The organism is Sphingomonas sp., assembly GCF_041661885.1.
In the GTDB taxonomy this organism is placed as follows: Bacteria; Pseudomonadota; Alphaproteobacteria; order Sphingomonadales; family Sphingomonadaceae; genus Sphingomonas.
Genome location: NZ_JBAZTL010000001.1, coordinates 624,324 through 681,240, shown reverse-complemented (window position 1 = coordinate 681,240; position 56,917 = coordinate 624,324). Strand labels below are relative to the sequence as shown.

The window sequence follows — 56,917 nt, the reverse complement described above, 5'->3', positions numbered from 1 at the left end:
ATGGCGGCACGGCGAGCCCGGCGAGCCGCCACGCCAGCGTTCCGATCATCTGTTCCGCGCGGGCAATGGCAAGCAACGCCGTCCAAGCGTCTGCGTCCAATACCCCAACGCTGCCGGGGTCGCGCAGCACCCGCGCGAGCACCCAGCCGTCTAGCGCGCGGCCCATGCCGCCTCCACCAGCGCAATCGCGCTGTCGGTATCGGGATAGTCGATCGCGCGCGCAGGCACGCCTTGCACCAGCCCGGTCAGCGCAGCGAAGCCGCGCTCGCCCAGCGCGACATAATTGGTCGATGCCTGGGTCAGGCGCACGAACACCTCGCTTTGCGCCACATTGCGCGTCGCCGATTCGTAGCCAAAGCTCGGAAACAGGATCAAAGCGGGCTTTGCCGGAACATCCATCGCCGCCAACCCCGCCGCATCGGGGACGAGATGGCGAATGGTGCCCTTGGGCGTCCCCCCCAGCACCGGCCCGAACCGCTCGACCGGAACCTCGGCGGCGACGGTCGCGATGCTGGCGTTTTTCAAGCTGACCAGCCGGGGAAAGGCGTGGAGCAGGCCGGTGGCGGGATCGAGCAAGGCGAATTCGTCCCCCATCAAGCGCCAGCCGCGCAGCGACAGCAACGCCGCCAACGTCGATTTTCCCGCCCCCGATACGCCGGTGAGGATCACCGCTTGCCCATCGCGTTCGACCACCGCCGCGTGAAGCAGCAGGAAATGGCGCTGGCCGAGCGCCATCTGCAAATTCATCCCCATCTCGGCGGCGAGCAAGCCTTGCGCGAGCGGGAGCGGTGCCGCCTCGGGCAGGACATAATCCCCGCCAATCATCACCGCCGGGCGCACGATTCGCCGCCACGGCCGCGCGGCGAACAGGCGCACGGTAAAATCGGGCACGCCATCCTGCGGTTTGGGATAAGCGGCATACAGCGTTTCGAGGTGCGCAATCGGCGCGCGCCAGTCTGATCCGACGCGAAAGCCGACCGGGCCGATCCGCACCTGAAACACGTGCTTCATGCGACCGCGACCAGACCGGTTGCCACCAGTTCCTCCAGCCGCGCGAGCAATGCCGCCTCGTCCGCATCGCCCAGCGCATAATCGACCGACAACCGCGCCAGCAGACCGGCGCGCGTCATCCCTGCCTCGCCCAATGTCGCGAGGATCTCCGGCGCCGGCGAGGTTACCAGATGCGTGATGCCCGACGCGCGGTGGAACACCGCCGCGAAAGCGTCGAGATGTACGATCTTCAGCGTTTCCGGCCGCGCCATGCGATACACGATATCGCCGCGGGATTCGTTCACGGCGTCAGCCGCGCGGCATTTGCAGCGATGCGAAACAGGTGAACCCGCTCGTCCCCGATTGCAGCCGCCGGATGTAATTGGTGTAGGCGCGGCTCTGCTCGTAATTGGTGCCAGGCAATTGCCCGCCCGCCAGCGCGGTCTTGACCTCTTCGCCCTTGAAAGGCCGCCCCGGCGGCGCGAACGCCCCCTTCGTTCCGGCTGGCACCACCGAACCGTCCGCCGCGATATAGCTGCCTGCGCGGCCCGAATCCGGCACCGGAATCTCACAGGTCGAAATCGAGGCTGCGGTCGATGCCAGTGCCGGACGGATCGACACCACCGCCGCCGCGCCAACCGCGCCAAGCATCAACGCGCGCCGGCGCGTGGGGGTCGGAAGATCGGGCATATCGTCGTTCATCGCATAAGCCCTTTCACATTCGCAAAAGGCTGGCAAGCAAGGCTATCGGGGTTAACGATCTTTAGGCTAAGGCGCAGGCCATGCTCCACGGTTTCGGTTCTCGAACAGTCACGGCCATTGCACTGGTCGTCGTTGCCGCAGTCGCGGTGTTTTTGCTCAACTGGGACTTGCAACCCGCGATCATCACGCTGGTGGGCGGCATCGCGGCGTCGCTCGCGGCAACGGGCACGGGCGACGGCCCGATCGAAATGCTGCGCCCGGTCGAAAGCGTGCGCGCACCGACCCCGCCCGAAGTGCGCGAAGTGATCGAGGCGATCGTGGAACCCGTGCTGATCGTGGCGGAGGGGCGCGTCACCCATGCCAACGCCGTCGCGCTGGCGCTGCTCGGCAAACATATCGTGGGTGAAGATGTGCGCGTCGCCATCCGCCACCCCGGCGCCGCCGAGCGCCTGGCGAGCCCGACCACGGGGGTTCCGCAAGGACCGATCAATCTGGTCGGGCTGGGCACGAAGGACCAGCATTGGGAAATGCACGTCGCGCGCGCCAGCGGGGGGCAGCGCATCGTTCAACTGGTCGACCAGACCGGCAACCATGCAGCGGAGCGGATGCGCGTCGATTTCGTCGCCAATGCCAGCCACGAGCTACGCACCCCGCTCGCCTCGATCCTCGGCTATATCGAAACGCTCGGCGACGACAAAGCGGGCGAAGATGCGCAGGTCCGTGGCCGTTTCCTCAAGATCATGTTCGATGAAGCGCGAAGGATGCAGCGCTTGGTCGAGGATCTGATTTCGCTCAGTCGGATCGAGGCCGAGAAATATCGCCTGCCAGACCGCGCGGTGGATCTGAGCGGATTGATCGGCGAAGTCCGTTCTGAATTGCTGGACGCGCAGGATTCGCGCAGCGGCGACATCGTCACCGATATCGACCTTGGCGTTCCGCCGGTGGCGGGTGACCGCGCGCAATTGAGCCAGGTGCTCCACAATCTTATCGGCAATGCGATGAAATATGGGCGGCCAGGCTCACCCATCACCGTCAAATTATGGCGTGATGCCGCCGGTACGGTGCGGATCAGCGTTGCCGACGAAGGCGATGGCATCGCGCCCGAGCATTTGCCACGGCTGACCGAGCGATTTTACCGCGTCGACCCCGGTCGCAGCCGGGCGGCGGGCGGCACCGGGCTTGGGCTGGCAATCGTCAAGCATATCATCGAACGCCATCGCGGACGTTTCGACGTTGCCAGCACCGTTGGAAAAGGCACCACGATCACGGTGATGCTCCCGGCCCATGCGCAAGCATATCAGGCCAATGCGCATCCAGCACCCGACAACCAGGACGCTGTCATCAAACGGTAACGTCAATGTCACACAGGCAGCCCGTCGCCGTGGTAGCCCGAGTCTGGGGCCGTCCAGTGCCCGAGGGGAGATTCCATGACCAGGAAATGCGCGATACTCGCTCTTGCCACCTCGAGCGCGGCTGCGCTGGCGCTTACGGGTTGTCAGGATCAGGCAAATGGCGGCGGCGCGGGCTCGCGCGACCACATCACGGTCGTCGGTTCATCGACGGTCTTTCCCTTCACCACCATCGTCGCCGAGCAGTTCGTCAACAAAACCCCGGGCACCAAGTCGCCCGCGATTGAGTCGACCGGAACCGGGGCCGGGATGAAGCTGTTCTGCGCCGGAATCGGTGCCGCGCACCCCGACATTGAGGACGCTTCGCGCCGGATGAAGGCGAGCGAATATAATAGCTGCAGGGACAATGGCGTTACCGACATTATCGAGGTTCAGGTCGGACTCGACGGCATCGCCTTTGCCGAATCGAAGACCGGCCCCAAGCTGCAATTGACGGCGGTCGACATCTACCGGGCCCTCGCCGCGTCGCCGATGGGGCAGAAGAACACCGCGAAGACGTGGAGGGACGTCAATCCGTCACTGCCAGCGGTGCCGATCCAGGTTTATGGTCCGCCCGCGACCAGCGGCACGCGTGACGCGCTGGCCGAACTGATCCTCGCCAAGGGCTGCGACGCGATCAATCCGACGCTGGCCGACCACAAGGACAAGGATCCGGCGGCTTATGCCAAGGGCTGCACCGCAATCCGGGAGGACGGTGCCTATGTCGATGCTGGCGAGAACGACAATCTGATCGTGCAAAAGCTGCAATCGAACCCGAACGCGATCGGCATCTTCGGCTATTCCTATCTCGAAGAGAATAGGGACAAGTTGAACGGCGTGCCGATCAACGGGGTCGAGCCGACCTATGAGACGATCGCGCGTGGCGCGTATCCGGGGTCGCGTCCGTTGTTCCTCTACGTCAAGAAGGCGCATCTCAGCGCGATCAAGGGCTTGCGCGAATTTCTGGGGCTCTATGCCGACGCGTGGGACCCCAAGGGTCCGCTCGTCGCCAAGGGCCTGATCGCGGCCCCCGAAGACGTGCGCAAACGCAGCGCCCAGATCGTAAAGGACGAGATCCCGCTCGATCCGAAAAAGTTGCTCTAATCCTCCCCTCTTGCTCGAAGTCGAACCCTCGCTTTGTCCATGCTTGCTCTTTTCCTGGTCATTGCCGGGCTCGGCCTGATCGGCTGGCTGACGGCGCGCCTGCGCGCCGTCAGCTTTCGCCGTGGCAGTACGGCGCGGTTCAGTTCGTTGCCGTCGCATTTCGGCGGGTACGTCGCCTTGTGGACTGTATTGCCGGCTGCGTTGTTCCTGTGCATCTGGTCAGCGACCTCGCCCGCTTTGGTCACCGACCGCGTATTGCGCGCGCCTGCCGCCGCGCAATTGCCGCCACCGGGTTTCGATCGTGCGGCAATCCTGTCGGAGGCGCGCAGCCTCGCTTCGGGCAATAGTTTCGGCGCGTTCAACCCGCTGTCCAAGACGCTCGCGCCGGCTTATGCGGCGGCGCAGGCGCGCAATGACTGGATTGGCGCGGCGGTTGCGTTGCTCCTGGCGTTTTCGACAGGGGGCTTTGCCTATACCCGCGTCCGCCCCGATTTCCGCGCACGCAGCAAGATCGAACGCGTGATGATGGCGGCGTTGTTGACGGCGTCGCTCATCGCGATTTTGACGACGATGGGCATCGTTGCATCCTTATTGTTCGAATCCTGGCGCTTTTTCACGATCGTCCCAATCGGGGATTTCCTGTTCGGCACGCATTGGAGCCCACAGGTGATCGACCCCGCCGACCCAGGCAAGACGCTGGGCGCGGTGCCACTGTTCTGGGGAACCTTCTTCATCGGCGCGGTGATTGCAATGCTGGTGGCAATCCCGTTCGGGCTGATGAGCGCGGTTTACCTCACCCAATATGCCACGCCCACCGCGCGCCGCTGGATGAAGCCGACGCTGGAGGTGCTCGCGGGCGTGCCGACCGTCGTCTATGGCTATTTCGCGGCGTTGACGGTCGCCCCGGCAGTGCGCGATTTCGCGGTTTCGATCGGGATCACCTGGGCCAGTTCCGAAAGCGCCCTCGCCGCCGGGCTGGTGATGGGGGTGATGATTATCCCGTTCGTATCGTCAATGGCCGACGATTCGCTCGCTGCCGTGCCCGACGCGATGCGCGACGGCAGCCTGGCGATGGGCGCCACCTCGTCCGAGACGATCCAGCGTGTCCTGCTGCCCGCTGCCCTGCCCGGCGTGGTTGGCGGCGTTCTACTGGCGGTCAGCCGGGCAGTCGGCGAGACGATGATCGTGGTGATGGCGGCATCGGGCGTTGCCACGTTGACGCTCAACCCCTTTGCCAGCGCCACCACCGTAACCAAGCAGATCGTCGATCTGCTGACCGGCGAGGCCGAGTTCGATAGCCCGAAGACGCTCGCCGCCTTCGCGCTTGGGCTGACGCTGTTCATCATCACCTTGCTCCTCAACATCGTCGCGCTGACGGTCGTGAAACGGTATCGCGAAGCATATGAGTGACATCGCCGCCGCCCACTCCACAAACTCCGCTGGTGACCGCGCGCCGACCGATTGGCGTGCCCCCGCGATGCAGCGCCGCATCCGTCGCCGTTATGGCGCCGAACGGCGGTTTCGGATGCTCGGCCTTGCTGCCGTGGTGCTGTCGGCAGGCTTTCTCGCGGTGCTGCTGGTGACGATGCTGATGAACGGCGCCAGCGGCTTCCTGCAAACGCGGATCGCGCTGCCGATCGATTTCCCCCGCGCCGGGCTGATGCTCGACCCGGCCCGCCTGCACGGTCCGGGCGCCGACCTGGCGCTGGCCGGTGCCGGGATCGAACGCGCGACCGGCGCTGCCGCGATCAGCGCATTCGGCAAGAACGGCGACCAGTGGCTGTCGGACGGGGCGTGGCTCAGCGTCCGTGAGACAGTGAAACACAACCCCGCCATCCTCCGCGGACGCAGCATCGTGTGGGTGCCCGCTGCCGACACGATCGATGTCGCGGTCAAACGACAGGGCGACCCCGCCGCCGAAGCAATCGTCGCCACATTGCAGGCGCGCGGCGCGATTTCAACCGGGTTCAACCTGCCCTTCCTCACCGCCTCCGATTCGAATGACCCGACGCGCGCCGGGATTTGGGGGGCGTTCAAGGGATCGCTGTTCACGATGCTGGTGACGTTGCTGATCGCCTTTCCGATCGGCGTTCTGTCCGCGCTCTACCTCGAGGAATATGCCACGCGGAACCGCTGGACCGATTTGATCGAGGTGTCGATCAACAACCTGGCGGCGGTCCCTTCCATCATCTTCGGCCTGCTCGGGCTGGCGGTGTTCCTTGGCACTTTCGGGATGCCGCGCTCGGCATCTATCGTCGGCGGACTGACGCTCGCGTTGATGACGATGCCGGTGATCGTCATCGCCGGGCGCAACGCGATCAAGGCGGTGCCACCGTCGATCCGCGATGCCGCGCTCGGCGTTGGCGCAAGCCCGATCCAGGTGGTGTTCCACCATGTCCTGCCGCTCGCCTTGCCCGGCATCCTGACCGGCACGATCATCGGCATGGCGCGCGCGCTGGGCGAAACCGCGCCGCTGCTGATGATCGGGATGCGCGCGTTCATCGCCTCACCACCCGCGAAGCTGACCGATCCGGCGACCGTGTTGCCGGTGCAGATCTTCCTGTGGTCGGACCAGATCGACCGCGGTTTCGTCGAAAAGACCAGCGCGGCGATCATCGTGCTGCTCGTCTTCCTGCTCGCGATGAATGGCTTCGCGATCTACCTCCGTAACAAATTCGAGACCCGCTGGTGAGCATAACCAACCAACCCAAGATCTCCGCGCAGCACGTCAACGTGTGGTATGGCGCGAAACAGGCGATTGCCGATGTCTCGCTCGATTTCGGGCAGGATCATGTCACCGCGCTGATCGGACCGTCGGGCTGCGGCAAATCAACCTTCCTGCGCACGCTGAACCGCATGAACGATACGATCGCTTCGGCAAGGGTTGAGGGCGAGATCACGCTGGACGGCGAAAACATCTATTCGCCCGATATGGACGTGGTGCAATTGCGCGCGCGCGTCGGCATGGTGTTCCAGAAGCCAAACCCTTTCCCCAAATCGATCTTCGAAAATGTCGCTTACGGTCCGCGCATCCACGGCCTTGCCGCCAACAAGCCGCAACTGGCAGAGATCGTCGAAAAATCGCTGCGCCGCGCCGGGTTGTGGGACGAGGTCAAGGATCGTCTGAGCGAAAGCGGCACCGCGCTGTCCGGCGGCCAGCAGCAGCGCCTGTGCATCGCGCGCGCGATCGCGGTCGACCCCGAAGTGATCCTGATGGACGAGCCGTGTTCCGCACTCGACCCGATCGCCACCGCCAAGATCGAGGAACTGATCCATGAATTGAAGGGGCGCTATGCGATCGTGATCGTCACGCATAACATGCAGCAAGCGGCACGTGTGTCGCAGCGCACCGCCTTTTTCCACCTGGGTACGCTGGTCGAATATGGCGCGACCTCGGACATCTTCACCAATCCACGCCAAGAGCGCACCAAGGATTATATCACTGGCCGCTACGGCTGAACGCAGGACAATGCCCTTGAACGACCATACGGTGAAAGCTTTCGACGAAGATATTGGCCAGTTGCGCGGGTTGATCGCGCAGATGGGCGGGTTGGCCGAACATGCCATCGATGCCGCAATGGAGGCGCTTCGCCGTCACGATCTGGAAGGCGCGCGTGAGATCGTCGCGGGCGACAAGCGCATCGACGCGTTGCAGATGGAAGTCGAGCAGCTTGCTGTACGGATCATCGCGTTGCGCGCGCCGCTGGCCGATGATCTGCGCGAAGTCGTCGCCGCGCTGAAGATCGCGGGCGTGGTCGAACGCATCGGCGATTATGCCAAGAACATCGCCAAGCGCGTCCCCATAATCGAGAGCCACGGCGAAATCGAGCCGCTGTCGGTGTTGCCCGCCATGTCGGCACTGGCGGTGCAGATGGTGCATGACGCGCTCGACGCCTTCGCCGCGCGCGATGCGGCAGCGGCGGTGGAAGTGTGTGATCGCGACCGGCAGGTCGACGATTTCTACAACAGCCTGTTCCGCGTGCTCGTCACGCACATGATGGAAAACCCGAAGACGATCGGTCAGGTCGCGCAATTGCTGTTCATCGCCAAGAATCTCGAACGGGTCGGTGACCATGCCACCAACATTGCCGAGATGATCTATTTCGCCGCAACCGGCACGCACATGGCCGAACGCGACCGCGGCGACATCCCTACCTCGTAACGGAGTAAACGATATGGCCCGCGCCAAGATGTTGCTGGTAGAAGACGACGCCGCGCTCGCCGAGCTGTTGATCTGGCATTTCAAGCGCGAGGATTTCGAAATCGCGCAGACCCCCGATGGCGAGGAAGCGCTGCTGCTCGCCAAGGAAAACACCCCCGATATCGTGCTGCTCGACTGGATGGTTGAGGGTCTATCGGGCATCGAAGTGTGCCGCCGCCTGCGCCGGATGCCCGAAACCGCCAACGTGCCGATCATCATGCTCACCGCGCGTGGTGAGGAAGAGGATCGCGTGCGCGGGCTGGAGACGGGTGCCGATGATTATGTCACCAAGCCCTTTTCCCCGCGCGAACTGGTCGCGCGCGTCGGCGCGGTGCTGCGGCGCGTGCGCCCGGCGCTGGCGGGCGAGCAACTGACCTATTCCGACATCGAGATGGACACGGTCGGCCACAAGGTGCGCCGCTCGGGCGAGGTTATCCCGCTTGGGCCCACCGAATTTCGCCTCCTCAAGCACTTCCTAGAACATCCCGGCTGGGTGTTCTCGCGCGAGCGCTTGCTCGATGCGGTATGGGGCCATGACAGCGACATCGAAAGCCGCACCGTCGACGTCCACATTCGTCGGCTGCGCAAGGCGATCAATCGCGGTGACCGGCCCGACATCATCCGCACCGTGCGCTCGGCGGGCTACGCGCTCGATTCGGGGGCGTAAAACACATCGGCGCACGTGCGGCGGGCGAGAGAAACAACACACACTGCGGCTTGCGCGCGGCCCCCGCGCCCCGAGCGCTAAAACGCCATTTTGACTTTCCCTTACGGATGGCGTGCGGAGCCCCACATGCCAGCCGTTTCGTAAGTTCAGTATGGCGATCGTGGCTTGCACGCCGCGTTTAATCGCCTAGGACGCGCCTCAAATCACTTGGAGGAGTCCTGCTATGTCCATTCGTTTCGACGATAAGGTCGCCATCGTCACCGGTGCCGGCGGTGGTCTGGGCCGTGCTTACGCGCTCGAGCTGGCGCGGCGTGGCGCGAAGGTCGTGGTCAACGATCTCGGCGGCGCGCGCGATGGCACCGGCCATTCCGATGCCGCGCTGAAGGTGGTCGAGGAAATCAAGGCGGCGGGCGGCGAGGCGATCTCGAATGGCGGCAGCGTTACCGAATATGAGCAGATGGTCGAGATGGTCGCCAAGGCCAAGGAGACCTGGGGTGGCGTGCATATTCTCATCAACAACGCCGGCGTGTTGCGCGACAAGAGCTTCGCCAAGATGGAGCCCGCCGACTTCAAGTTCGTGATCGACGTCCATTTAAACGGTTCGGCGCATTGCACCAAGGCAGTGTGGGAAACGATGCGCGAGCAGAATTATGGCCGCATCCTGATGACCGCATCCTCGACCGGGTTGTACGGCAATTTCGGCCAGGCCAATTATGGTGCGGCCAAGCTTGGCCTTGCGGGGCTCACCAAGACGCTCGCAATCGAAGGGGCCAAGAACAACATCAAGGTCAACACGATCGCACCGACCGCAGGCACGCGCATGACCGAAGACCTGTTCCCGGCCGAAGCCTTCGCCGCCTTCGCGCCCGAGAAGGTCGCCCCCGCCGCGCTCTATCTCGTGTCCGAGGAAGCGCCGACCAACATGATCGTCGGTGCGGGCGCGGGTGTGTTCCAGGCGGCCTATGTCACGCTGACGCAAGGCAAATTGCTGACCGGTGACGACCTGTCGCCCGAGGGCATCGCGGCGCACTGGGCCGAGATTACCGACCGTGCGGGCGAGCTGACCCCGCAAAACGGCGCGGAACAGTCGATGAGCATCCTCAAGAAGCTGCAGGGCGGCTGACGCCCCCAGCGACACGCTGTATTGCTACAGCGATACACTCGTGATAGCCTCCTGCCACCAACAGGAGGACGATCATGTATAGCGAAAGCGATATTGACGGTGCGGTGACGGCAGGCGCGATCTCGCGCGATGCCGCCGCTGCGCTGCGCAACCATGTCGCCGCGCGCAGCGCGGCACCGGCAGTCGATGAGGAACATTTCCGGCTGCTGACCGGATTCAACGACATTTTCGTGTCGATCGCACTGGCGCTGGTGCTGGTCGCGGTGGCATGGATCGGCAAGTCGATCACCACGCCCTTGGCAGGGGCCTTGGTCGCGGCGGCATCCTGGGCATTGGCCGAGTATTTCACGCGCGTGCGCCGCATGGCGTTGCCGAGCATTTTGCTGCTGCTCGCCTTTGTCGGCGGCGTGGCGGCGAGCTTGATCGGCGTAATGGTCGAACTGCACCCCGACCTTTCCAATCAGGTCAATGCCGTAATCGGTGCGGGGATTGCACTCGTTGCCACGGCGGCGGCTTGGGCGCATTGGCGGCGCTTCATGGTGCCGATCACCGTCGCAGCGGGGGCAGCGGCGAGTGTTGGTGTTGTAATCGGCCTGACCTTCGCGGCGTTCCCGGCGATGCAGGACCTGGTTTATCCGCTGGTGCTGGCGTGCGGCGTCGGCGTGTTCGCGCTCGCCATGTGGTGGGACATGTCCGATCGTGAACGGCGCACACGCCGCGCCGATGTCGCCTTCTGGCTCCACCTTGCCGCCGCGCCGATGATCGCGCATCCGATCTTCCATATGCTTGGAGTCTTTGGCGGGAGCATCGCCATCGGCACCGCGCTGATCGTGCTGGCGCTGTATCTTGCCTTCGCCTTTGTCGCGCTCGCGGTCGACCGGCGTGCGTTGTTGGTGTCGAGCCTCGCTTATGTGCTCTACGCGATGTACGCGCTGTTCCAGAATGCGGGCGCGATCGAGCTTGCCTGGGCGTTCACCGCGCTTGTGATCGGCTCGGCACTGTTGACGCTTTCTGCCTTCTGGCCGGTAATGCGGCGGTTGGTGGTGGGCACGCTCGGGCGGATGGGCGAGCGTTTGCCGCCGGTCGGCACGATGGTCGCCGCATAACCTGCACCCCAGCCCCGCCCGATGGCGCGCGGGGCTGGGGTTTTTAGTCCACCACTTTCATAAGGCGTCGCTCGACCGGCGCCAGCACGGGGCCGAGTTCGTGGCCACGTTTCAGCACAACACCCGCTTCGCTGACCAGCGCCCACATGCCCTGCCGGTTGCGCAAGGCCGGGCGCTTTTCGATGCGGAATTCGGGGCGCTCGGCGGCGCGGCGAAAGGCGGCGAAAATTGCGGCGTCGTGCCCCAACTCAATCGCATAATCCCGCCACAGACCGGCCGACACCATCCGCCCGTATAAATCCAGGATCCGCGTCAGTTCGATCCGCTCGAACCCGATTTGCAGCGGCGTGCCGCGCGGGCTTGGGAAGGGTGTAACCGTCCCCATCAGGCGCGGTCACGCTCCTCATGATGTTCCATCAGCAATGCGTCGAGACGCTTGCGCATCGTTTCGAGTTCGCAGCGCAGCAACTCCACACGCTGCGTCGCTGGATCGAACATATCGCTGCACGGCGTGCCATAAGCGAGGAAGCCCGCCGGCTTTTGCCCACCTTCAACCATGCTCGCCCGCGCCGGGATGCCGACCATCACGGCCCCTTCGACGACATCCTTGGTCACCACCGCATTGGCCCCGACGCGCGAACCCATGCCAAGTGTGATCGGCCCCAGCACCTGCGCGCCAGACCCAATGATGACATTGTCGCACAAGGTTGGATGGCGTTTGCCGGCCACGCCATTGTCGGGGTTGGTGCCGCCCAGCGTGACACACTGATAGATAGTGACATTGTCGCCGATATGGGCGGTTTCGCCGATCACGACGAAGCCGTGGTCGATAAAGAAATTGCGCCCGATCGTGGCACCCGGATGGATGTCGATCGCGGTCATGAAGCGCGAGAAATGGTTCACCGCGCGCGCCAGGAAAAACAGCCGCGCCTTGAACAGGCGATGCGCGATCCGGTGGTACGCCAGCGCCCACACACCCGGATAAGTGAGAATTTCGAGCCGCGACCGGGGGGCCGGATCGCGCGCCTTTATCGAATCGAGATAGGCGAGCAACCGACCCATCATGGCTTTGTCCCCTTATGATCCGCGATTATTTAGGAGCTCGGTCGAGCGAATAAAAGGACCACTTCGTCGCCAACTTCATAAGAATAATTCCTATCTATCTTGTATGATTTGAAAAATACCGCGAGAGCTTGTCGATGTTCGATCTCTCTTCCCTGGATTTCGCCGCTATTTTCGCGGTGATGCTACCCTTCATTCTGGTCGGCTTTATCGCGCAGATGATCGATGGCGCGCTCGGCATGGCCTTTGGTGTTATCAACAATACCTTGCTGGTGGTGTTCCTGGGCGTGCCCCCTGCCCTCGCTTCGGCAAGCGTCCATGCGGTCGAGAGCTTCACCACTGCGGCTTCCGGCGTCAGTCACATCCTGCACCGCAATGTTGATTGGCGGCTGTTCCGGCGGCTGGTGATCCCAGGCGTGCTCGGCGGCATTCTCGGGGCCTATGTGCTGAGCAACCTCGACGCGTCGGTCGCGCGGCCATTCGTGATGGCTTATCTCGCGGCAATCGGGCTGTACCTGCTGTTTCGCGCCTATCGCGGCTCGGTCCACCCGCGCGAGCCCCGGATCATCGAGCCCCTCGGCTTTGCCGGCGGGTTCCTCGATGCGGCGGGCGGCGGCGGATGGGGGCCAGTGGTCACGTCCAATCTGCTGGTACAGGGCGCGCCGCCACGCAGCACCATCGGCACCGTCAACACCTCGGAATTTTTCCTGACCACGACGATCTCGGCGACCTTCATCGCCACGATGGGCTGGAAGGCGTTTACGCTGCAAACATTGGGTTTGCTGATCGGCGGACTGGTGGCAGCCCCCTTTGGCGCTGTTATCGCCAAGCGCGTGCCGACTCGCCCGCTCATGGGGCTGATCGGCACGCTGCTGACCGTGACGAGCGCTTACTCGATCTGGGCAGCGCTCGCCTGAAGGGCGTTCAGTTGACGGCGGCGTGGACCGTTGCAACCGCCTTCAACACTGCGCCGATCCGCACTGCGGTCTGGATCGCTTCGGCAGTGGCACCCGCTTTTTTGAGAACCTGCTCATGGCTGTCGATGCACATGCCGCAGCCGTTCATCGCACTGACGGCGAGGCTGAACAGCTCGAAATCGACCTTGTCGATCCCCGGCGCGCCGATGACGTTCATGCGCAGCTTGGCCGGCATCGTGCGATATTCGGCATTTCCGGCGAGGTGGGTGAAGCGATAATAGACGTTGTTCATCGCCATGATCGCCGCCGCCGCACGCGCGGCATTGGTGGCTTCGGGGCTGAGCTTGCCTGCGACTTCAGCCTCGGTCACATCGACCAGCGGCTTGTAGCCCGTGGCGTGGGCGCACGCCAGGAACAGGCCGTATTTCTGCTGATCGGGCAGATGGGCTTCGTTGAGCAGCGAACCGACATTCAAGCGAATGTCCTTGGCAAAATCCGGGAGCGTTCCGGCGAAATCCTTGAGTGACATGATGTTTCTTCTCGCTCCCCTCCCGCTGTGCGGGAGGGGTTGGGGGAGGGCCTGTCATAGAAAAGGGGCGCTCCGATTACGGCTACGCCCCTAGCCCCTCCCGCACAGCGGGAGGGGAACTTGATTCACTTACGCCGCAACCTTCAGGACGTCGTCGCCCTTGTTCCAGTTGCACGGGCACAGTTCGTCGGTCTGCAGCGCGTCGAGCACGCGCAGCGTTTCCGCCGGGTTGCGCCCGACGTTCAGGCCATTGACCTGCACCGCCTGGATGATGTTGTCGGGATCGATGATGAAGGTCGCGCGGAACGCGACATGCTCGTTCTTGTCGAGAATGCCGAGCTGCGACGCCAGCACGCCACCGTTATCCGCCAGCCACGGGAAATCCGCTGCCGCCAGATCGGGATCGGATTTGCGCCAGGCGAGGTGGACGTGCGCGGTGTCGGTCGAAGCACCGATCAGCACGGCGTCACGATCTTCGAAATCGCCCTTCAGGCTTGCATAACCGACGATTTCGGTCGGGCAGACGAAGGTGAAATCCTTCGGCCAGTAAAACAGCACCTTCCACTTGCCCGGGAACGCGTCCTGGCTGAGCGTTTCGCCTGCGGGAAGCGCGTTGACGCCCTGCTGGACGGGAACGGTAAAATCGGGGAGCTTATCGCCAATGGTCAACATATTTTGGGCCTCCTGAGAATGGGGCCTCTTCTGGCATCCTCAACCGCGGCGTTTCTGCACCGTCTGTTGCTGAGCCTAATATAGGGCCTGTTTTTATCGATCCAATGGGTTATTTACACTCTGTTGATCGAGTGGAGCGATAAATGGCGACCTACCTGCCAACCCTGAAACAGTTGCAATATCTCGCGGCCTTGCAGGATCACGGGCATTTCGGGCGTGCGGCCGAAGCGTGTTTCGTCACGCAATCGACCCTGTCCGCCGGAATACGCGAACTCGAAACCTTGATCGGAGTGACGCTGGTCGAGCGCACTCGCCGTGTCGTGCGCTTCACCCCGCTGGGTGACCGTATCGCCGACAAGGCGCGCCGCGTGCTGCGCGAAGCCGATGAATTGGGCGATATGGCACGTGCCGCCGGGCGCCCCTTGTCGGGGGAAATGCGGATGAGTGTGATCCCGACGATTGCCCCGTTCATGCTGCCGCGAATCCTGCCGCGCTTGCGGCGCGATTATCCCGATCTGAAACTCTTCCTGCGCGAAGAGCCGAGCGGCGCGGCGTGCGAGGGCCTGCACCACGGGCGTGCCGATTGCGTGCTGCTGGCGCTCCCCTTCGCGTGCGGCGAGGTGAGCGCGCAAGTGCTGTTCGAGGATCGCCTGTTCGTGGCCGGGCAGCCGGGTGAAATGGGCAATATCGCCCATGCGATGCCCTCCGCCGAAATTGACGAGACGCGACTGCTGCTGCTGGAAGACGGGCATTGTCTGAAGGACCACGCGCTGTCGGCCTGTGCTCGCCCGGAATTGCGCGCCGAAGCGACGATGATGGGCACGTCGCTGCACACAATCGTGCAGATGATCGACAATGGCCTGGGGCTGACGATGTTGCCCGAAATGGCGCTAAGGGCGGGCATTCTCGATCATACCGGCCTGGTTTCGCGCCCGCTCGATGCCGCCAATCCCTCTCGCAAAATTGCGCTCGTCTGGCGGCGCGGGTCGCCGCGCGAGAAAGACTTTCAATTGCTGGCAACGGCGTTGGCCGAACCGGCTTGACGAAACTATTCCGCCGCTCGACCGTAAATTGTGGGCGCCTCCTGTAACCGAGGCTCCCTGATCCAGTGGAGAAACTGATGACGTTCAAGACCAACCTGTATCTGGCAACCGTTGCTGGCGCGCTGGCCCTCAGCACATCGACTATCGCGCAAACCGCGCCGGCGGCCCCGGCGGCCCCGGCGGCTCCGGCCGCAGCCCCGAACCCCACCGTCGGTGGCGCGGTGATGGACGCCACCAAGCCGATTGCCACCAACGCCGCCGCTGCCCCCAACCTCACCACGCTGGTCGCGGCGGTGCAGGCAGCAGGCCTCGCCACCACGTTGGCAGGCCCCGGCCCCTTCACCGTGTTCGCGCCGACGAACGACGCCTTCAGCCGCCTGGCACCGGGCACGGTCGATACGCTGCTGAAGCCCGAGTACAAGGCAACGCTGGCCAAGGTGCTGACCTATCATGTGGTGCCTGGCACGCTGACGCTGACCGACATTCAGGCGAAGGTTACCGCGGGCGGCGGCAAGGCCGTGCTGACCACGGTCGAGGGCGAACCGCTCACGATCGAATTGATCGGTGGCGGGGTGCAGTTAACCGACGTCAACGGCAATAAGAGCTATATCGAAACCCCCGACGTCGCCCAGTCGAACGGCGTCGTCCACGTCGTCAACGGCGTGCTGTCGCCCAAGCTCGGCTAAACCGTCCACCGCGCGGCGGCGGCATCGTCGCTGCCGCGCGGTTCGACCCAGCGCGTTTCGGCACCGCGCGTTTCCTTTTTCCAAAAGGGCGCGTCGGTTTTCAGGCGATCGATCAGGAAGGCGCAGGCCTCAAGCGCGGGCGCGCGGTGTGCCGCCGCAGTCCCGACAAACACCACCACGTCGCCCGGTGCCATCGCGCCGACCCGGTGCGTGATCCGCGCATCGATCAACCCCCATCGTTCGCGCGCTTCGTCCACCAGCCTTTGCAGAGCAGCTTCGGTCGCACCGGGATAATGTTCAAGCTCCAGCGTGGCGACCCCGTCATCGGCGCGGACGAGGCCCACGAAGGTGGCGATGCCCCCCGCCCCCGCCGCAGACAAAGCGGCGAATTGCGCGGCAACGTCGATTGGGGCTGGGCCGACCACGATCATCCGCCGGTCACCGGCGGGAAAATGGCAACTTCGCGCGCCGATCCCAATGCGGCGTCCAGCGGCACGAACACCTGATCGACCGCCGCGCGCAAGCGCGCGCGGTCAGCAAAAGCGGCGGCATGAGCGGTACTCCCATCCGCCAGCCAGCCAATCAAATCGGCAACTGTCGCGACGTTACCCGGTGGATCGACCACTTCGCCGTCGCGTCCAATCCGTTCGCGCACCCAGGCGAAATACAGCATCTCGATCGCCACGGCTCAATCCATATGCTTCAGGCCGACGCGGAGATAATCCCAGCCGGTGATGACCGTCAGCGCCGCCGCGCCCCACAGCGTAATGAGGCCGACGTGCGCCACCCACGGATATAGCGGCACCGCCCCGCCCAGGATCAGCGCGCCCAACGATACCATCTGCAGCGTCGTCTTCCATTTGGCGAGGCGCGACACCGGCACCGACACCTGCAACTGCGCCAGGAACTCGCGCAGGCCCGACACCGCGATTTCCCGCAACAGGATAATCAGTGCCGCAATCTGATGCCCCCCCTGGATCACCGCTGGATTGGCATCGCGCGTGCCCACCAGCAGCAGAATCACTGCGGCAACCATAATCTTGTCGGCGATCGGATCGAGGAACACGCCGAGCTTCGAAACGGTCCCCTTGGCCCGCGCGAGATAGCCGTCGAAATAATCGGTGATGCCCATCAGGCAATAAAGCGCGAATCCGGCGGCATAGCCCTCGGCCCAGCCGGGCCACCACAGGAACCAGGCGAGCAGCGGCACCGCGACGATCCGCGACAGGGTGAGCAAGTTGGGCAAGGTCAACACACGCCTGCTCTACTCGCCCGATCCCGCGCGCGAAACCCCAACGTGACAAGCGGGTTGCTGGCGCTATCCCGGCTGGTCTATGGGCGGTCCTTATTTCGCCATATCGAGGCCTCGAAACACACCATGATCAATGCGCTCGGCTTGCTGAAAGAGCGCCGGTTTTTGCCCTTGTTCGTCACGCAGTTTCTCGGGGCGTTCAACGACAATCTGTTCAAGACCGTGATGGTGCAATTCGCCATCTACCGGATTTTCGCCGACCAACGGCTTGAACAGAATTTCACGGCATTCGCGACCGCGCTTGGCATCCTGCCGTTTTTTCTGTTGTCCGCGCTCGCGGGGCAATTGGCCGACACGCATGACAAGGCCAAGATCATCCGGGTGGTGAAGACCGCCGAGATTGGCATCATGATCGTCGGTGCAAGCGGCCTGATGATCGCCTGGGCCGGCTATACCACCGCTGGTTTGGTGCTGATGCTGGCGGCGGTGCTGTTCCTTGGCGTTCACTCCGCCTTTTTCGGGCCAATTAAATATGCGATTCTGCCGCAGCATCTGCACGAGGATGAGGTTTTGGGCGGAACGGGCCTGGTCGAATCGGGCACCTATCTCGCGATCCTGATCGGCACCGTGCTCGGGGGCTTCATCGCCGTGCAGCACGCCGCGATCGTGGTGTTGGTGGTCGCCGCGGTCGGATGGGTCGCCTCGCTGCAAATTCCGCCGGCACTGCGCGAAGGCCGTGAACTGGTCGTCAGCTACAATCCCTTCACATCGTCGTGGCGCCTGATTTCGGCGACGATGCACATCCGCCGCCTTTTCCTTGCCATTTGCGCGATCAGCTTCTTCTGGACGATGGGCGCGGTGCTCATCATCATCTTCCAGCCGCTCGCCAAGAATGTGCTGACGGCGGACAAGCATGTCCTGACGCTGATGATCGCGCTGTTCTCGATTGGCGTCGCGGTCGGATCGGTGCTGATCAACGCGCTGTTGAAGGGCCATACCTCGGCAAAATTCGCGCCCGCTTCGGTGCTGGCGATGGGCGCGTTTATCGTCGCATTTTCGTTCTTGTGCCGCGACTGGCCCGCCGCGCCGCATGGCACGCTGTACGACGTGGTGACCTTCGTCGAAATTCCACGCGCGGTGCTGGTCATCATGACGTTGATGGGAATCGCGGTAACGGGCGGGATGTTCGTCGTGCCGCTTTATGCCTTTCTCACCACCACCGTGACCAAGGACCAGACCGCACGCACGGTTGCGGCCAACAACGTCGTCAATGCCGGGGCAATGACGATCGGCGCGGTCGCGGTGCAAGGGCTGGCGATTGCCGGCCTCTCGCCCGAAAACATGCTGTTGATGGTGGCCGCGATGTGCCCGGTCTCGGCGTGGCTCGCGCAGAAGCTGCACCAGGCCTGCGATTGAGCGGTCGGCACCCGCGCCAACCGCGCGCGGCGATCAGAAGATAAAGGTATAAAAGCAGACGAAGAACGCGGCGAAGCTGAGCGCGAACAGCTTTACGTCGCCATCGTCACGCGCCCGCGCACGCTCGATTCGCCCCGTCACCACCGCCCGACGGAACGGGTGGCGAGCGCTGGGCGCGGCGAGCGAAAGGGTGCGTTGCATGGGCGTAAGTTAATGCCGCGTTTACGATTTCGACTAGCGCTTCTTATGGTAAACGCCGTCTAAATCCGGGACAGTCCCACCCGTCGCACGATTGGCCTTCAGGCCGGTCGGCACACCATCGCGACTTCCGCCCATAACGGTTCAGCCGTGCCATCGGCATAATGCAGCGTGAACCGCCCGCCAGCAGCGGCAAAGGCGGCGGATTCCGCCTGTACATCGCCGTCACCGCGCACGATGCGCTGACGCGTCTTGTCCTTCAGCCGAGCATAAAGGTCGCCATAAGGCATCGCCCAGCCGTCGACATTGTTCTTGGTTTTCTGCTCCTTCGCCACCGCCTCAACCACCGGAATCATCGCAACGAGATCGGGGCTGAGCATCAGCTCCAATCCCTTCTCGCGCGCGGTGGCATTGTGGCTGGCGTGATGACCGACCTTGTAGAACACGACACGGTTGAGAATCTGCTCGGCACTTTCCTGTGGGGTGTCGGGCATGTCCGGTTTGGCCGGATATTTCTGGTCATGCCACGACAACCAGTTGCCGACCTGCGCATCGGCAGGAAACAGCAAGACGTCGCGTCCCGGTACTTCGACGGCCAGCGCGAGCGAGGTATTGTTGACGTCGCCGTCGATCTTCAACGCCAGCGTCTCGGCCGAACCGAGCCATTCCCCGTCAATCCGCCGCGCCGCGTTGCGCGCGCCCTCTTCGAAGTACAGGCGCGCGAGAGGGTCCTGCGACCGCTCATCCTCATTGCGACGGAAGCGCGCGGCAAAGGGATAGCCGCCATCGACCACCGCCGCCGCGGCGTCGCCATCCATGCGGAGCTGCAAGGTCGTCGCCAGCGCATTCGCCTCGCCAGGTTGCGCCAGATACACCTCACGCGCGGGCCCCGCGCTGGGATCGAGCTGGAGCAAGCGATTGCGCCCGCGCGGTGGCCCGAAGACCGTGGCCTTCAGCCGATCATCCAACCCGAAGCGCACTTGTTGGCCGGGCTCAAGATAGCGGACATTCGCCGCCTCCACTTTCGACTTCAACCAATCGAGCACATCGAGACAGGAGCGCGGCGGCACCTGCGGCGGGCGCCCGGCGGGGCGCGGGTTGGCCGTCCCCGTCCCTGTCCCTGTCCCCGCGCCGGTCAGCGCCTGCCCTCCGCCCGAGATTGCAGGCTCGATTTCGCCATAGAATTGCAGCAGGTCGCGGATTTGCGTCACGCTCTCAACCAATGCGGGATCGTCCTGCGCGATGCCGAAGGGCCGCGGCGCACCCGAGGTCGCGGTTTCGACCAGTGCGGCCAGCGCCGCCAACCCCTTGGAGCGCCCCTGCCGAATATCATTGGCCAGCGCATCGCCATAATTCTCGGTCCAGGCCAGCCACAATGCCCGGATCGTGAACTTCTGCCACACCTCGAAATGGAGGATGAAGCCGGAGAGGTGATCGTAATGCTCATGCGTGGCGACCACCAGATCGATCACCCCGCCGGTATCGTCGAACAGATTTTGCACGACTGCGCCGATATGCGCGACGCCTGCCTTGGTGGCGTCCTTGCCATTGCCGATCGCCTGCAACACACCGCAATCGAACAGGACGCGGAAACGGCGATCGCCAAGCTGATGCGTCAGCAAAAAACAGTCCCCGAGCAGACCGCGATACATGCGAACCGAAACGGTTTCCACACTGGACGGGTCAACCGGTGATGGCGGGGCCGCCTGCACCACCGTGGCCGACGCACGCGGCTTGCGAGGGGATCGTGCCATGTCGCGCCTCACATCCGGTGGAGCAACGCGAACGGCTCGTTCGAGCGTCCGCGATCATAAGTGAAGCCCATCGTGTCGCTCTGCAGCAATTGGGCGCGCTGCCGGGCCAACCGATCGTCGTCGTCGATCCGTTTGCTGATGACGTAGCGCAGCACGTTTTCGCGCAGATCGACGATCAACGTCGCCCCACCCCGGAAAATGAAATCGCCGCGCGGCGGAACCTCCCCCGAGGCGACCGGCGTGCTATCGTTGCGAAGCTGTGCCTCGGGATCGAAGAACCCCTGACGGCGCTGCGTCACCTCGATCACAAGCTGACGGATATCTTGTCCGTCCGGGCCGCTGCGCCGGGTCGTCCGCACGCTGGCAACCTCGATCTTCAACCCGAAATCGTCACCGGCGACGGTGTACAGGCCCGCATTGGGTCGCTGGAAATAGACGCCCAACGCCTTCTCCCACCGCCGGTCCACCTCGGGCCTGCGTTCCACCCGTGGCGCCTTGGTCAGCGTATCGAGCAACGCCTCCCACCGGTTGAAATGCGTATCGGCACTGCCCAGCCGCGCGCCAAGCGCGTCGATGTCGCTTTGTTCAACCCCAAGCCAGCGCAATTCCGGACCGATTACGCTCATAAAGGCGGCAAGCGCGGCCTGCCCGTCCAGCAAATCGCCTGAAAGCACACCGCGCGCGCGTGTCCGCAAGCGCATAAAGCGCGCGTCATCCTCCGCGCTACCACCCTGCACGGCAAGCTGTGGCTGGGTTAGCCAATACCAGATTTTGCGCCGATTCTCCTCGCCGGTTTTAACGATATCGGCGCGATGATATTCCGGTACGAGGTTAAGCCCCTCGCTCTGAATATCGCCAATCTCAAGATAACCGTCCTCGTCCGGCCCCGGCGCGGGCGTCCACAGCAGATTGTCGGGAGACAATGACAGGCAGTTTTCGGGAAAAATCCCGCGCCGCCGGAATGCCTGCACGAATGCCAGGCGATAATTCAGCCGATCGTCCGGCACCAGATCGGTGTCGGCGGTGATGATCGCGCGCAGAAACTCGCCAAAGCGCACATCCACCGGGGGCAAATAATCGAGCGCACGGATGCACATCCGCAGCACATGATCCGCCGCCTTGGTCGCCTCCCGCGTGAGCCGCGCGACCAGATCGGGGTGCAGCGAACCACTCTGCTTGGCATCGGCCCCGGTCATGCGCAGCAGGTCCGCCGTGCGGGCGCTGTAGATCGTCAGAAATGCGTCGAACACCGCCGCAACCAGAATCGCGCCACGATCGTGCGGCTCCATCGTCCCTTCGAACAGGTCGGCATTGGGTGTGGTGTCGATATATTCGCGCAGTGATGCGCGCCCGGTCGTGCCCGCAGCGAATTGCGCGGCAAGCCCGCTCAGCAGGCCGGTTTGGTCAAGCCGCCCCGCGTTGCGCTCGACATAGCTATAGACCGCCTCATACAGTTGGAAATGCGAAAACAGCGCCGCAATGTCGGCAAAGGCTTCGTGAAAGGCGAGGCTGTCCGGGCTGGTTGCCTCGGTGTAGCGCGGGTGCAGTCCATCGAGAATGGCGTGCGTCGTCTCATGCGCGATAATGTCGTGCGACAGTGCGGTGAAGATCCAGCTTGCCCCGGCTGACCGCTGCGTTGGCGGGAAATAGCCGAACAGCAAGGCGCGCTTTTCCCGGCTGTAATAAGCGTTCGCCTCGCGCAGCGCGTGCGGATAAACCCGCAGCTTGGGCGTCGCGACATAGGTTTTCCGCTCATCGTCCCAGCTCGGTGCCCAGAGCACCTTGCGACCAAGCGCCCGTTCGAACAATTTGATCGTCTTCATCGCCACCGCAAACACCATTTGCTGGTGAAAGCGCGGGTCCCCCTCCGACGGCGGCAGGCCGTCCTGCGCCAGGACGGCGGGCGCATCGAGATCGACCGGAGCATAGAATTGATGGCTGCACGGATCGATATCGATCACTTCGAGATATTCGTTCACCGGCCCGGGCGATACGCCCTCTTCGGTCGGATCGTTCCAGGCAAGCGCGATCGTCGCATGGGCGAAACGCGCAGTACCAAGATCAAGCGAGGCGTTGGGATCGAACGCGTAAACGCGCAGGCGGCGGGACGCAGGTTGCGGAACAGATGGCACCATCCCGCGCTGCCCTATTGTGCCGGGGCAGATGATGGAGCGACCACAAACATCCCTCGACTGCCGAGTTGGCGATCGACGATGCTTTGATCGTCGTGGTCGTGGAACGGGGTGCTATTTGGCAACATCCACCTCCAATATCTGAAGGTGAGTATATCTTTTACTCAAGTGCCTGTCGACTACTTAATAATTCTGTTACATTCGCAATAATCCGGCGTTCGGATATCGCGTCCAACTCCCTAAATAAACTCTGCATTTGCACCGGTTAAAGCAGCAAAAGCGATGTCGTCGAGCGGCTCTTGAAACTGACAGCCCGCCTCGAAATCATCCGCCCAGACAATCGTCGCGATGACTTGGCCGACGCGGGGCAATGTCAGCCAAATCCGCGCGCCCTTCTTCATCGGGGAATAGGTGTGGAGTTTGGCACCGTGCAGCGACACGTTGGTCACCTTGCACAAGGCGCGATCGAGGCCGCCGCGACCCAGCTTTGCGTCGAGCGAAATCGGCGCGCGCGGGCTGCGGCGGCGATCGGTCTGAACGACGGGTTCGAATTCGGCGGCAATCATGAAACATCCCTCCTCGCGAAAACCGCGAGGAGGGAAGACTTAGGCGACTATCGCTAATGCGCCGTTAACGACGCCGAAAAGCTTACTTCTTGCCGATCGACGACATCGCGCCGAAGCGCTTGTTGAAGCGCGCAACCTGGCCGCCTGCGTCGAGCATCGTGCCGCGCCCGCCGGTCCATGCGGGGTGCGCCAGCGGATCAATGTCGAGCGTCATCAGATCGCCTTCCTTGCCCCAGGTCGTGCGGGTCTGGAACTGCGTGCCGTCGGTCATCTGCACCGTGATGGTGTGATAATCGGGGTGAATGCCTTTTTTCACGTCGTAAATCTCCGAAAGGCCGCTGGTTACCGACCAGCAGCGAAGGCGCGGGCCCTATCAGAGCCCGCGCCTGGTAGCAATGCGTCTTGTGCAGCGACTGCGCCTATGCCTTGGGCGGATCGGCGATCATCGCGGTAAAGTTGGCTTCGGCGGCCAACTGCCCGTCAATCGTCGCGCGTCCGGCGAACTTGCATACGCTGGAGCGCTTTTGAACGAATTCGACCTCGAGCTTGAGCAGCACGCCGGGTTCCACCGGCTTGCGGAACTTCGCCCCGTCGATCGCCATGAAATAGACGAGCTTGCCCGAGCCCGCGAGCCCGAGCGATTCGACCGCGAGAATCCCCGCCGCCTGCGCCATCGCTTCGACAATCAACACGCCCGGCATAATCGGACGCCCAGGGAAATGCCCCTGGAAGAACTGCTCGTTGATCGTCACCGCCTTGATCGCGGTGATCGACCGGTCGAGAATCAACGCCTCGACACGGTCGACCAACAGCATCGGATAGCGATGCGGCAACGCCGCCATCACCCGCCCGATGTCGAGCGGACCGATCGCGCCCCGCCCTGCTTCGTCTGTATCCGCCATCGTGTCGCTCAGCGGCCCTGCGGTGCCTTGCCGGTCGGTGCCGGTGCGGCGGCCGCAGCGCGGCGTGCCTGGATCGCGGCCGCATATTGCTGCTGCTGCAGATATTGCTGGAGGAGCTGCTGGGTCTGCTGGCTCGGCTGCCAACCGGCCGGCGGCGTGGTCGGAACCGACGGATTGGTCCGGTCGAGTTCGGCCTTGATATCGTCGGTTACATCGACGGCAGGCGCGCTGAACTGTACCGTGCCAGCCGACAGCAACAGGCTGATCTTCTTCGCCGTCACCACCGCGTTCATAGCCGCCGCATATTTCTGCGAAATCTGCTCGATCGCATAAGCCTGCGCCAGGATGGCGGGGCCACGCAGGCGCGCCAGATCGGTCTGCGCCGCCTTCTGCGCCGCTTCGATCTTACCCAGCGCCGGGTTCTTCGCCGCTTCTGCCGCTGCGATTTCGGCGTCGTCGAGCTTCTTGTCCTTGTTCAGGTCGAGCGGCGCGTAAAGCCCGTTCAACTCGGTCTGCAAAGCCTGCTGGCGTGCATTGGCCTGGTCGAGCTGCGCCTTATAGGTCGTCGCGATCGAGGTATTGGCCGTATCGAGCGCCTTGGCGGTAAGGATCACGGTCTCTGGGTCGGCGATCGCCACGCCCGAAATCTGCGCCTGTGCAGCGCCTGCAACCACGAGCGCCGGCGCGAGCAGTGCGCAGCCGAGCATGAGCTTCTGGTACGTCTTCATCAGAACTGTGTCCCTACGTTGAAAGTGATGAGTTTGGAATCGTCGCCTTTGTCCTTGAGCAGGGCATAGGCCAAATCGATGCGGAGCGGACCGAACGGGGAATTCCAGTTTACCCCCGCGCCGACCGAAATGCGGGGCCGTGGTGAATCGCCGACAAAACGCTCGAGGAATGGCGCCTGCGAGGTGGTATAAGGCGTGTTGGTGGAGGTGCCCAAGCAGTTGCCGCCAATGGTCGACGAGAAACCGACCGAACACGTCGTCGTCGCCCCAGGATTGGTCGCATCGGTCGTCGGCACCACATAATATGGCTGCCCGTTGGTGGCGAACACCTGCGAAATCAGCGGCTGAACCGTCACGCGCCCGGTAACCGGATCAACCGTGGTCGGGAATTGCCCACCCGACAGAACCGGTGATGCAACGCCAAACAGCGCGCCTGCCTGCACGTAGATTGACGGGCGCAGGCCAAGTTCGCGCGCGCCCGCACCCAGCGGAATCTCGATTTCAAACTTGCCGAGATAATAAGCGCGCCCGCCCAGCGCGTCGTCGACAAATTGGGTGCGGTCCGTAACGAGCGTCTGGTTGCCTGCGGAATCGGTCGTGTAGCCGATGCGTTGAATGCGTGGGCCCACGCCGCGAATGTCAAAACCGCGGAAGTCCGGTTCCCCCAGATAGAAGCGATCGGTGATGCGGACTTTGTCGATACCAACGCCGCGGCTCTTCTCCAGCGACCGGATATAGCCGCCCTCGACGTTGAGCGACCCGATGAAGCCCGCGCCGATATTGAAGAATTTCGATCCTTCAACCTTCGACCGAATATACTTCACATCACCACCAAGCCCGGCGAAATCCTGGCTGAAGATGAAGCGTTGCCCCGCAGTCGGGCGCAGACGGCTGTTGAGACTATCGAAGATCAGCGAATAGCCAACCGATGATGTCCAGCGATTGCCGATCGCGTCGCACAAATACCGCCCGGCCTGCAGTGGATCGCACGTGTCGCCGGTCGAATTACCGCGGATGCCATCATTGTTAGTGTCCGAGAAATAGCTGGCCCTGTCGAGCCCGACCTCGTCATAGCTCAGGCCATAGCGTCCGGCGAGCTGCCAATATTCGGTCAGCGGCACGCCCGCGCGAATCTGGAAGCCGGTCGACACCTGCGAATAGGTCGTCTGGCGCGTATTGTTCAGAAAGTTGAACGCGTTGTAATCGCGCCGGAAAATATCACCGCCGATCGCGATGTTCTTGTCGAACAGATATGGCTCGGTAAAGCCCAGCTCGACCGATTTGGAATAGGTCGAATAATTGACGCTGGCACGCAGTTCCTGGCCTTTGCCACGGAAATTGCGCTGCTTGATCGACGCCTGGATGATGAAGCGTTCAAGGCTCGAAAAACCGGCCGACAACGACAATTCACCGGTCGACTTCTCTTCCACATCCGCCGTCAGCACCACACGATCAGGCGCCGACCCCTGGCTTTGCTTGATCTCGAACTTGTCCTGGAAGAAACCGAGCGAGTTGATGCGATCCTGCGACCGCTTGACCTGGAAGCTGTTAAACGCATCGCCTTCCGACAAGCGGATTTCGCGACGGACCACCTTGTCCTGCGTCTGCGTGTTGCCGTTAATCTCGACCCGCTCGACATAGGTGCGCTTGGCCTCGGCGATGTGGAAGTTGATCCCCATCGTCTGCGTGTCCTTGTCACGCAGGAAGTCCGGATTCACCTCGGTGAAAGCATAGCCGAACAGGCCCGCCGCCTCGCTCAGCGAATCGACCGATGTCTCGACCTTCTTGGCGTTGTACCAATCGCCCTTCTTGATCCCCAGATTCGCCGCGAGCCGTTTGTTGTCGAAGTCGCGAATATCGCTGTCGACCGTCACGTCGCCGAATTTGTAGCGCTTCCCTTCTTCCACCACATAGGTGATGATGAAGTCCTTCTTGTCGGGCGTCAGCTCGGCGACCGCCGACGTAATTTTGAAGTCGGCATAGCCCTCGGTCAGGTAAAATTGGCGCAGTTTGGACTGGTCATAGGCCAGACGATCCTGGTCATAGCTGGTGTTCGAGCTGAGCAGTGTCGTCAGACGCGCCTGCTTGGTCGCCATCTGCTCGCGCAGCTTGCTGTCGGAGAACACCTCGTTGCCGAGGATATTGATCTGGCGGACCTTCGACTTCGGCCCTTCCGTCACCTCGAAAATGACATCGACGCGGTTCTGGTCGAGCGACACCATCTTGGGATCGACCACTGCGGCAAAGCGCCCCTGGCGGCGATACAGTTCGATGATGCGCGCCACGTCCTGGCGCACGGCGGTGCGGGTGAATATCTGGCGGGGGGCGAGTTTCACCTCCTTCTTGATCTTGTCTTCCTTCAGCCGCTTATTGCCCTCGAAGATGACGCGGTTGATGATCGGGTTCTCGCGCACGCGCAAAACCAGATCGCCCGATTGCGCGCCTTCGATGAACACCTCGGCGAACAGGTCGCTCGCGTAGAGATCCTTGATCGCCTGATCGAGCGTTTCGTTGGTGAAAGCCTGGCCGGTCCGCAACTTGGTGTAGGACAACACCGTCTCGGGTTCGAGACGCTGCGATCCCTCGACGCGGATCGACTTGATCTTGCGCGTAACCGGGGCCGCCACAACCGGAGGCGCAACCACGGGCGCAGGTTGCGTCGTGGCCACAGGCTGCCCGGTGGTCTGGGCCGACGCCACGGCGGATATGCCCGAGAGCATGGTGCCCGCGAGCAACACGGCGGTGGCCCGTGCGCCGGATTTGGAAACCTTGATTGCTGTCACATCCCACCCCAAATCGGAGAAAATTCCGCGTGGCCGAAAATTCGTCGGCCCGCCCTGCCTCACCTGCGTCAACCGATCAAGCCGGTCAGAGCCTTCCAAAGGCCGAAAGCACGGAGATCGTTGATCGTCACCACCATCATCAGCGTCAAAATCGCCGCCAACCCGCCTCGGAACGCCCATTCCTGCACTTGCGGCGCAACCGGCCTGCGCCGGATCGCCTCGATCGCGTAGAAAAACAAATGGCCGCCGTCCAACAAAGGGACTGGCAAGAGGTTGATGAATCCCAGATTAATCGACACCCCGGCTATGAAAGAGATCAATACCGGCCACCCAAGCGAGAATTGCTCGCCCGACACTTTGGCAATGCGCAGCGGCCCGCCGAGATCATCGACCGAGCGTCGACCGGTGATAACCTGGCCCAATCCTTCAACCGTTGAGCGCAGGATTCGACCGGTCATTTCGACGCCGACGACCGGTGCTTCAAACAGGCCCACCGGATGCGGTACGGGGGTGGTTGGGCCGATGCCGAGCTGCCCCTTCTTGAAACTATTCCCGAAACTGTCGCGCTGCACCGCCGTGCCCAACACCGTCGAACGGCGCACCGCGATTCCCGCATGGTCGTAATCGATCACGACGGGATAGCCCGGTCGCCACACCGCAAATTCGTAAATGTCTTCGAACGTCTCCATTCGGCGCCCGTTGATCGCGGTGATCCTGTCGCCGGTCTGCAACCCGATCGTCGCCGCCGCGCTACCCGGGCTGACCGCACCGACCACGGCTGGCGTGCGATTCACGCCGTAAGTCATCGCGAAGGCCGCAAGAATCGCAATCGCCACGATAAAATTGGTGATCGGACCCGCGCCGACAACAATCGCGCGCTGCCACACCGGGCGCCCCTGCAGGGTCCGCGCACGTTCTTCGGCGGGCAATTCCAGCCATGCCGGATCGGGCTCGCTCGCCGCATTCAGATCGCCTGCAAACTTCACATAGCCGCCCAGCGGCAGCACGCTGAACTTCCAGCGCGTCCCGTGCCGGTCGGTCCAGCCGAACAATTCCCGCCCGAAACCGATCGAAAAAGCATCGATCTTCACGCCGAACACGCGTCCGGCGAGGTAATGCCCCATTTCATGCAGGAAAACGAGCGGGCCGATCACCAGCGCAAAGCCGATAAGGGTAACCAGCAATCCGGGGGAATGGGTCAAGCGACGATATCCTTCACACTCGCCCCTTTTAACGCCCCGCCCCGAACTGCAATCTGCCTGCGTGCCATGTTGCGCGCTTCGGCATCGACTGCGAGAACATCGTTTACGCTTTCCGGTGCTCCCGGATCGTAAGCGGACAAGGTATCTTCGACGATTGCGGCAATTTCGAGGAAGCCGATCTCGCGGTCAAGAAAGGCTGCCACCGCCACCTCATTCGCCGCATTCAGGATGGCCGGGCGCGCACCGCCCGCGTCAAGCGCCGCGCGCGTCAGCCGGATCGCGGGAAAGCGCTCGGCATCGGGGGCTTCGAAATCGAGCCGCCCGATCGCCACCAGATCAAGCGGGGCCATCGGCGTCGCCATGCGGTCGGGCCAGGCAAGGCAATGCGCGATCGGCGTGCGCATGTCGGGCGGGCCCATCTGCGCCAGCACCGAGCCATCGACATAATCGACCAGCGAATGGATCACCGATTGCGGATGGATGACGATTTCGATCGAATCATGCGGCACCGGGAACAATCGCGCCGCCTCGATCAGTTCCAGCCCCTTGTTGAACAAGGTCGCCGAATCGATCGAAATTTTCGCACCCATCGACCAGTTGGGATGCGCGACCGCCTGTTCGGGAGTGACATTGCGCATCGCCTCGGTCGTCCAGGTGCGGAACGGGCCGCCGCTGCACGTCAGGATGATGCGGCGCACCCGCTCGGGCCGGGCGGCATCGAAGCATTGGAAAATCGCATTGTGTTCGGAATCGGCGGGTAACAAGGTCGCGCCATGCCGGGCCGCCGCCGCCAGCACGACATCGCCCGCCGAAACCAGTGGCTCTTTATTGGCGAGGATCACGGTCTTGCCGCCCGCAATCGCGGCCATGACCGGCTCCAGACCAATGCAGCCGACGATCGCGCCCATCGTGATATCGGCCCCAAGGCTTGCCGCCTCGACCACTGCCGAGCGCCCCCCTGCGGTGCCGATGTTGGTGCCCGCGAGCGCCGCGCGCAGTTCGGGCAGACAAGCCTCGTCCGCCACCACGGCCAGCTTCGCGCGCGTGCGGATCGCCGCCGCCGCCAGCCCCGCCACATCGCGATGGGCGGTCAGCGCCAGCACTTCGAACCGGTCCGGCTCGCGCTCGACCAGGTCGAGCGTCGAGGTGCCGATCGAGCCCGTCGCCCCAAGGATCGTTATCGTCTTCACCACCAATACACCTTCGGTAATAGCACCAGCAACGCGGCGACGAGTGCGACCGGCACCAGCCCGTCAAGACGGTCCAACACCCCGCCATGCCCGGGCAGCAGCGTGCCGCTATCCTTTACCCCGGCCTGCCGTTTCAGCCAGCTTTCGTAAAAATCCCCCGCCTGCGCCAATACCGCCAGTATCGGCGTCGCCAGCGTCATGCGCAGCGGCAAGCCGTAGCGATAATGCAGGAACGCAGCGAACAAACTCGCCGCCAGAACGCCACCGACCAGCCCGGCCCAGGTCTTGTTCGGGCTGATCGCGGGCGCGATCTTCGGCCCGCCAATAAGACGGCCTGCGGCATAGGCACCGATATCGCACGCCCATACCAACGCGAGCGCCCACAGCGTGAACAGAATGCCCTCATCCTGCCGCCGGATCACCAGCAACGCCAAGATTGGCAGTCCGACATAGAAAATGCCCTGCGCCAACCCGCGCCGCGCCGTCACGATCACCACGAAAAACGCCGCACCGATCAGCAACCCGAGCGTGAGAAACCCTGGCCCCGCGCCAATCCCCGGCGCCATGATCGCCAGCGGGACCGACAGCGCATATTGCGCGAGCCGCTTGGCCTCATGCGGTGCAGACTGCAGGCCCGCCCATTCGCCCATCATGGCGATGCCGAGCACGGCGCAGAGCAACCAGAACACGACCCCGCCCAGCAAAACGCCCGTCATCGCAACCGCGACCAGCGCGAGCCCGACGATGATGCGCAGCGTCAGATTGGACGGGCCACTCGGCACGGAAGGTGGCGTCACAGGCCCCCGAACCGGCGCTGACGCTGACCGAAGGTTTCCACCGCCGCCGCCAGCGTATCGGCATCGAAGTCGGGCCACAGCGTATCGACGAACAGCAATTCGGCATAGGCCGCCTGCCACAACAGGAAGTTGGACAGACGGACTTCACCCGAAGTGCGAATCAGCAGATCGAGCGGCGGCAGGTCGCGCGTGTCGAGTTCGTTCTCGAACACCGCCTCATCGATCGTCGCCGGATCAAGCGTGCCCGCCTGCGCGCGTTCCGCCAGCCGCCGCGCGGCCGCCGCAATTTCCCCCTGCGCTCCATAATTGAGCGCGATCACCAGAATCGGCCCGGTGTTGATCGAGGTGCGCGCGATTGCGCTATCGATCAGCTCGACCAGATCGGGCGAAAATCGGCGATAATCGCCGATCACCCGCAACCGCACATTGTCGCGCACCATCTCATCAAGGTCATTGCTGATGAACAGCCGCAGCAACCCCATCAGGTCACTGACTTCGCTTTCCGGTCGCCGCCAATTCTCGCTCGAAAAGGCATAGAGCGTCAGCGCCTCTATCCCCATCGCGCGCGCGGCACGCGCGATGCGGCGCACCGCCTCCACCCCCTGTTTATGCCCGGCAACGCGCGGCCAGTGGCGCTTCTTGGCCCAGCGCCCGTTGCCATCCATGATGATCGCGACATGGCGCGGCAACACACCCGCGCTCTTGTCGGTCACCAATTCAGGAGCCGAGGCGGCGAACGGCCTCACTTGCCCAGAATTTCCTTTTCCTTGGCACTGGCAGCGGCATCGATCTCGCCGATCGTCTTGTCGGTCAATTTCTGCACTTCGGTTTCGAGCTTCTTGCGCTCGTCCTCGCCGAACAGGCCCTTCTTTTCATCGATTTTGAGCGAATCCATGCCGTCACGGCGCACGTTGCGCGCGGCGATCCGCGCGTCCTCGGCATATTTGCCAGCGAGCTTGGCCAGCTCCTTGCGGCGCTCCTCGGTCAGATCGGGGATTGGCAAGCGCAGCGTGGTGCCATCGACGATCGGATTGAGCCCAAGCCCGGCCGAACGAATCGCCTTGTCGCACGGGCCGACATTGGACTTGTCCCATACCTGCACCGACAACATCCGCGGCTCGGGCACCGACACCGTCGCCACCTGGTTGAGCGGCATCTGTGCGCCATACACCTCGACCGTGACGGGATCGAGCAGCGAGGTCGATGCACGCCCGGTCCGCAGCCCCCCGAGATCGCCCTTCAGCGACTCGACACTGCCCGCCATGCGGCGTTCGAGATCGGCCTTGTCATAAGCGGCCATGACTTAGTCTCCTGCTATGGTTTGAACGACCGTCGACACACCTTCACCGCGTAGAACCGCGGCGAGATTGCCGGGCTCACGGATGTTGAAGACGACGATCGGGATTTTATTGTCGCGGCACAGCGCGATCGCGCTCGCGTCCATTACCTTGAGATCCTGGGACAGCACGGTGCCGTAACTGACGGTTTCGAAACGCTTGGCGGTCGGCACCAATTTGGGATCCGCGTCATAGACGCCGTCGACCGACGTGCCCTTGAACAGCGCATCGCATTTCATCTCGGCGGCGCGCAGCGCGGCACCGCTGTCGGTGGTGAAGAACGGGCTGCCGACGCCGGCTGCGAAAATGACGATCCGGCCTTTTTCCAGATGGCGTTCGGCGCGGCGGCGAATGAAGGGCTCACACACCGATGCCATCGGGATCGCCGACTGAACGCGCGTCTCGACCCCGATCTTTTCCAGCGCATTCTGCACGGCGAGCGCGTTCATCACCGTCGCCAACATGCCCATATAATCGCCGGTGGCGCGGTCCATGCCGCGCGCGGCACCCGAAATACCCCGGAAGATGTTACCCCCGCCAACAACCACGCACAGTTCATACCCCTGGTGCTTAACATCGGCGATTTCGGCGGCAACACGGGCGATGACGTCGGGGTCGATCGAGAGGCCACCGGCCCCCATCAGGACCTCGCCCGACAATTTCAGCAAAATACGTTTAAAGTGCGGGGTGGTCACGGCATTCCAGACTGCAAAGGATCACGATCGCCCTGGGGGCGGTGCGGCGCGGACCTTATCGGGCACACACCACGATTGGAAGCGCGGAAACCGTGCAGATCGAACACACGAAGGGCCGCACCTCATCGGCACGGCCCCTCGGCATCTTGCAGGCCTCGCGCGCGGGCGGGGCCTTAGCGTTACGCGGTCGGCTGCGGAATGCCCGACGCGGCGGCGACTTCCGCCGCGAAATCGCTCGTTTCCTTCTCGATGCCTTCACCGAGCTGGAAGCGGACATAGTCCTTGAGCACGATCGCAGTGCCGGCGGCCTTGGCGGCATTGGCAACCACGTCCGAAATCTTGGTTTTGCCGTCCATCACCAGCAACTGGCTGACCAGCGCGTTTTCCTTGCGATACTTGGCGATCGCACCGTCGACCATCTTGGCGACGATGTCGGCGGGCTTGCCACTTTCCGCTGCCTTTTCGGTTGCGATCGCGCGCTCACGCGCGACGATTTCGGGGTCGAGACCGTCTTCGTTCAGCGCCAGCGGGAACGCCGCTGCAATGTGCATGGCGATCTGCTTGCCGAGCGGCTCGAGCACATCCTTGCCCGCTTCGCTCTCAAGCGCGACCAGCACGCCGATCTTGCCAAGGCCGGGGGCCTGCGCATTGTGGATGTACGGAACAACCGCGCCAGCCGACACTTCAAGGCGCTTGGCGCGACGCAGGTTCTGGTTCTCGCCGATCGTGGCGATGTTGTTGGTCAGCGTTTCCTCGACGGTCTTTTCACCCAGCGAGGTGGCCTTGATCGTCGCGAGATCGTCACCCAGTTCGAGTGCCACCGAGGTCACGTCGCGAACGAAGGTCTGGAACTGCTCGTTCTTGGCGACGAAATCGGTTTCGGAATTGACTTCGACTGCAGCACCCTTGGTGCCCGACACTTCGACGCCGATCAGGCCTTCCGCCGCAGTGCGGCTGGACTTCTTGGCCGCCGCCGCGAGGCCCTTGGCGCGCAGCCAATCCATCGCCACCGTCATATCGCCATTGGCTTCGGTCAGCGCCTTCTTGCAATCCATCATGCCTGCGCCGCTCTTTTCGCGCAGATCCTTCACCGCGGCTGCCGTGATCTCGGCCATCTTGCTTATCCTTATGCTAAAATCCGTTCGCCCTGAGCCTGTCGGAAGGCTGCTTGCACTCGCCCCGTAAGGGAGGAGGCGAGCAGTGCTTCGACAAGCTCAGCACGAACGGCAATGGGAAGGCCGCTAGGCGACCCTCGTTACAATTCAGCGACGCTTATGCGTCGATCTGGCGCTCACCCTCGGCGGCCAGCTCGGCTTGCAGCGCGGCGTCGGTCGCAGGCGTGATGTCAGCGGCGGCAGCCGGGACAACGCTCAGCGCTTCCTCGGCGGGCGGTGCTTCCATCAAACCGATGTCCTGACGGCGCGAGAGCTGCTCGTTGCCACCACGCGTCGCCGCGATCGCAATCGCTTCACAATACAGGCGAATCGCGCGGCTGGCGTCGTCATTCGCCGGAACCGGGAAGGCGATGCCGTCAGGCGAGACGTTCGAATCGAGGATGGCGACGACCGGGATACCCAGCGTGTTGGCTTCCTTGATCGCCAGCTCTTCCTTGTTCGCGTCGATCACGAACATCACGTCGGGGATGCCGCCCATGTCGCGGATGCCGCCGAGCGACAGCTCAAGCTTGTCGCGCTCACGGGTAAGCTGCAGCACTTCCTTCTTGGTCAGGCCGTGCGTGTCGCCCGAAAGCTGCTCTTCCAACGTCTTCAGGCGCTTGATCGAACCCGAAATGGTCTTCCAGTTGGTGAGCATCCCGCCCAGCCAGCGATGGTTGACGAAATGCTGGCCCGAACGCCGCGCTGCTTCCGCGACGGGCTCCTGCGCCTGGCGCTTGGTGCCGACGAACAGCACCTTGCCGCCAGCGGCAGTCGATGCTGCGACGAATTCGAGCGCGCGCGCGAACAGCGGAACGGTCTGCGACAGATCGAGAATGTGGACGCCGTTGCGGTCGCCAAAGATGTAGGGCTTCATCTTCGGGTTCCAGCGGTGCGTCTGGTGGCCGAAATGCGCGCCCGTTTCGAGCAATTGCTGCATGGAGACGACAGGTGCCGCCATAAGGTAGTTCCTTTCCGGTTGATCCTCTGGGAAGCGAGTAATCCAAACAGAGCGAACCCTGGCCGGACACCGGTGATGTGTGCTTCCCATGCGGTGTGAAGGCGCGCGCTTTATCCGAGACGCCCATGCAAATCAAGTCCGTCAAAGCGCTTGACGACGGAACACAATAAGAACATAACGTGTCCTGGGCGGAACGTGGAACTCGCCACGGCCCGCGAATGTTGCGACTTTGTAGCTCTTCACCGTGATTGAAGGAGTTGAACGATGGCCGTTGTCGGGTTTCTGGTCTTTGCGAGTGCATTCGCCGCGAGCGTCGCTGTGTTGTGGTTCACGCTGATGCCTGCAGTGCCCCGGATCGTTGCGATCCTGCGCGATGGAGCCGATCCGGTCATTGCCCCGCAAATGCAGGCCGTGGTCAGGGAGCCGCGTCTTCGGGCACGGGCGATGCCCGCACCGATGCTGGCGCGGACGCCGTTACGCGCAGCCGCTTGATCCGCGCATAAGCGGCAATGCTGAACGGCAATGTCGCCAGATACGCGGCGCACAGGAAACTGAGCGTGTGCCACGGAGCGGAGATGAGCGCCGCGCCCAGCAGGACGACCACCGCAATCGCCTCGAAGCGAATATTGTTGCGCAGGCGCAGCGACGACCAACTGAAGGTGGCGACGCTCGACACCATCAGTGCCGCCATCAGCGCGACCCAGGGCGCGACGATCAATGGCGAGCGCCACCAGTCGAGCCCCGTCCAGAACCACAAATAGAGGGGCAGCATGGCCAGCCCGGCACCGACCGGGGACGGCGCGCCGGTCAGGAACCCTGCCGATTTATGCGGTTGGTCCACGACATCGATCGCGGCATTGAACCGGGCCAGGCGCAGCGCACAGAACACCGCGAACACCAACGCACACAACCAGCCGACGCGCGGCAGGTCCTTCAGCGACCACAGATACAGAATCAGCGCGGGCGACACGCCGAACGAAATCGCATCCGACAGCGAATCGAGTTCGGCCCCGAAACGACTCTCGCCCCGCACCATGCGCGCAATGCGCCCATCGATTCCGTCGAGCACGCTGGCGATCATCACCATTACCACAGCGGTTTCCCACTGTCCGGAAATCGCAAAGCGGATTCCGGTCAGGCCGGAACACAAAGCGAGCGCGGTAACGGCATTGGGGGCGACCGCGCGCAACGGGAGCCCGCGTGCAGCCCCCTTTCGCGAAGGCGGCTTCATACCCCGACACTCCGTCGCGTCACTGCGCAACCCCGACCGCCGTGGTGCCACCGACCCGACCGAGGATCGTTTCACCCGCCACACTGCGCTGGCCGAGCACCACCTGGCAAGTGCAATCGTCGGGCAGATAGACGTCAAGCCGGCTGCCGAAGCGGATCAACCCGATGCGCTGCCCAGCCGCGACCATGTCGCCCGGCTTGACGAACGGCACGATCCGGCGCGCCAACAACCCGGCAATTTGCGTAAAACCAATGCGCCGCACGGTGCCATCGGCGGCGGGGCGGCCCTCGACCACGATATGCTGGCGCTCATTGTCCTCGCTTGCCTTGTCGAGCTCGGCATTCACGAATTTGCCCGAGATATAGACGACCTGCTTCACCGTCCCCGCAATGGGCGTGCGGTTGATGTGGACGTCGAACACCGACATGAACACCGACACGCGCACCAGCGGCGCATCGCCCAAGCCATTCGGACCGGCCAGCTCGCGCGGCACCGGCACGCGCTGAATCATCGAAACCAGGCCATCGGCGGGCGACACGATCAGGCCCTCGCCGCTCGGCGTTACGCGGACGGGATCGCGGAAGAACAAGGCGACCCACAACGTGATGCCAATCAACGGCCACGCCACGAACCAGCCGAACCAGACCAACGCAACCAGCGCGATCACCCCGGCGATCGCGACATATTTGCGCCCTTCGGGGTGCAAATCGGGGATGCGCCATTTCACGGCTTCGGCGGGCGGATTTGGCGTTTCTGGTGGAAGCATCCCCCTTCCCTACCCCACGGCTTACCGCGCGACAATCATCATCCCGCGCCCCTCTCGTTCCGCACCGGGTTGATCGCCGCGCGCCATGCTCCTAGACGCAGCGGAAACCCCCTTAGGAAAGATCGTAATGGCGAAGATCAAGGTGAAGACGCCCGTCGTGGAAATCGATGGCGATGAGATGACGCGGATCATCTGGCAGTGGATCCGTGAGCGGCTCATCCTCCCCTATCTCGACATCGATCTGGAATATTACGACCTCGGCATGATGAGCCGCGATGCGACCGACGACAAGATCACGGTCGATTCCGCCAAGGCGATCCAGAAATATGGCGTCGGCGTAAAATGCGCAACGATCACCCCCGACGAAGCGCGCGTCGAGGAATTTGGCCTGAAGAAGATGTGGAAGTCGCCCAACGGCACGATCCGCAACATCCTCGGCGGCACCATCTTCCGCGAACCGATCGTTATCAAGAACGTCCCCCGCCTGATCCCGGGCTGGACGCATCCGATCGTCGTTGGCCGCCACGCCTTCGGCGATCAGTATCGCGCGACCGACTTCCTCGTCCCCGGCCCGGGCAAGCTGCGCCTGGTGTTCGACGGCGATGACGGCGAAGTGATCGACCGCGAAGTGTTCCAATTCCCCTCGGCGGGCGTCGCGCTGGCGATGTACAACCTCGACGATTCGATCCGCGATTTCGCGCGCGCCTCGATGCACTATGGCCTGAACCTGAAATGGCCGGTGTACCTGTCGACCAAGAACACCATCCTCAAGGCGTATGACGGCCGCTTCAAGGACCTGTTCGCCGAAGTGTTCGAGACTGAGTTCAAGGACAAGTTCAAGGAAGCGGGCATTGTTTACGAACATCGCCTGATCGACGACATGGTCGCCTCGGCACTCAAGTGGCACGGCGAATTTGTCTGGGCGTGCAAGAATTATGATGGCGACGTGCAGTCGGACCAGGTCGCACAGGGCTTTGGTTCGCTTGGCCTGATGACCTCGGTGCTGCTCACGCCCGACGGCAAGACGGTCGAAGCGGAAGCCGCCCACGGCACCGTTACGCGCCATTACCGCCAGCACGAGCAAGGCAAGGCAACTTCGACCAACCCGATTGCGTCGATCTTCGCCTGGACCGGCGGTCTGAAATATCGCGGCAAGTTCGACGGCACGCCCGAGGTGACGCAGTTCGCCGAGACGCTGGAGCGCGTCTGCATCCAGACCGTCGAAAATGGCCACATGACCAAGGACCTCGCGCTGTTGATCGGCCCAGATCAGCCGTGGATGACGACCGAACAATTCTTCGAACAGGTTCGCGTCAACCTCGAACAGGCAATGGGCGCCTCGGCTTAAGCCACGCGCCATCGGCACGGCGGTCACCGCGTCCCATTCAACGGACCGGTGACCGTCGAGCCCCCCTTTTCACGCGACTCATCGTCGCCACCGTCAGTCAAAAGCTGACAAGCCGCCCATGTACTGCGTACAGTAGCAGCATGGCATCTCCCCTAAACTCCACCGGTTTCAGCGACGCCCTCGTCATCCTCGGGGCGGCGGGTTTGGTAATTCCCGCTTTCGCGCGTGCGAAGATCAGCCCGGTGATCGGCTTTATTCTGGTCGGTTTGCTGGTCGGTCCAGCGGGGCTGGGCGCACTCGTCCCCAGCTATCCCTGGCTTTACCACATCACCATTTCCAATCCCCACGCGATCGAGCCCTTTGCCGAGTTCGGCATCGTGCTGCTGCTGTTTTCGATCGGACTTGAGCTGTCCTTCAAACGCTTATGGTCGATGCGCCGACTCGTTTTCGGCACGGGTGCGGCGGAATTGATTGGATCGGGGCTGATTCTCGGCACCGGTCTGCATCTGCTGACGGACGTGCCGTGGACGGGATCGTTCGCGCTGGGCATTGCGCTTGCGCTCTCATCGACCGCGCTGGTGCTGCCGATTGCGGGCACATCGAGCCCGGTTGGACGTACTGCCTTCGCGATGCTGCTGTTCGAGGATTTGGCGCTGGTGCCGATCATCTTCATCCTCGGAGCGCTGGGGCCGATGGCGGCGGCGGGCGGCTGGATGGGGTTTGCACGCGTCGGCGGCGGCGCGATCCTGACCGTCGCGATCCTGTTCGTTGGCGGGCGCTTCTTCCTGCCCAAATTGTTCGCCCAGGCGGCGCGCACCAAGAGCCCGGAACTGTTCCTCGCAGCGTCATTGCTGGTGGTCATCGTCGCCAGCCTGGCGACGACGGCAGCCGGACTCTCCCCTATCGTCGGTGCGCTGATCGCCGGGCTGCTGATCGCCGAGACCAATTACCACAGCGAAGTCGAGGTGATGACCGCGCCGTTCAAGGGGCTGGCGCTCGGCGTATTTCTCATCACCGTCGGCATGAGTGTCGATCTCGGCGCGATCCTCGCCAATTGGGGATCGTATTTCCTCGCCATCGTCGGGGTGGTCGCGGTCAAGGCGCTGGTCACCTTCGGTTTGCTGCGGCTGGCGGGCATCCGTGGTGGGGTGGCGGCGGAAACGGGCATGTTAATGGGGAGCCCGTCCGAAACCACGCTGATTGTGCTCGGAGCAGCGGGCCAGGCGCAACTGCTTGCCCCGGGGCTCGCCAGCTTCTGGCAGACCGTCACCGCAATCGGCCTGACGATCACCCCTTTGCTTGCCTTGCTCGGCAAGCGTGCGGCCAAGCGGATCGAGCGCCGTCAGGGTGATTCGCCCGAAGCAGCGATCCCGGAGGAAGGCCCCGGCACCGTTGTGATCGGCTTTGGCCGCGTCGGGCGGATGGTGTGCGACATGCTCACGGTCCACGGCCAGCCCTATGTCGCGGTGGAGGCTGATATCGACGCGGTGAAGGCGGCGCGTACCGATGGCTATCCGGTGATCTTTGGCGATGTTGTGCGAACGGAACTGGTCGACCGGCTCAATCTTGGCCGCGCGCGGGCGCTGATCCTGACGATGGACGATCCGGTGCTGAGCGTTGCCCTCACGCGGCGGGTCCGTGGCTGGGTACCCAACCTGACGATCATCGCGCGCGCCCGCGACACCGCCCATGCCGCCGAACTCTACAAAGCAGGGGCGAGCGACGCGGTGCCCGAGACGCTGGAAAGCTCGCTGCAATTGGCCGAGGCAGTGCTGACCGATCTCGGCGTCGCGGTCGGCCCTGTGATCGTTTCGATCCACGAAAAGCGGGCCGAATTGCGCCAGGAGATCAAGGCCGCCGCCGATCTGGAGGTCGCGCCGCGTCTGATCCGCGCACGCCTGCGCAAGGACTAACCGCCGCAGCCAACCACGGCTGCGGCGTAAACGCTTAGCTTGCCAGCGCCGACTTCACCGCAGTGACTGCCTCGGCACCCTTGGCGCCATCCGGCCCGCCGCCCTGAGCCATATCCGGGCGGCCACCGCCACCCTGCCCGCCCAGCGTCGCCACCGCGATCTTAAGCAGATCGACCGCACTGCGCGTCGCGACGAGATCGGCGGTTACGCCGACCGCGACCGAGGCGCGGCCCTCATTGACCGCGACAATCATCGCAATGCCCGAACCGACGCGCTGCTTCATCTCATCCACCGCGCCGCGCAGGCCCTTGGGGTCGAGCCCCTCGACCACCTGGCCCAGGAACTGCACGCCGCCAATCTCCTCCGGCCCCGCCGCAGCCGCACCGGCCCCGCCGCCCAGCGCCAGCGCCTTCTTGGCTTCTGCGAGTTCACGCTCCAGCCGCCGCCGATCCTCGACCAAAGCGGCCACGCGCGCGGGCACTTCGTCGGGCGAGGATTTCAGCGCCGTCGCCGCCTCACGTAATTTCTCGTCGCGCGAAGTGAGGTAGGACCGTGCCGCCTCACCCGTCAGCGCCTCGACGCGGCGCACACCGCTCGACACCGCGCCTTCGCTCACCACAGTGAACAAGCCAATGTCGCCCAGCGCGCGGACATGCGTGCCGCCGCACAGTTCGAGCGAATAGATCTCGTCGCCTTCCTGCCCCATCGAGACGACGCGCACTTCGTCGCCATATTTCTCGCCAAACAGCGCCATCGCGCCTTCCGCGATCGCTTCGTCGGGCGTCATCAACCGCGTCGTCACCGGACCATTGGCGCGAATCTGGTGGTTTACGTCAGCCTCAACCTGCGCCAGCGCGGCGGGATCGATCGCGGTCGGTTGCGAAAAGTCGAAGCGCAGCCGCTCGGGCGCGACCATGCTACCCTTTTGCGCGACGTGTAGCCCCAGCCGCTGCCGCAGCGCCTCGTGCAGCAAGTGCGTCGCCGAATGGTTCGCGCGAATCCGGTCGCGCCGCCCGCTGTCGATCGTCAAATGCAGCGCATCGCCAATCGCGATCTCGCCTTGCTCGATCTTCGCCTGATGCGCGAACAGGCGGCCGAGATATTTGCGCGTATCCTCGACATGCGCCAGCACGCCGCTTGCCGTCAGCGTGCCGGTATCGCCGACTTGCCCGCCGCTCTCGGCATAAAAGGGCGTCTGGTTGACGATGATCTCGACCGTCTCGCCCGGCCCGGCGCGCTCGACCCGCGCGCCATCCTTGACGATCGCGACGACCTGGCCCTCGCCCTCTTCGCTGGCATAGCCGATGAACTCGGTGCTGCCGCTTGCCTCGGCAATGTCGAACCACACGTCATCCGACGCGCGCTGGCCCGATCCCTTCCACGCGGCTCGCGCGGCGCGCTTCTGCTCGGCCATCGTAGTGTCGAACCCTGCGCGATCGATCCCGAAGCCCTGGCGCCGCAACGCATCCTCGGTCAGATCATACGGAAAGCCGAACGTGTCGTAGAGCTTGAACGCGGTCTCGCCCGGCAGCGTGTCGCCTTCGGCCATCCCTGCGGTCGCCTCTTCCAGCAGCCGCAAACCGTTGACCAAAGTGCGGCGGAACTGCGTTTCCTCCTGCAGCAAGGTCGATTCGATCGACGCCTGCGCACGCACCAACTCAGGGTAAGCCGCGCCCATTTCGGAAACCAAGGCCGGCACCAGCCGGTGCATCAACGGCTCCTTTGCGCCCAGCAAATGCGCATGGCGCATCGCGCGGCGCATGATCCGGCGCAGCACATAACCGCGGCCCTCATTGGCGGGCAGCACGCCATCGGCCACCAGAAAGCCCGACGAGCGCAAATGATCGGCAATCACGCGGTGGCTCGCCTGTGTCTCGGGCGTCAGCGGCGCGCCCGACAACGCGACCGAGGCCGCGATCAGCGCCTTGAAGGTGTCGGTATCATAATTGTCGTGCACGCCCTGCAGCACGGCGGCCACGCGCTCCAGCCCCATGCCGGTGTCGATCGACGGGCGCGGCAGCGGCGTGCGCGTGCCATCGGCAGCCTGATCGAACTGCATGAAGACGAGGTTCCAGATCTCGACGAAACGGTCGCCATCTTCCTCGGGGCTTCCCGGCGGGCCACCATAAATATGGTCGCCATGATCGAAGAAGATTTCCGAACACGGACCACACGGGCCGGTGTCGCCCATCGACCAGAAATTGTCGTTGGTGGCGATGCGGATGATGCGCTCTTCCGGCAATCCGGCGATCCGCTTCCACAAATCGAACGCTTCGTCATCAGTGTGATAGACGGTGACGGTCAGCCGGTTGGGGTCGATCCCCCATTCCTTGGTCAACAAATTCCAGGCGAGCGTGATCGCGCGTTCCTTGAAATAATCGCCGAACGAGAAATTACCGAGCATCTCGAAAAAGGTGTGATGCCGCGCGGTATAGCCGACATTGTCGAGGTCATTATGCTTGCCGCCCGCACGCACCGATTTCTGCGAGGACGTCGCGGTCGAATAGGGCCGCGTTTCCAGGCCCGTAAACACGTTCTTGAACGGCACCATCCCGGCATTGACGAACATCAGCGTCGGGTCGTTCTGCGGCACCAGCGGTGCGGAGGCGACCTTCGCATGGCCATTGGCCGCGAAATATTCGAGGAAGCTGCGACGAATGTCGTTGGTCGAGAGCGAGAGCTGGGTCATGCGCGGTGCTTAGGCGAGCGCGCGCCTTAGCTCAAGCGGGGCCCGGTTCGTCGCGGCCAGCAATTTTGACGGAAGGCGGAACCTCCAATTCGCGTGTCCCCGGCGAAGGCCGGGAAAATCCGGTTCTCCGCGACGAGGGATTCGAGGAGCGCATCCGATCACGATCCCGCGCCGCCGCAGCCCCCCGCCCCTCACCCCAGCGGCGCATCGATCGAAGTCGGCGGCACGCTGAACCATTTCGGGCCGCTCGCGGTCATGTGGAAGCAATCCTCCAGCCGCACGCCGAACTTGCCCGGCAAATACAGGCCCGGCTCGTCCGAAAAGCACATGCCCTCGGCCAGCCGCGTCGTTTCCCCGTGAACGAGGTTAACCGGCTCATGCCCGTCAAGCCCGATGCCATGCCCGGTGCGGTGCGACAGGCCCGGCAAACGATAGCCCGGCCCATAGCCGAGCGAGGCATAGAACCCGCGCACCGCATCATCCACCGCGCCCGCCGGCGTGCCGATCTGCGCTGCGGCGAAGGCCGTGGCCTGGCCAGCGCGGACATGCTCCCACACCGTGCGCTGTTCCTTGCTCGCGCTGCCGAACACGAAGGTGCGCGAGACATCCGATTGATACCCTTGCACGGAGCAGCCGCAATCCATCAGCACGATCTGCCCGTCGGCAACAACCTGCGGGTCGCGGCTGCCATGCGGATAGGCCGCCGCCGGGCCGATCAGCACCAACGCGAATTCAGGCGCCCCGCCCAATTGGCGCGTGGCGGCATTCATCAGCGCGGCGATGTCGGCGGGCTTCATGCCCTTTTCCACGCGCGGCCACGTCCAGCGATAAGCGGCGATGGTCACGTCGGTCGCGGTCTGCATCAGCGCGATTTCGGGCGCGGTCTTGCGCATCCGCACCCCGCGCACCACCGGATTGGCCGAGACGATCTTCGCCCCCGGCAGCGCCCGCGCCAGGCCATCGACCGCGAAATAGCGCACCGTTTCCTCAATGCCGACCGGGCGTTCCGCCAACTTGCGTTCGCGCAGGAAGCCCGCGACCAGCTTCAGCGGATCCTCATCCTCCTGCCACACGCGCACATCGGCGGCGACGCCGAGCGTCTGGCGCACCGAGGGTTCCTCAAAGAACGGCGTGATGATGCACGGCTTGCCCTCGACCGGCAGGATCGCCGCGGTCAGGCGCTCGCTGCGAAACCAGGTCACGCCGGTGAAATAGACCAGGCTCGATCCCGATTCGATCAGCACCGCCCCGATGCCGTGCGCCTTCATCAACGCTTGCGCGCGGGTGATACGCGCGCGGCGCTCGTCGGGCCCGATCGGCGTTGCACTACTGGCGATGTTGCGCAGGCCCGCGAGATCGGGCTCCGCCGCCCGCACGATGCCACGCGCCGAAAGCAGCGGAAGGAACGCGGCCCCCGCCGCAACCCCGCGTCGGGTGAACGTCACCATGCGCAGCTTCTGTCCAACGGTTTCGTGATTGTCATCATGCTTGCGCGCCCTTGTCTTTGCCCGGACTGTGCCAGCGCTGCGCACCGCTCGCAACGCGACAGTGTCGCGCGCGCTTGACCGCTCGCGCTTTCTCGCCTTGATGAGCGCCACGAGCAATTAGGGGCAAGACGTGGCGAAGCGGCTGACAACATTTATCCTGATCGGGCTGGTGCTGGGCCTGATCGTCGGGTGTACGCTCAATTTCGCGATCGCCGATGGCACGCCTGCCGCAGCGGCGCGGCTGAAAGAGATTGCCGGTTACATTTCGATCATCACCACCGTGTTTCTGCGGCTGATCAAGATGATCATCGCGCCGCTGGTGCTTTCGACCCTCATCGTCGGTATTACGCATATGGGCGGCACCGGGGCGCTCGGGCGGATCGGGTTGCGCGCAATCGCCTGGTTCGTGGGCGCGAGCCTTTTGTCGCTCTCGCTCGGGCTCGTGCTGTTCCATGTCACCGCGTCGCTGGGCGAGGTGCTCGGGCTCGCGCCGCACCTCACCCTGCCTCCCGTTACCGTTGGCAGCGGGGTCGAAAAGGCCGGGTTTGATCTCGCCAAGTTCGTGACGCATGTCGTCCCCTCGTCGATTTTCGATGCGATGGCGACCAACGAAATCCTGCAAATCGTCGTCTTTTCGGTGTTCATCGGCGTGGCGATTTCGGCGGTTGGCGAGAAGGCCGCGCCGTTGGTGCGCGCGACCGAGGCGCTGGTCGCGGTGATGCTGCAAGTCACCAATTACGTGATGATGTTCGCGCCGCTCGCGGTGTTCGCCGCGGTATCCGCGACGCTGACCGAACAGGGCCCTGGCGTCATCAAGAACCTCGCTTACTTCATGGGCAGTTTTTATGTCGGGCTGGCGGTGTTGTGGGCGCTGCTGTTCGGCGTGTGCTTCCTCATCGTCGGCCGGCGCACGCGCAGCCTGTTGCGCTATATCGGCGCGCCGTTGATGATCGGCTTTTCGACCGCCTCGTCCGAAGCCGCGCTGCCGCGCGTGCTCGAGGCGCTTGAACGCTTCGGCGTGCCGCCCAAGATCGCCGGGTTCGTCGTCCCGCTCGGCTATTCGTTCAATCTCGACGGGTCGATGATGTACATGACCTTCGCGTCGCTGTTCATCGCCCAGGCCTATGGCATCCATCTGCCGATCGGTGCGCAAATCACCATGTTGCTGACGCTGCTGATTACCTCAAAGGGCATTGCGGGCGTGCCGCGCGCGAGCCTTGTCGTGATCGCCGCGACGCTGCCAATGTTCAACATTCCCGAGGCAGGGCTATTGCTGATCCTCGCGGTCGATCATTTTCTCGACATGGGGCGTACCGCGACCAATGTCGTCGGCAACGCGATTGCCGCCAGCGTCATCGCCAAATGGGAGGGAACGCTCGAGGCGCCCGAGGCGCCCGAAATCGGCCTGCACGAGTTGCCCCGCGCCGATCACGCATAAGCGTAAGGCCCGCCCTTGGCGAGCGCCGCCTGATAGGCCGGGCGAGCATGAATTTTGTCGAGCCACGCGATCGTCGCCGGGCGTGGCGCCCTCGCTCGGATGGGAGCAGCGGCCCGATCAGATGCCATTCCTCGTCGCTCAGATCACCACGGCCAATCACTGCTCACTCCTGCAAAGAGCAGTCCCGAATCAGACTTCAGCCGCCATAGAAATCCCTTTTGTCAACATGCGCTAGGGCCCAGACCCTCACTTGTCAGCGCAATGGGTTATTCTGGCAAAATATTGAGTGATTCTCGCTTGCCATGAATGTCGAGTACGAGCATTTTGAAGATCCCTAATGGAGGACAAGCGATGATATCGACTCTGCTTCGGCGCGGCGTAGGTCTACTTGGTGCCATATGTTTTTCCGCGGCTTCATCAAGCTCACTTCAAGCCCAACAGGAGGCTCAACCTGTCGAGTTCTGGTGCGCTGAGCAGGCGGGCCCTTATTGTCTAACTCTTACGTCTACCGACAGTACGAGCTGCCAAGACGCGTTTCTTTTGCAATGTATCGATCATCAAGAGCATAAACCGACGAATAGCCCATTCGACCAGCCTGTGCAGCCCGCCCGCGATTGCACTTACATATCGTGCTTCCCTCATAGCAGCTAAAGTTGGATTGTATTTCCCGAATGGCAGCCTGCAGAACTTAAGGGGTTGCTTGCAATGCTGCCATTTGCTTTTTCTGAAAGAAGTTGTAGATCAGGCGTAAGCGTAAGGTCCGCCCTTGGCGAGCGCCTCCTGATAGGCGGGTCGGGCGTGTATCTTATCGAGCCAGGCAATCGTCGCGGGACGCGACTGGTCGAGCCCGGCGCGGCTGCGCGCGGCCTCCAGCGGGAAGCTCATCATGATGTCCGCGCCCGTAATCGTATCGCCCGCGAACCACGGGCGGCTCGACAGCTCGGCTTCGACATAATCGAGATGCACGTCGATCATCGGCTGGATGCGCTTGGCGGCGGTCTTGCCCAGCAACGGAATGCGGTTGACCACCAGCAGCACGAGCAGCGGCGGCATCATCGACCCTTCGGCATAATGCAGAAACTGGCGATAGCGCACCACCGCATCGCGGTGCGCGGGCGGGCCGAGACGGCCATCGGCGCGCTCGACCAGATAGTCGACGATCGCGCCGGTTTCGACGATTATATCGCCGATTTCGGTGTCCTCGAGCACCGGCGACTTGCCCAATGGATGAATGCGCTTGAGTTCGGGCGGGGCGAGCATCGTCTGCTTGTTCCGCTCATAGCGTTTGATCTCATAGGGCAGGCCCAATTCCTCGAGCATCCACAGAATCCGCTGCGAGCGCGAGTTTTCGAGATGATGGACGATCAAGGTCATGGGGACTCTCCAGCTCGGCATTTTGCGCGATCCTAGCAGCGGTGCGGCACCCAAGTCACACACTACCTTTCGGTGTTCGACACCGGTCGTCGCAACTCGCCACCCCGGCCATCCCTTGTCCACCATATGAAAGGCCCGCCATCGCTGGCGGGCCTTCCCGGTCTCTGCGACGACACCGAGAACACTCGGCACCGCCTTCATGGGTGGGGAACGCAGCCGTGCACTGCCGCCATCCCCTGCCCCGGTCCGCCGAAGCAGACCGGGGTGAAACTCACATCTCGTCGTCGCCCTCATCGGGTTTCGCACCCGCCATCATTTCCTCGGCAACCTTGTCGGTCCGCGCGCGGATCGCCTTTTCGAGGCGGTCGGTCATCTCGACATTTTCCTTGAGGAAGGTCTTGGCGTTCTCGCGCCCCTGCCCGATGCGGACGCTATCATAGCTGAACCACGCGCCCGACTTCTCAACGAGCCCGGCCTTGACGCCGAGGTCGAGGATCTCACCGATCTTGGACACGCCCTGCCCGTACATGATGTCGAACTCGACTTGCTTAAACGGCGGTGCAACCTTGTTCTTGACGACCTTCACCCGCGTAGTGTTGCCGATAATCTCGTCGCGATCCTTGATCTGGCCGGTGCGACGGATGTCGAGGCGGACCGAGGCGTAGAATTTCAGCGCATTGCCGCCGGTCGTCGTCTCGGGATTGCCGTACATCACGCCAATCTTCATGCGGAGCTGGTTGATGAAGATCACCATGCAGCGCGACCGACTGATCGAGCCTGTCAGCTTGCGCAGGGATTGCGACATCAGGCGCGCCTGCAAGCCGACATGGCTGTCGCCCATTTCGCCTTCGATTTCCGCCCGCGGCACCAGCGCCGCCACCGAATCGACCACCAGCACATCGATCGCGTTCGAGCGCACCAGCGTATCGACAATCTCGAGCGCCTGCTCACCCGTATCGGGCTGCGACACAATCAGCTCGTCGATATTGACGCCGAGTTTCTTGGCATAGACCGGGTCGAGCGCATGTTCGGCATCGACGAACGCGGCAGTGCCGCCGCCCTTTTGCGCCTCTGCAATGACGTGCAGTGCGAGGGTCGTCTTGCCCGACGATTCCGGCCCGTAAATCTCGATCACGCGGCCGCGCGGCAAGCCGCCGACACCAAGCGCGATGTCGAGCCCGAGCGAACCGGTCGAGATCACCTCGACCTGCATCGTCTGTTTCGAACCGAGCTTCATTGCCGAACCCTTGCCAAAGGCTCGATCGATTTGCGCGAGCGCTGCTTCGAGGGCCTTGGCGCGTTCCGCCGTGGCTTTGTCTGCTTGCTTGTCTGAGGCTGCCATTTTGCTGTCGATGACCTTCAACGATACCGCCATTGGTAGCCTCCTGCGCTAGACCGAACGCCGGGTGCGTTCAATGCGTGATGCAGTGTGTATCGCGTTTGTTCTTATAGAACAAGAGTGGAACGACGGCTTATGAAAAAAATCAACGCGATTATGTCGCGCCGCCACCCCGAAAGTCACCTGCGAGCGTTTACCGCAGCGCGGCCAATGCCTTGGCGACGCCGTCTATCGTAAAGGGTTTGGCCAAAGTTGGGCGATCGCGATATGCCTCCGCGACGCTATCCTGCGAACCCCCGGTCGCGAAAACGAACGGAATGCCCCGTGCTGCGAGCGCATCGGCAATCGAAAAGCTTGTTTCACCGCCGCGCAAATTCACATCGAGGATCGCCGCATCAACACCGCCAGCGTCGATCAAAGCGAGTGCTGTCGCAACCGTATCCGCCGTGCCGGCATGGCATTTCTCCAGAATGTCGAGAAAATCCTCGATCATCATCGCGATCAGGGGTTCGTCCTCGACGATCAGAATGCTCTGTGGCGCGCTCATGCCACGGCCTTAGCCCCGCGTGCCGGGTTGCACCAACTCATTTCGCACCGAGCACCGCCCGCACCGCCTCGGCAAGCTCCTGCACCGAAAAGGGTTTCGCCAGAAAGGCAACATTGTCGAGATCAATCGACTTGCGAATCGTTTCTTCGGCATAGCCCGACATGAACAGAATCGGCAGATCGGGATATCGTGCCCGCGCGTGGCGCACCATCGTCGGCCCGTCCATCAACGGCATCATCACGTCGGAAATGAGCAAATCGGGTTTGGGGCTCGATTCGAGCTGTTCGAGCGCGGCCTCGCCATGTTCTGCGCACAACACGGTGTAACCCTGCCGCGTCAGCGCGCGTTCCGCGACGGCACGGACCATGTCTTCGTCCTCGACCAGCAAAATCGTGCCCGTCCCCCACAAATCGGCCACTTTCTCGCGTGGAGAAATCCGCGCCGGAACCGCCTCGGACAACGTTCCGGCGGCATATACCGGCAGATAGATCGTGAACACCGCCCCCGCCCCGCCGCGCGGCCCGGCCTTGATGTTGTCGGCAAAGATATAGCCGCCCGACTGTTTGACGATGCCGTACACCGTCGACAATCCAAGGCCGGTGCCCTTCCCCACTTCCTTGGTGGTGAAGAAAGGCTCGAAAATCTTGGGCAGGACTTCGGGCGGAATGCCACCACCGGTGTCGGCGACCTCGAGCACGACATAATCGGCGGCGGGCAGAATGTCGGAGGCGAGTTTGCGCACCTCGGCGGTGGTAACGGCATAGGTCTGGATCGCCAGCGTACCGGTGCCGCGCGGATCCTTTGACATCATTGCGTCGCGGGCATTCACCGCAAGGTTGACGACGACCTGTTCGAGTTGCCCCGGATCGGCGCGCACGGCGCCAAGGTTGCGGCCATGCTTGACCGTGAGCGTTACGCTTTCGCCCAGCAACCGTTTCAACAAATTGGTCACTTCGGAAATCACGTCGGGCAGTTGCAGCACTTGCGGCCTGAGCGTTTGCTGGCGCGAGAAAGCGAGCAATTGCCGCGTCAGGCTGGCCGCGCGGTTGGAATTGGCGCGAATTTGCTGGATGTCGTCATAATCGCTGTCGCCGGGCGAATGGCGCATCAGCATCAAATCGCAATGCCCGATGATCGCGGTGAGGATGTTGTTGAAATCGTGCGCCACGCCGCCGGCAAGCTGCCCCACCGCCTGCATCTTGGTCGCCTGCGCCACTTCGCGCTTGAGCCGGGTTTCCTCGCTATTGTCCTTGAGGCTCAGCAACACCGCCGAATCGCCCAGCCCGCGCGCACCCGCGATCGACAAGGCGACCGGTTCGTCAGGGTGGTCTTTCAGCCGCACCGCCAGATCGGTCGAATGCGTGGCACCACCGGCAAAGCGACGGATCGCATCGGCGACCACGCCCTTGTCCTCGCGCACCAGCAAATCGCCAGGGTAAATGGGCGGGCTATGCGGGTCGACCGCCGCCGCCCGCGCGAAAGCATCGTTCATCTGCACGAAGCGCCCATCGCCGCCGATCAAGGCAACGCCGAACGGCATCAGCGAAACGAGGCTCTTGATATGCGCCGCCGCGCTTTCGCCGATCGCGGGATGGCTATTTTCTTCTTCGTCGATCAACGCGACCAGCATCGGTGCGTCTTCGCCGTCGAGAAACGGGATTTGCAGCACCCGAAGCGGGTTTTGCGCCAGCCCTTCCCGCTCGAAACGGGCCATGCCGTGCGAATCGGTGATGAGAAAGCGCGCAAAATCGCGGCCGACAATCGCGCCTTCTTCATGCCCCATCGCGCGTGCACGCAGCACGCGGTTCGCCGCGCGAATACGCCCGTCGGGGTTGATCAACGCTGCCATGATCCCGGCGCTGCCGAGTCGATCCCCGGTCGCCCCCGCGATCAGATTCTCCATCGTCTGCGCGAGATCGAGCCCCTGCGCCGCGTGAAAACGCCACACCAGCAGGGTGTCGTCCTCCCCTGCGCGCATCACCTCGGCGGAAAGCTGCGTACCCTTGATCGAGAGACGCTCCACGGTCGCGTGCCCGTCGCGCCACGCGGCGCGGCCCGCCGTGCCCAGGCGCTCGACCCCGCTCGCATCGAACGGCAGCCCGGGCGGCGTCGCGAAACCGCCAAACAGCGCTTCGTAGCGGTCGTTGGCGCACACCAGCCGCCCTGCCCGGTCGGTAACGGCAATCGCATCCGGGCTGCTTTCGGCAACGGTGCGCGCGACGCTCCAATCGGGTTCCGACGCAAGGTTCATCGTGCGGGGAAACAGGCGACGGAACAACAACAGGCTGCCGGTCAACACCAGCGCCGTTGCGCCAAACGCCGCCGCAATCGGCACGCTGCCGATCAAAAGGAGGATGACAAGCGACGCCAAAACCCCACACCCCATCGCGATGAGTGCAGCACCGCGAGCGGCGGTCGAAGGTGGGGATGCAGAAAGCGAGGCCATTGCATCCTGCATTGGGCGATGCGCGGGGAGCGTCAAGACCAAAGCGGCCAGAGACTGCTACACCGCGCCACCTGTCCCAGGCGGCGCGGTGCGGATTGTGTGGTTTACCAGACCTTCACGCGGTCGGCGGGAGCGAGATACAGCTTCTCGCCCGCCTTTACGCCGAATGCCTTGTACCAGGCATCGACGTTGCGCACTTCGACCGTGCGGAACGGACCCGGCGAATGCTCGTTCGAGATCACTTGCGAGCGCAGCGCCGGCTCACGGAACTTGATCCGCCACACCTGCGCATAGCCGAGGAAGAAGCGCTGGTCGCCGGTCAGCCCGTTGATCACCGGTGCAGGCTTGCCGCCAAGCGAGCGGTGATAGGCGTCATAAGCGAGCGCAAGCCCGGCAAGATCGGCCATATTTTCGCCCAGCGTCAGCCCACCCTTGATGTGCAGGCCAGGCAGCGGCTCATAGGCGTCATACTGCTTGACCAACTGATCGGTCATCGCGGTGAAGCGCTTCACGTCCTCGGCGGTCCACCAATCGGCGAGCTTGCCGGTCGGATCATATTTGCGCCCCTGATCGTCGAAATGATGGCTCAATTCATGCCCGATCACCACACCGATACCGCCATAGTTCACTGCGGGATCGGCTTTTGCGTCGAAGAAGGGCGGCTGCAGGATCGCCGCCGGGAAAACGATCTCGTTCATCGGCGGGTTGGCATAGGCATTCACCGTCATCGGCGTCATGCCCCATTCGGTGCGGTCGATCGGCTGGCCGAGCTTGCGCAAATCGCGCTCATATTCGAAGGCGTTGGCCGCCGCGATATTGCCGACGAGATCGTCCCGCTTCACCGTCAGCGCCGAATAATCGCGCCACTTGGACGGATAGCCGATCTTGGGCGTGAACGCGGCGAGCTTGGCGTGCGCCTTCACCTTGGTCTCGGGTGCCATCCAGGTCAGCTTGTCGAGACGCACGCTCATCGCGGCGATGATGTTCTTGACCAACTGGTCCGCTGCGGCCTTGGTCGCGGGCGGGAAGTATTGCGCGACATATTGCTGGCCGACTTCCTCGCCCAATGCCCCGCTGACCGCCCCGACCGCACGCTTCCAGCGCAATGGCTGCTGCGGTGCGCCGCTCAGGACCGTGCCGTAAAAGGCGAAGTTCGCGTCGTTGATCGGCTTGGCGAGGAAACCGGCATAGCTGCGCAATACGCGCAGGATCAGGAAATCCTGCACCACCTCGATCGGGGCATCGGCAAAGACCTTGGCTTCGTCGGTGAACGCGCTTGGCATCCCAACCAGATAATTGGCCTGCTCCGCAGCCCCTGCCGTCTTAAAGAACACCTCCCACGGGAAACCGGGGGCCTTCGCCGCGAAATCCGCCGCCGACCATTTGTTGTAGGTCAGGTCCGAATCGCGCGACTTGATCCGGTCCCAATGCGCCGTCGCCAGCGCCTTTTCGAAGGCATAGACCGCAGCGCCGCGCGCGGCTGCATTGTCGATCCCGGCAAGGCCCAGCATCTGCACCTGATACGCCTGATATTTTGCGCGCGTGTCGGCGAGCTTGGGGTCGTCCTTCAAATAATAATCGCGGTCGGGCAGGCCAATACCCGATTGGCTCAGCCCGACGATGTACGTGTCGGGCGCCTTGTCGTCCTGACCAACGCCCACGCGGAACAGTCCGCCGACGCCGATACGTTGCAGCTTGGCCATTTCCACGGCGAGTGCGGTCTTGTCGCCCGCTGCGCGGATGTCGGCGATCCACGGCTTGATCGGATCGATACCCTTGGCGTCGATTGCGGCCTCATCCATGAAGCTCGCGTAAAAGTCGCCAATCTTGTCGCCGGGGCGCTTGGCCGCAGCTTCCAGAATCCCGTGAGTCTGGTCGAGTGAACGGTCGCCCAGACGATTGAACATGCCATATGTGGCCTTGTCGGCGGGAATTTCGGTTGCCGCTTCCCACTTGCCGCCAGCGAACTTCGCGAAATCGTCGCCCGGCTTCACGCTGGTGTCCATGCCCGCAACGTCGAAACCGAAACCGCCGATTTCGGCCCCGGTGGATTTAGACGCAGCCGCCTTGACGGCCGCCTTGGCTTTCGGCGTGGGCTTTGCAGCGGGCTTTGCATAGGTCACTCCAACGAGTGCCGCAGAGGCAAGCAAAGAAACCGCGACCAATGAACGACGCATGTGATGATCCTTCCATCCGGATGAGAATGGAGCGTGTTGTAACCACAGGACACGTTACGTCAAATCGCTTGTTTCGGACCTTTTTGCGCAGCGCGCTTGCGCCATTTGCGGCCAATGCGGACCCGCCACGCCAAGCCCGCCAGGAAATACCCCGCCACCGACAGCGCCGCCGCGATCAAAATCAGGCCGACGATCGTCGCCGGGCCACCCTGTGAAACCAGCCAGTGAAGCAAGCCGACATTGGCCTTCACATTGCTGGCAATCGGCGCGCCCGGCACGCTGCGGTCAAGCCGCAACACCCAATGGCCAAGCTCATAGGCGCACCAGAATAACGGCACCGTGGTGACCGGGTTGTGCAGCAGCGTCGTCCCGACGGCGACGGGCACGTTGGCACGCGCCGGCAGCGCGGTCACCGCCGCCAGGGGCATGTGCGCAAACGGGAACAACACGCCCGTAAAGAGCCCCAAAGCAACACCGCGCGGCACCGAACGCCGCGTAAAGCGCCACAATTCCGGCGCCAGAATGCGGTGCGCGACCGGGCGGAGATAACGGTTGGCCTCCACGCTTTCGCGTGTGGGGATATGGTGCCGCGCGAAAGCAATGATCTGGGCGGTGCGGCGGGTGCGGATGACGATCTCAACCACGGTCGCGCATCAGCCTCCCCTGCTCCCGCTTCCAGTCGCGCTCCTTGATCGAATCGCGCTTGTCGTGCGCCTTCTTGCCCTTGGCCAGCGCCAGTTCGACCTTCGCGCGGCCCTTGGAATTGAAATAGACCATCAACGGCACAAGCGTCATGCCCTCGCGCGCGACCGCGCCGTGCATCTTGTTGATCTCACGTTCGTGCAGCAGCAATTTGCGCGCGCGTTTGGGCTCGTGGTTAAAGCGATTGCCGTGGCTGAATTCGGGGACGTTCGAATTAATCAGCCACACCTGACCATCCTTCACCTCGGCATAGCTCTCGGCGATGGATCCGGTGCCGCTGCGCAAGCTCTTCACCTCGGTTCCGGTCAACGCGATGCCGGCTTCATAGACCGTGTCGATCGCATAATCGTACCGCGCGCGCCGGTTCTCGGCGACGATCTTGGTTTTTTCGAAAACGGGGGGTTTTGGACGCGCCATAAGAGCGGCGATGTAGGCGCTGACAAGACGAAACAAAAGCCACAAGCGCAAATTTGATGGCGATCCCCGCACCCCGGCTATTTTCGATCATGACAGTGCGATGTCGCTCGCTATGGCCGCGGCAATCCTATAAGATGGATATATGACCGAGTTCGTGAGCCCCAAATTCGCGTCGCACAGCTTCGCAATCGCCATCGATGCCTCCGACATCGACTTCATGGGCCATGTCAACAACGCCTCCTACCTTAAATGGGTGCAAGACGCCGTGGTCAGCCACTGGCAACGCTTTGCACCATCGGAAGCACTGGCGACGCACGCGTGGGTCGCGCTGAAGCACGAGATCACCTATCGCAAACCAACCTTCCTCGACGACGAAGTGATCGCGACCGTTCTGCTCGAAAAGGTGCAGGGTGCGCGCGCCTTTTACGAAACGATCATCAGGCGCGGTGAGGAAGTGCTGGCCGAGGTGAAATCAAGCTGGTGTTGCCTCGATGCAACGACGATGCGCCCGGCGCGCCTCGCGCGCGACGTGATCGACCGCTTCTTCGCCAAGGATTGAGCGCCAGCCTGCCCGGTTGAGGCGTGCCCCTCCCCGACGCTGGCTACCGCCGCGATAGCTGCATTTCGGTTTGACGCCCGCTGACGCGTAACGGCCAAACTCCCGCCGAAATGCGGCGCTTAGCCGCCCGTGATGGCGGATTTGCTCCTCCATCCCGAGCAACCAAGCATCCGCACCGCGCCCGTAGATCGGTTTATTTGAACGTCTTGAGATACGCGATAACGGCCGCGCGCTTGGCCGGGTCCTTTTGGCCGGGGTAGGACATATAGGTTCCCGGTACGACCTGCCTCGGGTTGGTAATATACGCATCCAGTTGCTCGGGCGTCCAATTACCGCCCTTCGCCTTCATGCCCGCCGAATAGGAAAAACCGGATACCGACGCTACCTTGCGCCCAACCACGCCGAACAGGCTGGGGCCGATCTTGTTCACGCCCTTGTCCTTGGTGTGGCAGGCCATGCAGGGGGCGAACGCGGCCTTTTGCTCGGCATCCGTCGGGGCGGCGGCCAATGCGCTGCTCGCGAACACGATGCTCGTCGCGATGGCCGTGAGTCCCTTTATAATCGTCATCGATAACCTCTCTGATAGCCTGTAGTTTCTCTGGTCTTTTGAGGTCCCTCCGATCGACCGCCAATTGCCTTTTGGTGCAATGGCGGCCTGTCGCGTGCACATGCGACCGCGATCAGCAAGGACCGCAAGCGGAGCCGTGCCCGTTGGCCGGACGGTTTTAGCACAACTCCCACCAAAGGACGCCCTCCAAACCTTCACCGTGGAGGAGAAGCTCGCTTATACCAAACCGGCCGCCGCCAACCCCGCGTCCACCGCACGCCGGCTCGCCTCGCTTGGCCAGGTCATCGGCAAGCGCAACGCCTGGGGAAAGTTCGGACGAACCCGGCTGAGCGCATATTTGACCGGCCCCGGTGAAGCGTCGGTGAACAGCGCCACGTGGAGCGCAAACAACCGATCGTGCAACACCAGCGCCGCAGCATAATCCCCCAACGCGCACGCCGCCTGAAAGTCCGCACACAATCTTGGCGCAACATTGGCGGTGACCGAGATGCACCCCACCCCGCCAGTCACGTTAAAGGCGAGCGCCATGTCGTCATTGCCCGACAGTTGCACGAAACCCTCGGGACATGCCGCGCGCTGCGCCGATACGCGCTGGATCACCCCCGTTGCATCCTTGATGCCGATTACGCTCGGAAAGGCGTGGGCGATGCGTGCGACCG

The 56,917-nt window shown here is 63.2% G+C and carries 57 protein-coding genes and 1 pseudogene (2 of these 58 only partly in view); 17 read left to right on the top strand and 41 right to left on the bottom strand.

Translation table 11 applies throughout. The annotated features are described in order from the left end of the window. The 4 genes in view from WC704_RS03390 to WC704_RS03375 are tightly spaced (at most 4 nt apart) and all read right to left on the bottom strand, a layout consistent with a single transcriptional unit that may run on beyond the window. Positions 1-166: the beginning of a nucleotidyltransferase family protein gene (locus tag WC704_RS03390; protein ID WP_372888557.1), read on the bottom strand. It extends 845 nt beyond the left edge of the window; only the first 166 of its 1,011 coding nucleotides appear in the window; its start codon is at positions 164-166; its stop codon lies beyond the left edge, outside the window. Then, on the bottom strand, positions 151-1,011 hold the full coding sequence (locus WC704_RS03385; RefSeq protein WP_372888556.1) for an HprK-related kinase A: 861 nt from the start codon (positions 1,009-1,011) through the stop codon (positions 151-153). Before WC704_RS03385 ends, WC704_RS03390 begins: the two co-directional genes overlap by 16 nt. Then, positions 1,008-1,295: an HPr-rel-A system PqqD family peptide chaperone gene (locus tag WC704_RS03380; RefSeq protein ID WP_372888555.1), complete on the bottom strand. Its 288-nt coding sequence runs from the start codon at positions 1,293-1,295 to the stop codon at positions 1,008-1,010. The genes WC704_RS03385 and WC704_RS03380 overlap by 4 nt, the downstream gene beginning before the upstream one ends. Before the next feature lie 4 nt (positions 1,296-1,299). Continuing rightward, positions 1,300-1,692, bottom strand: coding sequence for a hypothetical protein (locus tag WC704_RS03375; RefSeq protein ID WP_372888554.1), 393 nt, complete (start codon positions 1,690-1,692; stop codon positions 1,300-1,302). Positions 1,693-1,772: 80 nt separating this feature from the next. Here WC704_RS03375 and WC704_RS03370 point away from each other — a divergent pair, with 80 nt between their 5' ends. From WC704_RS03370 to WC704_RS03330, 9 genes are all read left to right on the top strand, one after another. Further along, entirely contained in the window at positions 1,773-3,044 is a 1,272-nt protein-coding gene (locus WC704_RS03370) for an ATP-binding protein (RefSeq protein WP_372888553.1), read from the top strand. Between the two features lie 75 nt (positions 3,045-3,119). Next, a complete protein-coding gene (locus WC704_RS03365; RefSeq protein WP_372888552.1) occupies positions 3,120-4,184 on the top strand; it encodes a substrate-binding domain-containing protein in 1,065 nt (354 codons plus the stop codon). Between the two features lie 39 nt (positions 4,185-4,223). Beyond that, positions 4,224-5,594: a phosphate ABC transporter permease subunit PstC gene (pstC, locus tag WC704_RS03360; RefSeq protein WP_372888551.1), complete on the top strand. Its 1,371-nt coding sequence runs from the start codon at positions 4,224-4,226 to the stop codon at positions 5,592-5,594. Between the two features lie 67 nt (positions 5,595-5,661). After that, positions 5,662-6,876, top strand: a complete 1,215-nt coding sequence (gene pstA, locus WC704_RS03355; protein ID WP_372888723.1) for a phosphate ABC transporter permease PstA — start codon at positions 5,662-5,664, stop codon at positions 6,874-6,876. Continuing rightward, positions 6,873-7,643: a phosphate ABC transporter ATP-binding protein PstB gene (pstB, locus tag WC704_RS03350; RefSeq protein ID WP_372888550.1), complete on the top strand. Its 771-nt coding sequence runs from the start codon at positions 6,873-6,875 to the stop codon at positions 7,641-7,643. The genes pstA and pstB overlap by 4 nt, the downstream gene beginning before the upstream one ends. A gap of 10 nt (positions 7,644-7,653) precedes the next feature. Next, a complete protein-coding gene (gene phoU / locus WC704_RS03345; protein WP_372888549.1) occupies positions 7,654-8,346 on the top strand; it encodes a phosphate signaling complex protein PhoU in 693 nt (230 codons plus the stop codon). A gap of 13 nt (positions 8,347-8,359) precedes the next feature. Beyond that, on the top strand, positions 8,360-9,052 hold the full coding sequence (gene phoB / locus WC704_RS03340; RefSeq protein ID WP_010187105.1) for a phosphate regulon transcriptional regulator PhoB: 693 nt from the start codon (positions 8,360-8,362) through the stop codon (positions 9,050-9,052). A 223-nt stretch (positions 9,053-9,275) separates the two neighbouring features. Next, positions 9,276-10,175 (top strand): SDR family NAD(P)-dependent oxidoreductase, encoded by a 900-nt coding sequence (locus tag WC704_RS03335; RefSeq protein WP_372888548.1) that lies wholly within the window; start codon positions 9,276-9,278, stop codon positions 10,173-10,175. A gap of 74 nt (positions 10,176-10,249) precedes the next feature. Then, positions 10,250-11,281, top strand: a complete 1,032-nt coding sequence (locus tag WC704_RS03330) for a hypothetical protein (RefSeq protein ID WP_372888547.1) — start codon at positions 10,250-10,252, stop codon at positions 11,279-11,281. 43 nt (positions 11,282-11,324) lie between these two features. Here the strand turns inward: WC704_RS03330 and WC704_RS03325 are convergent, their stop codons facing one another. Together WC704_RS03325 and epsC are read right to left on the bottom strand one after the other, a co-directional pair. Continuing rightward, a complete protein-coding gene (locus WC704_RS03325; RefSeq protein WP_372888546.1) occupies positions 11,325-11,666 on the bottom strand; it encodes a DUF2794 domain-containing protein in 342 nt (113 codons plus the stop codon). Then, complete coding sequence (epsC, locus tag WC704_RS03320; protein WP_372888545.1) at positions 11,666-12,346, bottom strand: serine O-acetyltransferase EpsC; 681 nt, start codon at positions 12,344-12,346, stop codon at positions 11,666-11,668. Before epsC ends, WC704_RS03325 begins: the two co-directional genes overlap by 1 nt. Before the next feature lie 134 nt (positions 12,347-12,480). Between epsC and WC704_RS03315 the strand changes: the two genes are divergently transcribed. Then, complete coding sequence (locus WC704_RS03315) at positions 12,481-13,260, top strand: sulfite exporter TauE/SafE family protein (protein WP_372888544.1); 780 nt, start codon at positions 12,481-12,483, stop codon at positions 13,258-13,260. Between the two features lie 7 nt (positions 13,261-13,267). Here WC704_RS03315 and WC704_RS03310 read toward each other — a convergent pair whose 3' ends face one another. Both WC704_RS03310 and WC704_RS03305 read right to left on the bottom strand, forming a co-directional pair. Beyond that, positions 13,268-13,789, bottom strand: a complete 522-nt coding sequence (locus WC704_RS03310) for a carboxymuconolactone decarboxylase family protein (RefSeq protein WP_372888543.1) — start codon at positions 13,787-13,789, stop codon at positions 13,268-13,270. Between the two features lie 129 nt (positions 13,790-13,918). Then, positions 13,919-14,461, bottom strand: a complete 543-nt coding sequence (locus WC704_RS03305; RefSeq protein ID WP_372888542.1) for a peroxiredoxin — start codon at positions 14,459-14,461, stop codon at positions 13,919-13,921. A 143-nt stretch (positions 14,462-14,604) separates the two neighbouring features. Between WC704_RS03305 and WC704_RS03300 the strand changes: the two genes are divergently transcribed. Both WC704_RS03300 and WC704_RS03295 read left to right on the top strand, forming a co-directional pair. Next, positions 14,605-15,504, top strand: coding sequence for a hydrogen peroxide-inducible genes activator (locus WC704_RS03300; protein ID WP_372888541.1), 900 nt, complete (start codon positions 14,605-14,607; stop codon positions 15,502-15,504). Positions 15,505-15,581: 77 nt separating this feature from the next. Further along, on the top strand, positions 15,582-16,190 hold the full coding sequence (locus tag WC704_RS03295) for a fasciclin domain-containing protein (protein ID WP_372888540.1): 609 nt from the start codon (positions 15,582-15,584) through the stop codon (positions 16,188-16,190). On the opposite strand, the gene WC704_RS03290 is transcribed toward WC704_RS03295, so the two are convergent. From WC704_RS03290 to pgsA, 3 genes are read right to left on the bottom strand one after another with little or no spacing between them, the layout of a single operon-like run. Further along, positions 16,187-16,621, bottom strand: coding sequence for a molybdenum cofactor biosynthesis protein MoaE (locus WC704_RS03290; RefSeq protein WP_372888539.1), 435 nt, complete (start codon positions 16,619-16,621; stop codon positions 16,187-16,189). The two genes, WC704_RS03295 and WC704_RS03290, sit on opposite strands and share 4 nt — an antisense overlap. After that, on the bottom strand, positions 16,618-16,875 hold the full coding sequence (locus WC704_RS03285) for a MoaD/ThiS family protein (protein ID WP_372888538.1): 258 nt from the start codon (positions 16,873-16,875) through the stop codon (positions 16,618-16,620). The genes WC704_RS03290 and WC704_RS03285 overlap by 4 nt, the downstream gene beginning before the upstream one ends. 3 nt (positions 16,876-16,878) lie before the next feature. Continuing rightward, positions 16,879-17,445 carry a CDP-diacylglycerol--glycerol-3-phosphate 3-phosphatidyltransferase gene (gene pgsA, locus WC704_RS03280; RefSeq protein WP_372888537.1) on the bottom strand — a complete coding sequence of 189 codons (567 nt, stop codon included), beginning with the start codon at positions 17,443-17,445 and terminating at the stop codon, positions 16,879-16,881. A 123-nt stretch (positions 17,446-17,568) separates the two neighbouring features. Here pgsA and WC704_RS03275 point away from each other — a divergent pair, with 123 nt between their 5' ends. After that, positions 17,569-18,858, top strand: a complete 1,290-nt coding sequence (locus WC704_RS03275) for an MFS transporter (RefSeq protein WP_372888536.1) — start codon at positions 17,569-17,571, stop codon at positions 18,856-18,858. 33 nt (positions 18,859-18,891) lie between these two features. Here the strand turns inward: WC704_RS03275 and WC704_RS03270 are convergent, their stop codons facing one another. The 18 genes from WC704_RS03270 to WC704_RS03185 all read right to left on the bottom strand — a co-directional run bounded on the left by WC704_RS03270 (position 18,892) and on the right by WC704_RS03185 (position 37,254). Beyond that, positions 18,892-19,059 (bottom strand): hypothetical protein, encoded by a 168-nt coding sequence (locus WC704_RS03270; RefSeq protein WP_372888535.1) that lies wholly within the window; start codon positions 19,057-19,059, stop codon positions 18,892-18,894. A 98-nt stretch (positions 19,060-19,157) separates the two neighbouring features. Next, positions 19,158-20,810 (bottom strand): hypothetical protein, encoded by a 1,653-nt coding sequence (locus WC704_RS03265; protein ID WP_372888534.1) that lies wholly within the window; start codon positions 20,808-20,810, stop codon positions 19,158-19,160. A gap of 8 nt (positions 20,811-20,818) precedes the next feature. Then, positions 20,819-22,945 carry a hypothetical protein gene (locus WC704_RS03260; RefSeq protein ID WP_372888533.1) on the bottom strand — a complete coding sequence of 709 codons (2,127 nt, stop codon included), beginning with the start codon at positions 22,943-22,945 and terminating at the stop codon, positions 20,819-20,821. 236 nt (positions 22,946-23,181) lie between these two features. Then, entirely contained in the window at positions 23,182-23,508 is a 327-nt protein-coding gene (locus tag WC704_RS03255) for a PilZ domain-containing protein (protein WP_372888532.1), read from the bottom strand. An 82-nt stretch (positions 23,509-23,590) separates the two neighbouring features. Continuing rightward, complete coding sequence (gene rpmE, locus WC704_RS03250) at positions 23,591-23,824, bottom strand: 50S ribosomal protein L31 (RefSeq protein WP_010186706.1); 234 nt, start codon at positions 23,822-23,824, stop codon at positions 23,591-23,593. 103 nt (positions 23,825-23,927) lie between these two features. Then, positions 23,928-24,410, bottom strand: a complete 483-nt coding sequence (gene fabZ / locus WC704_RS03245; RefSeq protein WP_372888531.1) for a 3-hydroxyacyl-ACP dehydratase FabZ — start codon at positions 24,408-24,410, stop codon at positions 23,928-23,930. Between the two features lie 8 nt (positions 24,411-24,418). Beyond that, positions 24,419-25,138, bottom strand: coding sequence for an OmpH family outer membrane protein (locus tag WC704_RS03240; RefSeq protein WP_372888530.1), 720 nt, complete (start codon positions 25,136-25,138; stop codon positions 24,419-24,421). Then, entirely contained in the window at positions 25,138-27,921 is a 2,784-nt protein-coding gene (gene bamA, locus WC704_RS03235; RefSeq protein WP_372888529.1) for an outer membrane protein assembly factor BamA, read from the bottom strand. The genes WC704_RS03240 and bamA overlap by 1 nt, the downstream gene beginning before the upstream one ends. A 68-nt stretch (positions 27,922-27,989) precedes the next feature. Further along, a complete protein-coding gene (locus WC704_RS03230; RefSeq protein WP_372888528.1) occupies positions 27,990-29,123 on the bottom strand; it encodes an RIP metalloprotease in 1,134 nt (377 codons plus the stop codon). After that, positions 29,120-30,313 (bottom strand): 1-deoxy-D-xylulose-5-phosphate reductoisomerase, encoded by a 1,194-nt coding sequence (locus tag WC704_RS03225; RefSeq protein WP_372888722.1) that lies wholly within the window; start codon positions 30,311-30,313, stop codon positions 29,120-29,122. The genes WC704_RS03230 and WC704_RS03225 overlap by 4 nt, the downstream gene beginning before the upstream one ends. After that, complete coding sequence (locus WC704_RS03220; protein ID WP_372888527.1) at positions 30,310-31,110, bottom strand: phosphatidate cytidylyltransferase; 801 nt, start codon at positions 31,108-31,110, stop codon at positions 30,310-30,312. Before WC704_RS03220 ends, WC704_RS03225 begins: the two co-directional genes overlap by 4 nt. Further along, the gene (locus WC704_RS03215) at positions 31,107-31,856 is read right to left on the bottom strand and encodes an isoprenyl transferase (RefSeq protein ID WP_372888526.1); all 750 of its coding nucleotides are present in this window, start codon (positions 31,854-31,856) and stop codon (positions 31,107-31,109) included. The genes WC704_RS03220 and WC704_RS03215 overlap by 4 nt, the downstream gene beginning before the upstream one ends. Next, positions 31,853-32,410, bottom strand: coding sequence for a ribosome recycling factor (frr, locus tag WC704_RS03210; protein ID WP_372888525.1), 558 nt, complete (start codon positions 32,408-32,410; stop codon positions 31,853-31,855). Before frr ends, WC704_RS03215 begins: the two co-directional genes overlap by 4 nt. Before the next feature lie 3 nt (positions 32,411-32,413). Continuing rightward, positions 32,414-33,142, bottom strand: coding sequence for a UMP kinase (gene pyrH, locus WC704_RS03205; RefSeq protein ID WP_372888524.1), 729 nt, complete (start codon positions 33,140-33,142; stop codon positions 32,414-32,416). A gap of 179 nt (positions 33,143-33,321) precedes the next feature. Further along, a complete protein-coding gene (gene tsf, locus WC704_RS03200; protein ID WP_372888523.1) occupies positions 33,322-34,257 on the bottom strand; it encodes a translation elongation factor Ts in 936 nt (311 codons plus the stop codon). A gap of 157 nt (positions 34,258-34,414) precedes the next feature. Next, positions 34,415-35,257 (bottom strand): 30S ribosomal protein S2, encoded by an 843-nt coding sequence (gene rpsB, locus WC704_RS03195; protein WP_372888522.1) that lies wholly within the window; start codon positions 35,255-35,257, stop codon positions 34,415-34,417. A gap of 415 nt (positions 35,258-35,672) precedes the next feature. Then, the gene (locus tag WC704_RS03190; protein ID WP_372888520.1) at positions 35,673-36,488 is read right to left on the bottom strand and encodes a phosphatidylcholine/phosphatidylserine synthase; all 816 of its coding nucleotides are present in this window, start codon (positions 36,486-36,488) and stop codon (positions 35,673-35,675) included. Between the two features lie 19 nt (positions 36,489-36,507). Then, on the bottom strand, positions 36,508-37,254 hold the full coding sequence (locus tag WC704_RS03185) for a phosphatidylserine decarboxylase (RefSeq protein WP_372888519.1): 747 nt from the start codon (positions 37,252-37,254) through the stop codon (positions 36,508-36,510). A 127-nt stretch (positions 37,255-37,381) separates the two neighbouring features. Between WC704_RS03185 and WC704_RS03180 the strand changes: the two genes are divergently transcribed. Both WC704_RS03180 and WC704_RS03175 read left to right on the top strand, forming a co-directional pair. Next, positions 37,382-38,602 carry an NADP-dependent isocitrate dehydrogenase gene (locus WC704_RS03180; RefSeq protein ID WP_372888518.1) on the top strand — a complete coding sequence of 407 codons (1,221 nt, stop codon included), beginning with the start codon at positions 37,382-37,384 and terminating at the stop codon, positions 38,600-38,602. A gap of 140 nt (positions 38,603-38,742) precedes the next feature. After that, the gene (locus tag WC704_RS03175) at positions 38,743-40,515 is read left to right on the top strand and encodes a cation:proton antiporter (RefSeq protein WP_372888517.1); all 1,773 of its coding nucleotides are present in this window, start codon (positions 38,743-38,745) and stop codon (positions 40,513-40,515) included. 34 nt (positions 40,516-40,549) lie between these two features. On the opposite strand, the gene alaS is transcribed toward WC704_RS03175, so the two are convergent. Both alaS and WC704_RS03165 read right to left on the bottom strand, forming a co-directional pair. Next, the gene (gene alaS, locus WC704_RS03170) at positions 40,550-43,204 is read right to left on the bottom strand and encodes an alanine--tRNA ligase (RefSeq protein WP_372888516.1); all 2,655 of its coding nucleotides are present in this window, start codon (positions 43,202-43,204) and stop codon (positions 40,550-40,552) included. 191 nt (positions 43,205-43,395) lie between these two features. Then, positions 43,396-44,652 (bottom strand): M24 family metallopeptidase, encoded by a 1,257-nt coding sequence (locus WC704_RS03165; protein ID WP_372888515.1) that lies wholly within the window; start codon positions 44,650-44,652, stop codon positions 43,396-43,398. A gap of 169 nt (positions 44,653-44,821) precedes the next feature. On the opposite strand from WC704_RS03165, the gene WC704_RS03160 reads away from it, so the two are divergent. Further along, positions 44,822-46,129, top strand: a complete 1,308-nt coding sequence (locus WC704_RS03160; protein ID WP_372888514.1) for a dicarboxylate/amino acid:cation symporter — start codon at positions 44,822-44,824, stop codon at positions 46,127-46,129. On the opposite strand, the pseudogene WC704_RS03155 reads toward WC704_RS03160, so the two are convergent. The 8 genes and pseudogenes from WC704_RS03155 to smpB form a co-directional block, all read right to left on the bottom strand. After that, positions 46,120-46,212, bottom strand: a pseudogene (locus WC704_RS03155) (glutathione S-transferase); the annotation flags it as partial. The gene WC704_RS03160 and the pseudogene WC704_RS03155 overlap by 10 nt on opposite strands. Before the next feature lie 658 nt (positions 46,213-46,870). Beyond that, entirely contained in the window at positions 46,871-47,503 is a 633-nt protein-coding gene (locus WC704_RS03150) for a glutathione S-transferase family protein (protein ID WP_372888513.1), read from the bottom strand. 271 nt (positions 47,504-47,774) lie between these two features. After that, positions 47,775-48,878 carry a recombinase RecA gene (gene recA / locus WC704_RS03145; protein ID WP_372888512.1) on the bottom strand — a complete coding sequence of 368 codons (1,104 nt, stop codon included), beginning with the start codon at positions 48,876-48,878 and terminating at the stop codon, positions 47,775-47,777. 157 nt (positions 48,879-49,035) lie between these two features. Beyond that, positions 49,036-49,389: a response regulator gene (locus WC704_RS03140; RefSeq protein WP_372888511.1), complete on the bottom strand. Its 354-nt coding sequence runs from the start codon at positions 49,387-49,389 to the stop codon at positions 49,036-49,038. A 37-nt stretch (positions 49,390-49,426) separates the two neighbouring features. After that, a complete protein-coding gene (locus tag WC704_RS03135; RefSeq protein WP_372888510.1) occupies positions 49,427-51,835 on the bottom strand; it encodes a response regulator in 2,409 nt (802 codons plus the stop codon). A gap of 104 nt (positions 51,836-51,939) precedes the next feature. Next, entirely contained in the window at positions 51,940-54,012 is a 2,073-nt protein-coding gene (locus WC704_RS03130; protein WP_372888509.1) for a M13 family metallopeptidase, read from the bottom strand. 59 nt (positions 54,013-54,071) lie between these two features. After that, a complete protein-coding gene (locus WC704_RS03125; protein ID WP_372888508.1) occupies positions 54,072-54,656 on the bottom strand; it encodes a DUF2062 domain-containing protein in 585 nt (194 codons plus the stop codon). Then, a complete protein-coding gene (gene smpB / locus WC704_RS03120; RefSeq protein ID WP_033964621.1) occupies positions 54,649-55,131 on the bottom strand; it encodes an SsrA-binding protein SmpB in 483 nt (160 codons plus the stop codon). Before smpB ends, WC704_RS03125 begins: the two co-directional genes overlap by 8 nt. Before the next feature lie 142 nt (positions 55,132-55,273). Between smpB and WC704_RS03115 the strand changes: the two genes are divergently transcribed. Further along, positions 55,274-55,690, top strand: coding sequence for an acyl-CoA thioesterase (locus tag WC704_RS03115; protein WP_372888507.1), 417 nt, complete (start codon positions 55,274-55,276; stop codon positions 55,688-55,690). 193 nt (positions 55,691-55,883) lie between these two features. Here the strand turns inward: WC704_RS03115 and WC704_RS03110 are convergent, their stop codons facing one another. Then, the gene (locus WC704_RS03110; protein ID WP_372888506.1) at positions 55,884-56,258 is read right to left on the bottom strand and encodes a cytochrome c family protein; all 375 of its coding nucleotides are present in this window, start codon (positions 56,256-56,258) and stop codon (positions 55,884-55,886) included. 216 nt (positions 56,259-56,474) lie between these two features. After that, positions 56,475-56,917, bottom strand: partial view of a 4-hydroxy-tetrahydrodipicolinate synthase gene (gene dapA / locus WC704_RS03105; protein ID WP_372888505.1) — the 3' portion only. It continues 439 nt past the right edge of the window; the window shows 443 of its 882 coding nt (coding positions 440-882); its start codon lies beyond the right edge, outside the window — the gene reads right to left on this strand; the stop codon is at positions 56,475-56,477.

Excerpts from the sequence above, each read along its gene's own strand:
- WC704_RS03385 (WP_372888556.1), bottom strand. The coding sequence starts at position 1,011 with ATGAAGCACGTGTTTCAGGTGCGGATCGGCCCGGTCGGCTTTCGCGTC.
- WC704_RS03375 (WP_372888554.1), bottom strand. The coding sequence starts at position 1,692 with ATGAACGACGATATGCCCGATCTTCCGACCCCCACGCGCCGGCGCGCG.
- WC704_RS03370 (WP_372888553.1), top strand. The coding sequence starts at position 1,773 with ATGCTCCACGGTTTCGGTTCTCGAACAGTCACGGCCATTGCACTGGTC.
- WC704_RS03365 (WP_372888552.1), top strand. The coding sequence starts at position 3,120 with ATGACCAGGAAATGCGCGATACTCGCTCTTGCCACCTCGAGCGCGGCT.
- pstC (WP_372888551.1), top strand. The coding sequence starts at position 4,224 with ATGCTTGCTCTTTTCCTGGTCATTGCCGGGCTCGGCCTGATCGGCTGG.
- pstA (WP_372888723.1), top strand. The coding sequence starts at position 5,662 with ATGCAGCGCCGCATCCGTCGCCGTTATGGCGCCGAACGGCGGTTTCGG.
- phoU (WP_372888549.1), top strand. The coding sequence starts at position 7,654 with ATGCCCTTGAACGACCATACGGTGAAAGCTTTCGACGAAGATATTGGC.
- phoB (WP_010187105.1), top strand. The coding sequence starts at position 8,360 with ATGGCCCGCGCCAAGATGTTGCTGGTAGAAGACGACGCCGCGCTCGCC.
- WC704_RS03335 (WP_372888548.1), top strand. The coding sequence starts at position 9,276 with ATGTCCATTCGTTTCGACGATAAGGTCGCCATCGTCACCGGTGCCGGC.
- WC704_RS03330 (WP_372888547.1), top strand. The coding sequence starts at position 10,250 with ATGTATAGCGAAAGCGATATTGACGGTGCGGTGACGGCAGGCGCGATC.
- WC704_RS03325 (WP_372888546.1), bottom strand. The coding sequence starts at position 11,666 with ATGGGGACGGTTACACCCTTCCCAAGCCCGCGCGGCACGCCGCTGCAA.
- epsC (WP_372888545.1), bottom strand. The coding sequence starts at position 12,346 with ATGATGGGTCGGTTGCTCGCCTATCTCGATTCGATAAAGGCGCGCGAT.
- WC704_RS03315 (WP_372888544.1), top strand. The coding sequence starts at position 12,481 with ATGTTCGATCTCTCTTCCCTGGATTTCGCCGCTATTTTCGCGGTGATG.
- WC704_RS03310 (WP_372888543.1), bottom strand. The coding sequence starts at position 13,789 with ATGTCACTCAAGGATTTCGCCGGAACGCTCCCGGATTTTGCCAAGGAC.
- WC704_RS03305 (WP_372888542.1), bottom strand. The coding sequence starts at position 14,461 with ATGTTGACCATTGGCGATAAGCTCCCCGATTTTACCGTTCCCGTCCAG.
- WC704_RS03300 (WP_372888541.1), top strand. The coding sequence starts at position 14,605 with ATGGCGACCTACCTGCCAACCCTGAAACAGTTGCAATATCTCGCGGCC.
- WC704_RS03295 (WP_372888540.1), top strand. The coding sequence starts at position 15,582 with ATGACGTTCAAGACCAACCTGTATCTGGCAACCGTTGCTGGCGCGCTG.
- WC704_RS03290 (WP_372888539.1), bottom strand. The coding sequence starts at position 16,621 with ATGATCGTGGTCGGCCCAGCCCCAATCGACGTTGCCGCGCAATTCGCC.
- WC704_RS03275 (WP_372888536.1), top strand. The coding sequence starts at position 17,569 with ATGATCAATGCGCTCGGCTTGCTGAAAGAGCGCCGGTTTTTGCCCTTG.
- WC704_RS03270 (WP_372888535.1), bottom strand. The coding sequence starts at position 19,059 with ATGCAACGCACCCTTTCGCTCGCCGCGCCCAGCGCTCGCCACCCGTTC.
- WC704_RS03265 (WP_372888534.1), bottom strand. The coding sequence starts at position 20,810 with ATGGCACGATCCCCTCGCAAGCCGCGTGCGTCGGCCACGGTGGTGCAG.
- WC704_RS03260 (WP_372888533.1), bottom strand. The coding sequence starts at position 22,945 with ATGGTGCCATCTGTTCCGCAACCTGCGTCCCGCCGCCTGCGCGTTTAC.
- WC704_RS03255 (WP_372888532.1), bottom strand. The coding sequence starts at position 23,508 with ATGATTGCCGCCGAATTCGAACCCGTCGTTCAGACCGATCGCCGCCGC.
- fabZ (WP_372888531.1), bottom strand. The coding sequence starts at position 24,410 with ATGGCGGATACAGACGAAGCAGGGCGGGGCGCGATCGGTCCGCTCGAC.
- WC704_RS03240 (WP_372888530.1), bottom strand. The coding sequence starts at position 25,138 with ATGAAGACGTACCAGAAGCTCATGCTCGGCTGCGCACTGCTCGCGCCG.
- frr (WP_372888525.1), bottom strand. The coding sequence starts at position 32,410 with ATGGCCGCTTATGACAAGGCCGATCTCGAACGCCGCATGGCGGGCAGT.
- tsf (WP_372888523.1), bottom strand. The coding sequence starts at position 34,257 with ATGGCCGAGATCACGGCAGCCGCGGTGAAGGATCTGCGCGAAAAGAGC.
- rpsB (WP_372888522.1), bottom strand. The coding sequence starts at position 35,257 with ATGGCGGCACCTGTCGTCTCCATGCAGCAATTGCTCGAAACGGGCGCG.
- WC704_RS03190 (WP_372888520.1), bottom strand. The coding sequence starts at position 36,488 with ATGAAGCCGCCTTCGCGAAAGGGGGCTGCACGCGGGCTCCCGTTGCGC.
- WC704_RS03185 (WP_372888519.1), bottom strand. The coding sequence starts at position 37,254 with ATGCTTCCACCAGAAACGCCAAATCCGCCCGCCGAAGCCGTGAAATGG.
- WC704_RS03180 (WP_372888518.1), top strand. The coding sequence starts at position 37,382 with ATGGCGAAGATCAAGGTGAAGACGCCCGTCGTGGAAATCGATGGCGAT.
- WC704_RS03175 (WP_372888517.1), top strand. The coding sequence starts at position 38,743 with ATGGCATCTCCCCTAAACTCCACCGGTTTCAGCGACGCCCTCGTCATC.
- alaS (WP_372888516.1), bottom strand. The coding sequence starts at position 43,204 with ATGACCCAGCTCTCGCTCTCGACCAACGACATTCGTCGCAGCTTCCTC.
- WC704_RS03165 (WP_372888515.1), bottom strand. The coding sequence starts at position 44,652 with ATGGTGACGTTCACCCGACGCGGGGTTGCGGCGGGGGCCGCGTTCCTT.
- WC704_RS03150 (WP_372888513.1), bottom strand. The coding sequence starts at position 47,503 with ATGACCTTGATCGTCCATCATCTCGAAAACTCGCGCTCGCAGCGGATT.
- recA (WP_372888512.1), bottom strand. The coding sequence starts at position 48,878 with ATGGCGGTATCGTTGAAGGTCATCGACAGCAAAATGGCAGCCTCAGAC.
- WC704_RS03140 (WP_372888511.1), bottom strand. The coding sequence starts at position 49,389 with ATGAGCGCGCCACAGAGCATTCTGATCGTCGAGGACGAACCCCTGATC.
- WC704_RS03135 (WP_372888510.1), bottom strand. The coding sequence starts at position 51,835 with ATGGCCTCGCTTTCTGCATCCCCACCTTCGACCGCCGCTCGCGGTGCT.
- WC704_RS03130 (WP_372888509.1), bottom strand. The coding sequence starts at position 54,012 with ATGCGTCGTTCATTGGTCGCGGTTTCTTTGCTTGCCTCTGCGGCACTC.
- smpB (WP_033964621.1), bottom strand. The coding sequence starts at position 55,131 with ATGGCGCGTCCAAAACCCCCCGTTTTCGAAAAAACCAAGATCGTCGCC.
- WC704_RS03115 (WP_372888507.1), top strand. The coding sequence starts at position 55,274 with ATGACCGAGTTCGTGAGCCCCAAATTCGCGTCGCACAGCTTCGCAATC.
- WC704_RS03110 (WP_372888506.1), bottom strand. The coding sequence starts at position 56,258 with ATGACGATTATAAAGGGACTCACGGCCATCGCGACGAGCATCGTGTTC.